The 57,538-nt window shown below is 61.8% G+C and carries 52 protein-coding genes and 3 tRNA genes (1 of these 55 cut by a window edge); 31 read left to right on the top strand and 24 right to left on the bottom strand.

Annotation, left to right across the window (positions count from 1 at the left end; all coding sequences use genetic code 11):
- Positions 1-32: 32 nt before the first annotated feature.
- Positions 33-105 (bottom strand) — tRNA-Arg (locus tag AC1Q61_RS08745).
- A gap of 97 nt (positions 106-202) precedes the next feature.
- Here AC1Q61_RS08745 and AC1Q61_RS08740 point away from each other — a divergent pair.
- Positions 203-2,338 (top strand): bifunctional copper resistance protein CopD/cytochrome c oxidase assembly protein, encoded by a 2,136-nt coding sequence (locus AC1Q61_RS08740; RefSeq protein ID WP_007733346.1) that lies wholly within the window; start codon positions 203-205, stop codon positions 2,336-2,338.
- Positions 2,339-2,519: 181 nt separating this feature from the next.
- Positions 2,520-2,933, top strand: coding sequence for a single-stranded DNA-binding protein (gene ssb, locus AC1Q61_RS08735; RefSeq protein ID WP_007733347.1), 414 nt, complete (start codon positions 2,520-2,522; stop codon positions 2,931-2,933).
- A gap of 4 nt (positions 2,934-2,937) precedes the next feature.
- Here ssb and AC1Q61_RS08730 read toward each other — a convergent pair whose 3' ends face one another.
- On the bottom strand, positions 2,938-3,396 hold the full coding sequence (locus AC1Q61_RS08730) for a MarR family winged helix-turn-helix transcriptional regulator (protein WP_003945320.1): 459 nt from the start codon (positions 3,394-3,396) through the stop codon (positions 2,938-2,940).
- A 106-nt stretch (positions 3,397-3,502) separates the two neighbouring features.
- On the opposite strand from AC1Q61_RS08730, the gene AC1Q61_RS08725 reads away from it, so the two are divergent.
- A complete protein-coding gene (locus AC1Q61_RS08725) occupies positions 3,503-5,320 on the top strand; it encodes an ABC transporter ATP-binding protein (RefSeq protein WP_007733348.1) in 1,818 nt (605 codons plus the stop codon).
- A 118-nt stretch (positions 5,321-5,438) separates the two neighbouring features.
- Here AC1Q61_RS08725 and AC1Q61_RS08720 read toward each other — a convergent pair whose 3' ends face one another.
- The 10 genes from AC1Q61_RS08720 to AC1Q61_RS08675 all read right to left on the bottom strand — a co-directional run bounded on the left by AC1Q61_RS08720 (position 5,439) and on the right by AC1Q61_RS08675 (position 14,773).
- On the bottom strand, positions 5,439-7,127 hold the full coding sequence (locus tag AC1Q61_RS08720) for an FAD-dependent oxidoreductase (RefSeq protein WP_492650883.1): 1,689 nt from the start codon (positions 7,125-7,127) through the stop codon (positions 5,439-5,441).
- Between the two features lie 147 nt (positions 7,128-7,274).
- Positions 7,275-8,474, bottom strand: a complete 1,200-nt coding sequence (locus tag AC1Q61_RS08715; RefSeq protein WP_030537580.1) for an acyl-CoA dehydrogenase family protein — start codon at positions 8,472-8,474, stop codon at positions 7,275-7,277.
- A 25-nt stretch (positions 8,475-8,499) separates the two neighbouring features.
- The gene (locus AC1Q61_RS08710; protein WP_042446103.1) at positions 8,500-9,480 is read right to left on the bottom strand and encodes an NADPH:quinone oxidoreductase family protein; all 981 of its coding nucleotides are present in this window, start codon (positions 9,478-9,480) and stop codon (positions 8,500-8,502) included.
- A complete protein-coding gene (locus AC1Q61_RS08705; RefSeq protein WP_030537578.1) occupies positions 9,477-9,899 on the bottom strand; it encodes a MaoC/PaaZ C-terminal domain-containing protein in 423 nt (140 codons plus the stop codon). Before AC1Q61_RS08705 ends, AC1Q61_RS08710 begins: the two co-directional genes overlap by 4 nt.
- On the bottom strand, positions 9,896-10,345 hold the full coding sequence (locus AC1Q61_RS08700) for an FAS1-like dehydratase domain-containing protein (RefSeq protein WP_215515984.1): 450 nt from the start codon (positions 10,343-10,345) through the stop codon (positions 9,896-9,898). Before AC1Q61_RS08700 ends, AC1Q61_RS08705 begins: the two co-directional genes overlap by 4 nt.
- Positions 10,346-10,372: 27 nt before the next feature.
- Positions 10,373-11,158, bottom strand: coding sequence for an SDR family oxidoreductase (locus tag AC1Q61_RS08695; RefSeq protein ID WP_202426741.1), 786 nt, complete (start codon positions 11,156-11,158; stop codon positions 10,373-10,375).
- Positions 11,151-12,026, bottom strand: a complete 876-nt coding sequence (locus AC1Q61_RS08690) for an SDR family NAD(P)-dependent oxidoreductase (RefSeq protein WP_007733359.1) — start codon at positions 12,024-12,026, stop codon at positions 11,151-11,153. Before AC1Q61_RS08690 ends, AC1Q61_RS08695 begins: the two co-directional genes overlap by 8 nt.
- A gap of 1 nt (position 12,027) precedes the next feature.
- On the bottom strand, positions 12,028-13,158 hold the full coding sequence (locus AC1Q61_RS08685) for an NAD(P)H-dependent flavin oxidoreductase (RefSeq protein ID WP_042923862.1): 1,131 nt from the start codon (positions 13,156-13,158) through the stop codon (positions 12,028-12,030).
- Positions 13,155-13,913, bottom strand: coding sequence for a CoA-transferase subunit beta (locus AC1Q61_RS08680; protein ID WP_042446091.1), 759 nt, complete (start codon positions 13,911-13,913; stop codon positions 13,155-13,157). Before AC1Q61_RS08680 ends, AC1Q61_RS08685 begins: the two co-directional genes overlap by 4 nt.
- Positions 13,910-14,773, bottom strand: coding sequence for a CoA transferase subunit A (locus tag AC1Q61_RS08675; protein ID WP_007733364.1), 864 nt, complete (start codon positions 14,771-14,773; stop codon positions 13,910-13,912). Before AC1Q61_RS08675 ends, AC1Q61_RS08680 begins: the two co-directional genes overlap by 4 nt.
- A 160-nt stretch (positions 14,774-14,933) precedes the next feature.
- Between AC1Q61_RS08675 and AC1Q61_RS08670 the strand changes: the two genes are divergently transcribed.
- The 12 genes from AC1Q61_RS08670 to AC1Q61_RS08615 all read left to right on the top strand — a co-directional run bounded on the left by AC1Q61_RS08670 (position 14,934) and on the right by AC1Q61_RS08615 (position 28,185).
- A complete protein-coding gene (locus AC1Q61_RS08670) occupies positions 14,934-15,566 on the top strand; it encodes a TetR/AcrR family transcriptional regulator (RefSeq protein ID WP_007733365.1) in 633 nt (210 codons plus the stop codon).
- A complete protein-coding gene (locus AC1Q61_RS08665; RefSeq protein WP_042446088.1) occupies positions 15,563-16,609 on the top strand; it encodes a phosphotransferase family protein in 1,047 nt (348 codons plus the stop codon). The genes AC1Q61_RS08670 and AC1Q61_RS08665 overlap by 4 nt, the downstream gene beginning before the upstream one ends.
- 298 nt (positions 16,610-16,907) lie before the next feature.
- Entirely contained in the window at positions 16,908-17,720 is an 813-nt protein-coding gene (locus AC1Q61_RS08660) for an IclR family transcriptional regulator (RefSeq protein ID WP_252194472.1), read from the top strand.
- Positions 17,721-17,726: 6 nt separating this feature from the next.
- Entirely contained in the window at positions 17,727-18,131 is a 405-nt protein-coding gene (locus AC1Q61_RS08655) for a TetR family transcriptional regulator (protein WP_308251900.1), read from the top strand.
- A complete protein-coding gene (locus AC1Q61_RS08650; protein ID WP_252194471.1) occupies positions 18,128-18,331 on the top strand; it encodes a hypothetical protein in 204 nt (67 codons plus the stop codon). Before AC1Q61_RS08655 ends, AC1Q61_RS08650 begins: the two co-directional genes overlap by 4 nt.
- A complete protein-coding gene (locus tag AC1Q61_RS08645; protein ID WP_007733370.1) occupies positions 18,328-18,567 on the top strand; it encodes a hypothetical protein in 240 nt (79 codons plus the stop codon). The genes AC1Q61_RS08650 and AC1Q61_RS08645 overlap by 4 nt, the downstream gene beginning before the upstream one ends.
- A 127-nt stretch (positions 18,568-18,694) precedes the next feature.
- Positions 18,695-19,873: an acyl-CoA dehydrogenase family protein gene (locus AC1Q61_RS08640; RefSeq protein WP_042923855.1), complete on the top strand. Its 1,179-nt coding sequence runs from the start codon at positions 18,695-18,697 to the stop codon at positions 19,871-19,873.
- 166 nt (positions 19,874-20,039) lie between these two features.
- Positions 20,040-21,719 (top strand): energy-dependent translational throttle protein EttA, encoded by a 1,680-nt coding sequence (gene ettA / locus AC1Q61_RS08635; RefSeq protein ID WP_007730925.1) that lies wholly within the window; start codon positions 20,040-20,042, stop codon positions 21,717-21,719.
- Between the two features lie 4 nt (positions 21,720-21,723).
- Positions 21,724-22,143, top strand: coding sequence for an acyl-CoA thioesterase (locus tag AC1Q61_RS08630; protein WP_003944475.1), 420 nt, complete (start codon positions 21,724-21,726; stop codon positions 22,141-22,143).
- Between the two features lie 99 nt (positions 22,144-22,242).
- The gene (locus AC1Q61_RS08625; protein WP_215515983.1) at positions 22,243-27,090 is read left to right on the top strand and encodes an NAD-glutamate dehydrogenase; all 4,848 of its coding nucleotides are present in this window, start codon (positions 22,243-22,245) and stop codon (positions 27,088-27,090) included.
- Positions 27,087-27,506, top strand: coding sequence for an acyl-CoA thioesterase (locus AC1Q61_RS08620; RefSeq protein WP_492650882.1), 420 nt, complete (start codon positions 27,087-27,089; stop codon positions 27,504-27,506). Before AC1Q61_RS08625 ends, AC1Q61_RS08620 begins: the two co-directional genes overlap by 4 nt.
- Positions 27,499-28,185 (top strand): DUF8010 domain-containing protein, encoded by a 687-nt coding sequence (locus AC1Q61_RS08615; protein ID WP_007730934.1) that lies wholly within the window; start codon positions 27,499-27,501, stop codon positions 28,183-28,185. The genes AC1Q61_RS08620 and AC1Q61_RS08615 overlap by 8 nt, the downstream gene beginning before the upstream one ends.
- Positions 28,186-28,213: 28 nt before the next feature.
- Here AC1Q61_RS08615 and AC1Q61_RS08610 read toward each other — a convergent pair whose 3' ends face one another.
- The gene (locus tag AC1Q61_RS08610; RefSeq protein WP_030536650.1) at positions 28,214-29,812 is read right to left on the bottom strand and encodes a glycoside hydrolase family 13 protein; all 1,599 of its coding nucleotides are present in this window, start codon (positions 29,810-29,812) and stop codon (positions 28,214-28,216) included.
- Positions 29,813-29,982: 170 nt separating this feature from the next.
- Between AC1Q61_RS08610 and AC1Q61_RS08605 the strand changes: the two genes are divergently transcribed.
- On the top strand, positions 29,983-30,411 hold the full coding sequence (locus tag AC1Q61_RS08605; RefSeq protein WP_252194470.1) for a cupin domain-containing protein: 429 nt from the start codon (positions 29,983-29,985) through the stop codon (positions 30,409-30,411).
- A gap of 4 nt (positions 30,412-30,415) precedes the next feature.
- On the opposite strand, the gene AC1Q61_RS08600 is transcribed toward AC1Q61_RS08605, so the two are convergent.
- Positions 30,416-30,823 (bottom strand): globin, encoded by a 408-nt coding sequence (locus AC1Q61_RS08600; protein ID WP_003944464.1) that lies wholly within the window; start codon positions 30,821-30,823, stop codon positions 30,416-30,418.
- A 182-nt stretch (positions 30,824-31,005) separates the two neighbouring features.
- On the opposite strand from AC1Q61_RS08600, the gene AC1Q61_RS08595 reads away from it, so the two are divergent.
- From AC1Q61_RS08595 to AC1Q61_RS08585, 3 genes are all read left to right on the top strand, one after another.
- Positions 31,006-31,704 carry an HNH endonuclease gene (locus AC1Q61_RS08595; RefSeq protein ID WP_003944465.1) on the top strand — a complete coding sequence of 233 codons (699 nt, stop codon included), beginning with the start codon at positions 31,006-31,008 and terminating at the stop codon, positions 31,702-31,704.
- A 118-nt stretch (positions 31,705-31,822) separates the two neighbouring features.
- Positions 31,823-32,086: an aa3-type cytochrome oxidase subunit CtaJ gene (gene ctaJ / locus AC1Q61_RS08590; RefSeq protein ID WP_007730943.1), complete on the top strand. Its 264-nt coding sequence runs from the start codon at positions 31,823-31,825 to the stop codon at positions 32,084-32,086.
- On the top strand, positions 32,073-32,552 hold the full coding sequence (locus AC1Q61_RS08585) for a DUF5130 domain-containing protein (protein WP_003944512.1): 480 nt from the start codon (positions 32,073-32,075) through the stop codon (positions 32,550-32,552). Before ctaJ ends, AC1Q61_RS08585 begins: the two co-directional genes overlap by 14 nt.
- A gap of 71 nt (positions 32,553-32,623) precedes the next feature.
- Here AC1Q61_RS08585 and pepN read toward each other — a convergent pair whose 3' ends face one another.
- Both pepN and AC1Q61_RS08575 read right to left on the bottom strand, forming a co-directional pair.
- Complete coding sequence (gene pepN, locus AC1Q61_RS08580; protein ID WP_211921242.1) at positions 32,624-35,203, bottom strand: aminopeptidase N; 2,580 nt, start codon at positions 35,201-35,203, stop codon at positions 32,624-32,626.
- Between the two features lie 65 nt (positions 35,204-35,268).
- A complete protein-coding gene (locus tag AC1Q61_RS08575) occupies positions 35,269-36,504 on the bottom strand; it encodes an NAD(P)/FAD-dependent oxidoreductase (RefSeq protein WP_042923846.1) in 1,236 nt (411 codons plus the stop codon).
- A 166-nt stretch (positions 36,505-36,670) separates the two neighbouring features.
- On the opposite strand from AC1Q61_RS08575, the gene AC1Q61_RS08570 reads away from it, so the two are divergent.
- Positions 36,671-37,294: a mycothiol-dependent nitroreductase Rv2466c family protein gene (locus AC1Q61_RS08570; RefSeq protein WP_042923843.1), complete on the top strand. Its 624-nt coding sequence runs from the start codon at positions 36,671-36,673 to the stop codon at positions 37,292-37,294.
- Here AC1Q61_RS08570 and AC1Q61_RS08565 read toward each other — a convergent pair.
- Positions 37,282-38,160: a M48 family metallopeptidase gene (locus AC1Q61_RS08565; protein WP_042923839.1), complete on the bottom strand. Its 879-nt coding sequence runs from the start codon at positions 38,158-38,160 to the stop codon at positions 37,282-37,284. The two genes, AC1Q61_RS08570 and AC1Q61_RS08565, sit on opposite strands and share 13 nt — an antisense overlap.
- A gap of 100 nt (positions 38,161-38,260) precedes the next feature.
- Between AC1Q61_RS08565 and AC1Q61_RS08560 the strand changes: the two genes are divergently transcribed.
- On the top strand, positions 38,261-38,734 hold the full coding sequence (locus tag AC1Q61_RS08560; RefSeq protein WP_003944571.1) for a ribose-5-phosphate isomerase: 474 nt from the start codon (positions 38,261-38,263) through the stop codon (positions 38,732-38,734).
- 15 nt (positions 38,735-38,749) lie between these two features.
- Positions 38,750-39,547 (top strand): Fpg/Nei family DNA glycosylase, encoded by a 798-nt coding sequence (locus tag AC1Q61_RS08555; protein WP_042923837.1) that lies wholly within the window; start codon positions 38,750-38,752, stop codon positions 39,545-39,547.
- On the opposite strand, the gene AC1Q61_RS08550 is transcribed toward AC1Q61_RS08555, so the two are convergent.
- Entirely contained in the window at positions 39,544-40,320 is a 777-nt protein-coding gene (locus tag AC1Q61_RS08550) for a hypothetical protein (RefSeq protein WP_051649670.1), read from the bottom strand. The two genes, AC1Q61_RS08555 and AC1Q61_RS08550, sit on opposite strands and share 4 nt — an antisense overlap.
- A gap of 192 nt (positions 40,321-40,512) precedes the next feature.
- A tRNA-Gly gene (locus tag AC1Q61_RS08545) sits at positions 40,513-40,586 on the bottom strand.
- Positions 40,587-40,994: 408 nt separating this feature from the next.
- Here AC1Q61_RS08545 and AC1Q61_RS08540 point away from each other — a divergent pair.
- The 5 genes from AC1Q61_RS08540 to clpX all read left to right on the top strand — a co-directional run bounded on the left by AC1Q61_RS08540 (position 40,995) and on the right by clpX (position 45,702).
- Positions 40,995-41,068, top strand: a tRNA-Pro gene (locus tag AC1Q61_RS08540).
- A gap of 132 nt (positions 41,069-41,200) precedes the next feature.
- Positions 41,201-42,574: a trigger factor gene (gene tig / locus AC1Q61_RS08535; protein WP_007730958.1), complete on the top strand. Its 1,374-nt coding sequence runs from the start codon at positions 41,201-41,203 to the stop codon at positions 42,572-42,574.
- Positions 42,575-42,790: 216 nt separating this feature from the next.
- Entirely contained in the window at positions 42,791-43,378 is a 588-nt protein-coding gene (locus AC1Q61_RS08530; protein ID WP_007730960.1) for an ATP-dependent Clp protease proteolytic subunit, read from the top strand.
- Positions 43,379-43,426: 48 nt separating this feature from the next.
- Positions 43,427-44,089: an ATP-dependent Clp protease proteolytic subunit gene (locus tag AC1Q61_RS08525; protein WP_003944539.1), complete on the top strand. Its 663-nt coding sequence runs from the start codon at positions 43,427-43,429 to the stop codon at positions 44,087-44,089.
- A 332-nt stretch (positions 44,090-44,421) separates the two neighbouring features.
- Positions 44,422-45,702 carry an ATP-dependent Clp protease ATP-binding subunit ClpX gene (gene clpX, locus AC1Q61_RS08520; protein WP_003944582.1) on the top strand — a complete coding sequence of 427 codons (1,281 nt, stop codon included), beginning with the start codon at positions 44,422-44,424 and terminating at the stop codon, positions 45,700-45,702.
- A gap of 117 nt (positions 45,703-45,819) precedes the next feature.
- On the opposite strand, the gene AC1Q61_RS08515 is transcribed toward clpX, so the two are convergent.
- From AC1Q61_RS08515 to AC1Q61_RS08505, 3 genes are all read right to left on the bottom strand, one after another.
- Positions 45,820-47,157, bottom strand: coding sequence for an MFS transporter (locus tag AC1Q61_RS08515; RefSeq protein ID WP_003944496.1), 1,338 nt, complete (start codon positions 47,155-47,157; stop codon positions 45,820-45,822).
- A gap of 190 nt (positions 47,158-47,347) precedes the next feature.
- Positions 47,348-49,570, bottom strand: coding sequence for a glycoside hydrolase family 3 C-terminal domain-containing protein (locus AC1Q61_RS08510; protein ID WP_218748098.1), 2,223 nt, complete (start codon positions 49,568-49,570; stop codon positions 47,348-47,350).
- Between the two features lie 71 nt (positions 49,571-49,641).
- The gene (locus AC1Q61_RS08505; RefSeq protein ID WP_007730968.1) at positions 49,642-50,316 is read right to left on the bottom strand and encodes a TetR/AcrR family transcriptional regulator; all 675 of its coding nucleotides are present in this window, start codon (positions 50,314-50,316) and stop codon (positions 49,642-49,644) included.
- Positions 50,317-50,443: 127 nt separating this feature from the next.
- Between AC1Q61_RS08505 and aroQ the strand changes: the two genes are divergently transcribed.
- Genes aroQ through AC1Q61_RS08490 form a run of 3 tightly spaced genes read left to right on the top strand, consistent with a single transcriptional unit; the run spans position 50,444 to position 53,681 of the window.
- Positions 50,444-50,893: a type II 3-dehydroquinate dehydratase gene (gene aroQ / locus AC1Q61_RS08500; protein ID WP_065352687.1), complete on the top strand. Its 450-nt coding sequence runs from the start codon at positions 50,444-50,446 to the stop codon at positions 50,891-50,893.
- Positions 50,893-51,771, top strand: a complete 879-nt coding sequence (locus tag AC1Q61_RS08495; protein WP_054187687.1) for a shikimate dehydrogenase — start codon at positions 50,893-50,895, stop codon at positions 51,769-51,771. The genes aroQ and AC1Q61_RS08495 overlap by 1 nt, the downstream gene beginning before the upstream one ends.
- Positions 51,768-53,681: a sugar phosphate isomerase/epimerase and 4-hydroxyphenylpyruvate domain-containing protein gene (locus AC1Q61_RS08490; RefSeq protein ID WP_030536642.1), complete on the top strand. Its 1,914-nt coding sequence runs from the start codon at positions 51,768-51,770 to the stop codon at positions 53,679-53,681. Before AC1Q61_RS08495 ends, AC1Q61_RS08490 begins: the two co-directional genes overlap by 4 nt.
- On the opposite strand, the gene fdhD is transcribed toward AC1Q61_RS08490, so the two are convergent.
- Entirely contained in the window at positions 53,632-54,501 is an 870-nt protein-coding gene (gene fdhD / locus AC1Q61_RS08485) for a formate dehydrogenase accessory sulfurtransferase FdhD (protein WP_003944453.1), read from the bottom strand. The two genes, AC1Q61_RS08490 and fdhD, sit on opposite strands and share 50 nt — an antisense overlap.
- Before the next feature lies 1 nt (position 54,502).
- Positions 54,503-56,812, bottom strand: coding sequence for an FdhF/YdeP family oxidoreductase (locus AC1Q61_RS08480; protein ID WP_007730975.1), 2,310 nt, complete (start codon positions 56,810-56,812; stop codon positions 54,503-54,505).
- A gap of 121 nt (positions 56,813-56,933) precedes the next feature.
- On the opposite strand from AC1Q61_RS08480, the gene AC1Q61_RS08475 reads away from it, so the two are divergent.
- A protein-coding gene (locus tag AC1Q61_RS08475; RefSeq protein ID WP_030536639.1) for an iron-siderophore ABC transporter substrate-binding protein crosses the window boundary here: on the top strand, positions 56,934-57,538 show its 5' portion. 403 nt of this gene lie beyond the right edge of the window; only the first 605 of its 1,008 coding nucleotides appear in the window; its start codon is at positions 56,934-56,936; the stop codon falls past the right edge of the window.

Raw genomic sequence — 57,538 nt, 5'->3', positions numbered from 1 at the left:
GGGTATTCGTTCCTGGGAAAACGATACAAAAGTGCCCCCGGCAGGATTCGAACCTGCGACCAAGAGATTAGAAGGCTCTTGCTCTATCCCCTGAGCTACGGAGGCGCGTGGAACATCATACTCGAGGGTTCGGGATGTGACGCGCGCCGCCCAACTCCGACGCGTTGTCGTAGTCGGTTCGCGAAGGTCCTACCCTTGACGTATGGCTACACCCGACCTCGCGCCGACAGATTCCCCACCGGAGTCCACACAGCACAGCGGTGCACCCGCTTCTTCGACCGCGATATTCGTGGTCAGCGGACTCATCGCAGGGCTCACTGCAGCCATCGTGGTGGGATTCTCCGCGTCGCAGGCACTGACTCTTCTGGGTATTCCGGATCCAGGCCCGATCACCACGTACGGCCTGCCCGCGATGCGGGCACTGGGGGAGATCGCCGCGGTCATCGCGATCGGGTCACTGCTGCTGGCCGCGTTCTTCGTGCCGCCGCAGAAGTCGGGCGTCCTCGACGTCGACGGCTATCGGGCAGTCCGAACTGCATCGCACGCCGCGATCGTGTGGGCGATCTGTTCGTTCATGATGGTGCCTCTGACGCTCTCTGACACGTCGGGTCAGCCGTTTGCCGAAGCGATCAAACCGGCGAACCTGTGGTCGGGACTCGATCAGGTCGAGATCGCCGGCGCTTGGCGTTGGACGGCGATCATCGCGGTTGTTCTGGCGATCCTGGCCCGACTGACACTGCGCTGGTGGTGGACCCCGCTACTGCTGCTGGTCGGTCTTCTCGGACTGATGCCGCTCGCTCTCACCGGTCACTCGTCTTCGGGCGGGTCGCATGACATCGCTACCAACAGCCTGATCCTGCACCTCGTGGCGGCTTCGCTCTGGGCCGGCGGCTTGTTCGCGCTACTGGCACACGCGCGGCGCGGCGGCGATTACACCGACGTAGCAGCCCGACGCTTTTCGACGGTCGCATCCATCTGCTTCGTCGTCATGGGATTCAGCGGCGTCATCAACGCGATTGTCCGTCTGCCTCTCGACGACGTATTCACCACGACGTATGGACGATTGATCGTCGCGAAAACAGTTGCACTGATCATCCTCGGGTTCTTCGGTTGGGCTCAGCGGAGTCGGGCGCTACCGGCGCTGGCGGAGAATCCGAAGAGTCGCTCTGCCCTGATTCGATTTGCCGGCGCTGAAGGCATCGTGATGGCGGCAACCATCGGCCTCGCGATCGGCCTCGGTCGTACCCCGCCGCCCCCTCCGCTGTCGATTCCCTCGATTCCCGAGGTCGAACTCGGTTACAACCTTCCGGACCCGCCGTCGTTCATGGCCTTCGTGACGGACTGGCGATTCGACCTCATGTTCGGCACCGCCGCCGTTGCTGCGGCGATTCTGTACGGCATCGGCCTTCGCAAGCTGGCCAAGCGTGGGGATTCCTGGCCTGTCGGCCGAACCATCGCCTGGATGAGCGGTTGTGCGGTGCTCCTGATCGCCACGTCGTCGGGCGTCGGCAAATACGCACCGGCAGTCTTCAGCGTTCACATGGGTGCGCACATGGCGCTGTCGATGTTGGGACCAGTCCTGCTGGTTCTGGGTGCGCCGATCACTTTGGCTCTGCGGGCCCTGGATCCGGCAGGCAAGGACGGCGTGCCCGGCATTCGCGAGTGGATTCTGACCGCGCTGCACAGCCCGTTCTCGCGATTCATCACTCACCCGATCGTGGCGGCAGTTCTCTTCGTCGGCGGTTTCTACGCGCTGTATCTCGGCGGAATCTACGGTGCGACGGTCGACTCGCACAGCGCTCACCTGCTGATGAACCTGCACTTCATCCTCAGCGGCTATCTCTTCTATTGGGTGGCGATCGGAATCGACCCGTCACCACGTCAATTGCAGCCAGTGACCAAGCTGGCAATGGTCTTCGGCTCACTTCCGTTCCACGCCTTCTTCGGCGTGGCATTGATGAGCACCACCGCCGTCATGGGCGGCGCGTACTTCCGTTCGCTCGGCCTCGGCTGGAACAACGACCTGATCGGCGATCAGCAGCTGGGCGGCAGCATCGCGTGGGCGACCGGCGAGATCCCGCTCATGGTGGTCATGCTCGCGCTACTGGTTCAGTGGTCGCGCAGCGATGGCAGGACAGCGCGCCGAACCGACCGTGCGGCCGAGCGCGACCACGACGCCGACCTCGCTGCTCACAACGCCATGTTCGCCGAATTGGCCAGGCGGGACCGCGAGGGGTGGAAACCGCGTGAGGCTGCTGACGCGGAGACTGCAAGCGAGGACTCTGCGGACGAGACACCCAGCGAGAAGAAATCCGACGAATCCTCCACTAGCACTTAGCTCCGACACTGCCCGGGCCGTTTGGCTCGGGCAGTGTTGTTTCTCCACAGCTGTCCCGCCGATGCACAGGTGGAAATCGAAATCCCGAGCCAGGCGTTTGCCGTTCCACAATCGAAACTGCCGACGCAGTGATCGGCCCCGCGGCAGTTGGCGGGTTCTGGAGTTCGAAGGGGGATCGGACATGTACGAAACGCATGCAACGGTTGTCGGAACCGTCATCACCAATCCGGTGAAGCGGCAGACCACCAATGGCGAAGAGGTGCTGAGCTTTCGGATGGCGAGCAACACGCGTCGCAAAGACGCGGTGACCGGAGAGTGGACGGACGGAGCGACCCTCTATCTCACGGTGAGTTGCTGGCGGCGGTTGGTCACCGGCGTCGGCGCATCCATCATGAAGGGTGATCCGGTCATGGTGGCGGGGGAGTTGCGCACCAACGAGTACACGACCAAAGAGGGTGTGCCTCGTTCCGATCTCGAGCTACGGGCGACTGCGGTAGGCGCGGACCTTGCTCGTTGCATCTCGAAGATCGAGCGTCAGAGTAAGCCGACGTCGGCGGAGAATGTCGAGGACGCAGTCGACACCGTCGCTGCGTGAGGACTCAGACCGAAGGTTTCGGGCAGTCGCGGGGCCGCGAGTCGTGCCCCGCGTCCACTCGCTCGAGAAGTTCGGTGAGAGTTGCTCGCTCCGATTCGTCGAGGTCGTCGAACACATCCGAAGATTCGCGTCGTTGAGCTTTTGCGACGTCGGCAGCGAGGGTAGCGCCGGCGTCGGTGAGCTCGAGTAACACGGCTCGCCGATCGTTCGGATCGGGAGTGCGGCGCACCCATCCGGCCTCTTCGAGGGAATCCACGACGTCGGTCGCCGACCGCGGAACGATGCGCAATCGCTCGGCAAGAAACCCGAGTCGAACCGGCTCGCCCACTCGGGTCAGTACTCGCAGCGCTCGGCTTTGCGACGGCGAGAGACCGAATGGTTCCAGCGCTGCCACCTGACGTCGGCGGATGAGCCGTGCCACGGACATCACGACGTCGGTGAGTTCGCGCTCTCGGGAATGCATGGCGTCAGTCTAGCGTTGTTGGTGTCAGCCTCATAGTGAGGTAACCTCATCAATATGAAACTAGGGTGAGAAAGCCTCCAGGAGGTAGAACGTGAAACCAGATCACATGCGAAACATCGAACGATCCGCTGTCGAGATCACTCCGGCGGAATCCGTACCGGCAAAACGCGTACTCGGACTGTTCGCGCCGTATCGAACTCAGATCGCCATCGTCACCGCGGTCATCACACTCAGCGCGATCGTGGCGCTGGGCAGCCCGCTGCTCCTACGCGAAATGCTCGACAAGGCGATCCCGGACAAGAACCTCGGACTCGTGAGCGTTCTGGCCATCGGCATGATCGCCATTGCCGTGATCACGAGCTGTCTCGGCGTGGCACAGACCTGGATGTCCAACAGCATCGGCCAGAAACTGATGCACCAACTGCGCGTGCGGGTCTACTCGCATCTGCAGAATCAGTCGCTCGGATTCTTCGCTCGAACCCGAACCGGAGAAGTTCAGTCGCGTATTGCCAACGACATCGGCGGTATGCAGTCGGTGGTCACCAACACGGCAACATCCATCGCGCAGAATGCAACGACCGTGGCAGCCACCATTGTTGCTCTGTTCCTTCTGGATTGGCGGCTTGCCATCTTCTCGCTGGCGATCTTGCCGGTGTTCATCCGTATCGCACGCAAGATCGGTGACGAGCGCCGCAAGATCTCTGGTAAGCGGCAGAAGCTACTCAGTGATCTGTCGGTCCAGGTGGAGGAATCTCTCTCCGTCAGTGGCATTCTCCTCGGCAAGACGACCGGCGCGAAGTCGGCTCTGACGGATCGATTCACCGAGCGTTCAGCGGAAGTCGCAGACGTCGAACTCCGAGCCATGATGGCCGGCAAGTGGCGCATGGCGACCATGTCGATCACCTTCGCAGCCATGCCTGCACTGGTCTACTGGTTTGCCGGTTTCACTCTCGATCACGGCAACACCATCACCGTCGGCACCCTCGTCGCATTCACCACGCTGCAAACACAATTGTTCCGCCCCACCATGATGCTGCTCAACACGGGCGTCGAGGTGCAGAGCTCGATGGCACTGTTCAGTCGCGTGTTCGAGTACCTGGATCTGCCGATCGACATCGCGGATCCGGAAGAGTCGAAGAGCTTCGACCGCACCAAGATGTCCGGCGAACTTCGGTTCGACCACGTCGACTTCTCGTATCCAGGAACCGACAGCAAGACCCTCGACAACATCGACCTCACGGTCCCGGCCGGCGGAACCTTGGCGCTTGTCGGCTCCACGGGTTCGGGCAAGACCACTCTCGGATACTTGGCCGCACGTCTGTACGACCCGACTGCGGGATCGGTGAGAATCGACGACGTCGATCTGCGGGACCTCGATCTGGCGACGGTCTCCGACCTGGTAGGTGTGGTGTCGCAGGAGACGTATCTCTTCCACACGACGATTCGTGAGAACCTTCGGTTCGCGAAACCCGACGCCACGGACGCCGAGATCGAGCAGGCAGCGCGCATCGCGCAGATCCACGAGTTCATTTCCGGTCTCGACGACGGGTACGACACCATGGTCGGCGAGCGCGGCTACCGATTCTCCGGCGGTGAGAAACAGCGCATAGCGATCGCGCGCACAGTCCTGCGGAATCCGCCGATCCTCGTCCTCGACGAGGCGACGAGCGCCTTGGACAATCGCACTGAACGTGCGTTGCAGGACGCGCTCGACGAGCTGATGGTCGGACGCACCACTCTTGTTGTGGCGCACCGACTCTCCACGGTTCGAGATGCGGATCTCATCGCGGTCCTCGACCAGGGCGTGGTTGTGGAAAAGGGCACCCACGACGAACTGGTGAAGCAAGGCGGGCGGTACGCGCAGCTGCTTGCGGCTTCGGGTAGCGACGCGGTCGAACTGCCTGCGGAATTGCAGACTGTGTGACAGTGCATCCATCGCGTTGGCGAGTCACCGAGCACCGACCAGAGGTGGCATGGATGTTCGTCCAGGCCACCTCCGCGTGGTTGTACGTCGTGCCGACGGGAACGGGAACGACTCCGATCTATCGCGGGTCCTGTCGGCGGTCAGCTGCGTGGCGCGCCGCGATGTATCCGAAAACCATCGCCGGCCCGATGGTCGCGCCTGCCCCGGCGTAGTCGTTGCCCATGACCGCGGACGAGGTGTTGCCCGTCGCGTAGAGACCTGCAATCGGTTCACCGGAACTGTGCATGACCTGTGCATGTTTGTTGTAGACGAGCCCGCCTTTCGTTCCCAGATCGCCGGTTCGTAGTCGAATCGCGTAGTACGGACCTTCGTCGATCATGTCCATCGAGGGGACTGGCAATGTCGGGTCCCCGTAGTAGTTGTCGTACGCACTCTTTCCACGCTCGAAGTCTTCGTCTACACCGTTGTGCGCAAACCTGTTGTATCGATGCACAGTGAGAGCTAATTGTTTCTTCGGAAGTCCGAGGCGGCCGGCCAACTCGTCGAGCGTGTCGCCGGTGTAGAGGAGTTCGTTGTCGAACCAGGATTTCGGGAACTTCTGCCCCGGCATGATCGCTCCGATCTGATAGCGACTTTTGGCCTTCGCGTCGAAGATGAACCACGCTGGGTCGTGACCCCCGGCAATCTGGTTGTGGACGAATGTCACGTAGGGAGCGGATTCATTGGTGAACCGAACTCCGTTCTGGTTCACGATGATCGATCGGGGAACCGACCGTTCGGAGACCAATCCGTGCATGATCCCGTCAGGTCTCTTGAACGAGGGCATCCACCACGCGTCATCCATCAGGTCAACTGCGGCACCGATTTGTTGTCCCGCGCGGATGCCGTCTCCAGTGTTGTCGACCGAACCGAGGCTGTAGTTGGCGCTGGCGTTTTCCGGGAGATACTGCCGACGCATCTCGTCGCTCTGTTCGAAACCGCCGCAGGCGAGCAGTACGCCTTTGGAAGCTCGGATTCTGACAGTGCGGCCGTTGCGCTCGGCCACCACACCCACCACGCAATCATCGTCGTCGGTGATCAGCGATTCCATCGCAGTGTTCAGCCAAAGCGGAACGCCGGCTTGTTTGATCGCCAGGCGCAGACGGCCGACCAGGGCCTGCCCGAGTGTCTCCATGTGCCTTCTGGTCAGAACACTCTTCGCTGCACGCCACCCGGTTGCCAGCGCGGCACGTCGCCCTGCCCAGGTACGCATGACCATGTTCAGTTTCACGAACTCTTTGGATGTGATGTACAGACCGGCGGGAGTCGGAAGTGCGCCGGGGCGCAGACCGGACTCGTCGGTGCCGAGCATTTTCAGGTCGAAAGGAAGCGGTTCGATGGTACGTCCACGTGGGCGACCGCCCGGCTTCTCCGGGTGATAGTCCGAATAGCCCGTACACCATTGGAATCGCATGAGCGGGCTGGTCTTCTCGAGGAACTCGAACACGCGTGGACCTTCGTCGACGAACGCGTCGATGTTGTCCTCGGGAACTCCATCACCAACGACAGCTCGCATGTACGCCCGGACGTCGTCACGGCTGTCCGAGAGCCCTTCACGGATGAGAGTTGGATTGTTGGGCACCCAGATGTTGCCGCCCGACAGCGCGGTGGTGCCGCCATAAACGTCTGCTTTTTCGATGACGAGGGTGTTCAGACCATTGGCGGCGGCTGCCAACGCCGCGGTCAACCCACCGGCACCGCTGCCGCCAACGAGGAAGTCCACTTCGTGATCGAAGGACACTTCCCTTGATTTTGACGCGCGAGGCATTTGCCTCTCCTATTCAATTGGTTGAGGTTTTCTCTTCACGGGCCGCAGCCCGAAGGGGTTGACCGAGGTCAACCATGCGCTCGAGTGGACGAAGGCTGATGATTCAGCAATACAACGGCTTTCGCGGGCCTCGAACACCGATCGCCGTCAGCGGTGCTTGCGCAACTCGTGGCGTGCGACGCTCCTGATATGCACTTCGTCTGGTCCGTCGGCGATACCGAGGATCCGGGCACTCGCCCACATTCTCGCGATCGGGAAGTCGTCGGTGACACCGCCACCCCCGTGGCACTGGATCGATCGATTCAGGACGTTGCGCGCCACACGAGGACCGATGACTTTGACTGCCGCGATCTCGATCTGAGCGCCCTTGGCTCCGACCTGGTCGATGAGCCATGCTGTCTTCAGCACCAGAAGGCGGGCCTGCTCGATTTCCATTCGCGATTCGGCGATCCAGGTCCGGACAACTCCCTGATCCGAGATCGGCCCGCCAAAAGCGTTACGAGACTGGGCACGTCGAACCATCAAGTCCAATCCGCGCTCCGCCATGCCGATACAGCGCATGGCGTGGTGAATTCTGCCCGGACCCAGGCGCGCCTGTGCGATGGCGAACCCGTCTCCTTCGGACGCAAGCATATTTGTTGCCGGTACTCGAACGTTATCGAACCGAATTTCACAGTGGCCGTGTTGGTCGTGGTATCCGAATATCGGTAAACTGCGTACGATTTCGACTCCAGCGGTGGCGACGGGCACCAAGATCATCGATTGCTGCTTGTGGGGCTCTGCCTCGGCATTCGTCTTCCCCATGACTACCAGAATTTCGCACCGTGGGTCTGCTGCACCGGTCGTCCACCATTTTCGACCGTTCACGATGTATTCGTCGCCGTCCCGAACAATCGACGTCATGATGTTTCGGGCATCGGAGGACGCAACATCGGGTTCAGTCATGGAGAAGCCCGAACGCATTGTGCCGTCGAGCAGTGGTTGAAGCCATCGCTCCTTCTGCTCGCGGGTTCCCACCAGGTGCAGGATCTCCATGTTTCCGGTATCGGGCGCCGCGCAGTTGAGGGCTTCGGGGGCAATGTAGGGCGAGCGTCCCGTCACCTCGGCGATGTGGGCGTAGTCGAGGTGAGACAGTCCTGAGAGCGCCGGCATGAACAGATTCCACATGCCCTGGCGTCTCGCTTCCAACTTCAGCGACTCGACTACGGGTGGCAAGACGTGACTGCGAGGTCCTGCGGCCTCGAGTTGTTCGGAGTAAACCGACTCAGCTGGGTAGACGTGTTCGTCCATGAATGCTTCTAGACGCGCGATGATTTCGCGCGCAGCGGGGCTCGGAGCTAAGTCCATTGACGGCACCTTTTGTCGTGAATTGTCATTCGGGGTTGGTTGAGAGGATGACTTTGCCCAGCGCTCGTCGACTCATGACTTCCTCGAGTGCGGTAGGAGCATTGATCAGCTGGTGGATGCTGTTCACATGAGGAGACAGAGCGCCACCGTCGTACATGTCGAAGAGCGCTCGCATGTTGTCCGCGTTGCACTCCGGATTACGCTTCGCCCATGCGCCCCAGAGAACTCCATGTAGCGCCCCGCCAACGACGAGGAGGCGATTCATGCCGATCTTCGGAATCTGCCCCGAAGCGTAGCCAACCGTCAAATATCTTCCTGCGGTGGATAATGCGCGCACCGCTGTAGCGGCGTGATCTCCACCGACCGGGTCGTACACCACGTCTACACCGGACGGTGCGACCTGTGCGACTCGTTCGCGAAGGTTGCCCGTTGTGTAGTTGATCAACTCGTCTGCTCCATGTTGCTTACAGACCTCGAGTTTCGCTTCGGAGGACGCCGCCGCCACCACGCGTGCACCCAATGCTTTGCCGATCTCGATTGCGGTGAGCCCGACGCCCCCGGAGGCACCCAGGACGAGCAATGTCTCTCCTGGTTGGATCGCAGCTCGGTCGACGAGTGCGTGGTAGGACGTTCCGTAGGTAACCACGAATCCGGCAGCGTCGGAGAAACTCATGGAATCAGGGATGACAAAGACCTTGTCACTGGTGACCGCCACGAGTTCCGCGTATCCGCCCATGCCGCAGAAGGCCATGACTCGCATCCCCGGGGTGACCCCTTGGACGTCCGAGCCGACACTGTGCACTACACCCGCGACTTCCGACCCTGGAATGAAGGGGAGTGGGGGTTTAGTTTGATACGTTCCGGCGACGATCAACCCGTCGGGAAAATTGACACCCGCCGCCTTGACCGAGACGAGAACTTGGTTCGGTGTCGGCGTGGGATCGTCAATTTCTGTGAACTGCAGTTGATTCGGCAACCCCAGCTGGGTACATACGTGCGCCTTCACGGCCGCTCCGAAGGTACGAGGGGCGTCCGCACGAAGGTTGCCCACGCCTTGACCGCCAATCCGCCGGTCTGCCGCGTGCAGGCGAGTTCGACGTCGATCTTGTCACCTTCGTCGTCCGCATAGGTTCGTTCGACAAGCGCTGAGCATGTCAGAGTGTCTTCGGGCCAAACCTGTTCGAGGAACCGAACTCGTATCGCTCGGATGTTCTCTGCACCCAGCCAATCGGTGGCGAAGGTGGCCAGGAGCCCAGCTTGGAACATCCCGACCGAAAACGGACTCGGGTACCCCGCCGCCTCGGCGAAAACTTGGTCGTGATGAATCGGATTCATGTCTCCCGACGCACCTTGGTACCTGACGAAATCGGTGCGGGATACCGGACCGACAACCCACGGGGTCGGGACTGACACTGTGTTGATCAAGATTCCTCCACAGTCGGTCGAGCAGTTTCCACTCCGGTCATAGTTGCCCGAGCAATGAGATTTCCCTGTTCGTCTTCGAAATCCGTTGTCATCACGGCAAAAGTCATCTCGCCGCCCTTCCGTCCCTGCTTCGTGTAGATGTCGACGATCCGCGAAGTGCAGTTCAGACGAGTACCTGCGCGGGGAGGTGGACCGAAGAACTCGTACTTCTGTTCGGCATGGAGTCCGCGTTTGCCGTCGAGCTCTACCTTCCGCCACGGATCCGAGCCCCCTGTCTGCCAGAGGAGGGTCGTGGTGAGAAACGTCGGGGGCACTACCGGGAACTCGTCTTCGACATAGTTCCGATTGCTCGAATACGTGGCAACGGCGAACTCACGAATCTTGCCGCGCTCGATGTCCATACGGAACGGGGTGCCCGTGATACCTAGTGACTCTTTGTCGACCACAGCTTCTCCTTCAGACCCCATGGGTGGCTATGCATGTTGGCTACTTACCGAAACGACTTCGCCCGTCATGTACGACGAGTAGTCGCTTGCAAGAAAGACCATGACGTTTGCGACCTCCCACGGCTGTGCCGCACGACCGAAAGCCTCACTCTTGCTGAGCTGTTCGAGCAGTTCGTCGCTGGTCACCTTGGCAAGGTGAGGATGCATCGCGATGCTCGGTGCAACCGCGTTGACCCGGATTCCGTGCGGTGCCACGTCGAGGGCAGAGCATCGTGTGAGCGCCATGACGCCGGCTTTCGCTGCGGCGTAGTGCGACTGCCCTTCCTGCGCACGCCAGCCGATGACCGACGCGTTGTTGACGATCACCCCCGACCCTCGTGGAATCATGACTCTCAACACTGATCGTGTGGTGCGGAAAGTGCTCGTCAGGGTCACATCGAGTACCGAACACCACTGCTCGTCGGTCATACTTTGAATGCTCGCCGTCCCGCCGAGGCCTGCGTTGTTGATGAGGACGTCGATGGATCCATACTCGGCAACCACCCGATCGACCATTGCGTCGATCTGCTGATTGTCCGTGACATCGCAAGGAACAGTGAGTGGGCGGGTGCCGAACTCGGACTCGATGCGGTCGGCGGCCGCGATCAATCTGCGCTCATGCCGGTCACTGATCGCCAGTCGGGCACCTTCGGCAGCAAAGCGTTGTGCCGCTGCGAATCCGATTCCAGTTCCCGCTGCTGCTGTCACCAGAACGGATTTGCCTTCAGCAAGGCCGTGTCCCGGACCAGGGATCGGCGCAGTCGTCTCAGACAATTTCACTCATCGCCTCTGTCAACTCTTCCACCGTCCATCGCGAGTCTCTGGCGATGGTCTTTCCGTACTGCCACCCGAGAAACTGGCGGACTTCGCCGCCTTTGGCGTAAAACACCTGACCAGTGGCGGGGCACTTCTCGGTGAGCAGATAGGCCACAACTGGCGAGACGTTGCCTGGATGATAGGTGTCGAATGCACTCGGATCGTCAGGTGCTGCAACAAGTTCCTTGATACCGGGAACGTTCTCGGTCATCCGTGTCCTGGCCACAGGCGTAATTGCGTTGACTCGCACACCGTATCGGGCGACCTCCTGTGCGAGGATCGTTGTCAACGCTGCGATCCCGGCCTTCGCGGCGCCGTAGTTGCTCTGACCGACGGCACCGAGCAGCCCGGAGGTGCTCGATACGTTCACGATCGACGCCGCGACGGTTTCGCCCGACTTCGAACGCTCGCGCCAGTAGTTGCCGAATACAGTGCAGGGCGCGAATGTAGCGCGTAGTTGTCCCGAGATCACGTCGTCCCAATCGGCCTCGGGCATGTTCAGAAACATTCGATCACGCAGGATGCCGGCATTGTTGACCAGGCCGTCGACCGAGCCGAATGCCTCGAGGGCGAGGTCCAGGAGTTCGCTCGCGCCGTCGATCGTCGTGACGTCCGCGACACTGGCAACTGCGATTCCTCCGGCCGCGACGATTTCGTCGACGACCGATGCCGCAATACTGATGTCGTTTCCGTGGCCGTCCGGTCCGGCGCCGGTGTCGTCGACAACCACTTTTGCGCCTTCGGCCGCAAGTAGCAGGGCGTGCTCCCGGCCCAAACCACGACCGGCGCCGGTTACTATGATTACTCGATCTTTCAGCTGATTCATTTCAGTTCGTTGTTCCTTTCACGTTTTCAGTTGACAAGACTCGACTGTCCAATTCGGGTGCGGGTGTGAGTCGAGCAAGGACGGCCTCCGCGTCCTGCATGATGCGTTCGACGAGTTCTGCGCTACTGGGGATGTCGTCGATCAGTCCGACGACCTGCCCGGTCGCCATGACTCCGATATCCGTGCGGCCGTCGAGGAGTGCGGATCGGTACAGCATCGGTGCGTTGGCGGCCATCACAACTTGCCGCCAGCCGAGTTCGTGGCTCTTCCGCATTTCCAGGCCTTCACGTATCAACTTCGACCAGGGTGTTCCCGAGAGACGTTGGAAAGCAACAGCATTGCGGGCAGCACGTAACATGCGCGTCGGTCCGTGGCTTGATTCGAGTTGATCGATCGTTCCTGCGCGCAGCACACGCTGAGGAACCCCGTCGATCTCGAGTGTGACCACGGTGTCGTTGACCGACTTCGAGAGATAGACATCTTTGACTGCCTGAGACACCGGCGAATCGCTGGTGAGCATGAAGCGAGTCCCCATCGCGATTCCGTCTGCACCGTAGGCGAGTGCTGAGACGAGACCTCGGCCGTCGAAATATCCGCCTGCCGCGATCACGGGGATGTCGACGGCGTCGACTACCTGTGGCAGAAGCAAACTCGTGGGGACTGCGCCTGTGTGTCCGCCGCCCTCGCCGCCTTGAACGACAACTGCGTCAACTCCCCACGCTGCAACTTTCTCGGCATGTCTGCGAGCTCCGATCGACGGCACGACAACAAGGCCTGCATCTTTGAGTCGGCCGATCAGCGCCTGGTTCGGTGCGAGCGCAAAGGAGGCGATCTTGACCCCCGATCGAATGAGAAGTTTGATTCTGCGATCGATGTCGTCCTGGTTGGCTCGCAAGTTCACGCCGAATGGTTGGTCGGTGCGGTCTTTGACGTAATCGATGGCTCTGACGAGTTCGTCGTAGGTCAGCATCGCCCCGGCGATGATTCCCAAACCGCCGGCTTTGGTTGTGGCCGCCGTAAGTCGGGCGTCCGAGACGTACCCCATGCCGGTCTGCACAATCGGATACTTCACACCGAAGAGTTCGCAGATACGGGTGTGCAGTGGCCCGGTACCTGAGTTCGGCACGGTCATGCCGGTACTTCCTTGTCACGTAGGTTCCGTGGATCGATGACGTTGCGAATCAGGTCGAGTTCCTCGCTTGTGGGGGTTCGAGTAGTGGGTACGGCTTTGGGCAGGTGGAGTTCGAACCCGGTTGCGGCTACTACTTCGTCGACGGTTACGCCGGGGTGAGTCGACACCAGACGCAACTGTCCGCTATCCGGCTCGAAGTCCAGAACTGCGAGATTTGTGACAACTCGTCGTAACTCGTGGTATCGGCTGGCCGACGGTCCGGCCTTGCGTGCATTGTCGTTTCCGACACCGGAAACCATGTCGACCTGTGAAGTGAGAACGCGTGCACTGTGTTTCGGCACCCAGTAACTTGTCGGGTGATGCACGGTATTGCTCGGCGCTCCGCGGACTCCCAAGAGTTGCACTGTCGGCCGCGAATGATCACCTATCGCGGAGATGTTGCAGTTCCCATAGGAATCGAGCTGCGTGGGAATCATCATGATGTGCCGTTTGCCATTCCAGACGAGATTGAAGATCTGGTTGAAGGGCAACCACGATTCGACCTCGCCTGCCGGAGTTCGGTCGACGGCCCACGTGCCGCGCACGGCTGACGCTTCTCCGTCGGACAAAACGAGATCGGGTTCGAAAGTGTGACGCGCCAATCGCACACCGATTGCAGGTATCACGCCGAATGCGCTCGCGATCACTTCACCGTTGCCTCGGTACGCCTCGGCGCACGCGATCGCGCAGACCTCTGCCCGAGTGGCGTCACTCATGCCGGCACTCCTTCGAATTCCGCAGCGACGAGTCTCTGGTAGTCGGCCTCGGAGCCGGACAGATATCGGTCGACGAAGCGTTGCCAAGCTTCTGGATCTTTTGCTGCAGTGGCATATTCGAGTTGGAAAGCCTCGTCACGATCGTAGTCGGGTACGCAGGATGTGAAATGCGCACCACCTGGAGCGTGAACGACTCCCGATACAAGCAACCGGGGAATTCGAATCGTCGACGGATGTGCATCCGCGGTCAACTCCGCAGTGGGAACCACTTGTTCGCAAGAGACATAGACCGATTCGGCAGCTAGGCAGAACAGGTCGTCGAAGTACAGGTCCGGCCCGAGGTATTGGGCATTGCCATGCATGTCCGCGCGGTTCATATGTACCAGCGCGGCATCGAGGGGGAGCGCCGGCATCGCAACCAATGATTCGCCCGCATAAGGATCGACGATCGTCTGCAGTTCCGGATTCACCCGGAGGACGTCGGAACCGAGTCCCGCGCGAGTCGGCAGGTAGGGCATACGGATCCCGGCCGCGTACAGGCCCCATTGGAGCATGCCCTCGTCGTATTCGCTGACCTCGATACGACCAGCCTGTCGGGCTGCTCTGAAGTGAGGGTCCAGGGGTATCGAGTCCAGCGAGACGAAACCGAACACAACCTTTCGAACCTTTTCGGCTGCGCACAACAACCCCACATCAGCTCCGCCGTACGACACAACGGTCAGATCGGTCAGTTCTGACTTGAGGATCTCTCGGATGAGTGACATCGGCTTCCGGCGCGAACCCCACCCGCCGATTCCGATTGTCATTCCCGATCTCAGTCGACTTACGACATCTGCTTCCGACATTGTCTTGTCCGACACGCGTCCGTCCTCTCCTGGTATTTCACGAGCGCTCAAAGTCTCGTATCAAACGTTTGCTACGCGGTACGGAGCGACTGTAGCAAACGTTTGATTCGCGGTATAGAGTCAAAATTGCAACCTCGTCAGAGGTGACACGTGAAGACTCGTCAGGAGGACTTGAATGGAATGGTCGGATCGTCACGACTTGATACTCGAACAGGCTGCAGAACTGTTCGCCACCAAGGGGATCGCGGGCACCAAAGTTCGCGATATCGCTGATGCGGTGGGAATTCTGTCCGGAAGCCTTTATCACTACTTCCCATCGAAGGATGCAATCGCGAATACGATTGTCACACAATATCTTCAGGCGCTCACGAGCGCATACGGGTCGATCCTGGAATCTGCCGGTGACCCACGTACTCGCCTCGGTTCGCTGGTTCGAGCTTCGTTTCAGGTCAGTCAGGCGCACCCACACGCCTCCGAGATCTATCAGAACAACAGCACCTATCTCCGGAAACTTGACTCCTATCACGACATCCGTGAGGCCGCCCGTAGCACCAAGGACGCCTGGATCGCTGTTATCGAATCCGGAATGAGCGCAGGCGAGTTTCGATCGGACCTGCCGGCGGAGATTCTCTACGGACTGATTCGCGACGCTGTGTGGTTGTCGCTCCGATGGTTCAGCCCCACAGAGGAGTTCGGTCTTTCAGAGCTCGCCGATGCCGTCGTTTCGGTGTTTCTCGACGGCATCGATGCGCCGCTGAAATCAGCATCTGTCGGAAGTGGTCCCGCGCGTGAGGGTGTGAGGTCGTGAACCTGGCACCGCAGGGCGACAACGGTTTGTGTGAGCCCCTGGTGGCGGCGTGGTTCCGTGAGTATCTGCCCGATGCCACGCAAGGATTGCTCGAATTCGAACGGATCGCCGGTGGACGCTCGAACCTGACTTACTCGGTGAGCGACGAGGCAGGTTCTCGATGGGTGCTACGTCGACCCCCGCTCGGAATCAGGCATGCATCCGCCCATGATGTAATTCGCGAAGCTGACATCCTCGAGCGACTGCAGAACGTGCCGGTTCCGTCACCGATCGTTGTAGGCAAGTGCATTGACGAATCTGTGACTGGTGCTCCGTTCTTTGTCATGGACTTCATCGACGGCGCAGTCCTGCGTGATCCGGAGGTAGTACGCGCGAAAATCCCGTACGAAACGCGAGCCGGATTGGCCGCGGAACTGGTTCGCAATCTTGCCGCCCTGCACTCGGTCGACCCTCGTGAGATCGGATGGAATGCTCTGGCCGATCGGACGGACTACATCGATCGTCAGTTGAATCGGTGGTTGCGGAACTGGAAGGGCGATCGTGTGCGAGATAGCCTCGACCTCGAACGCACACATGCCAAGTTGTCTCGAAATATTCCCCCTCAGTGCAGTAGCAGCGTCGTGCACGGTGACTTTCGCCTTGACAACTGCATTGTCGGCGCCGACGGCGTGATCGCCGGAATACTGGATTGGGAACTGGCCACGGTGGGTGACCCCTTGGCAGACCTGGGCCAACTGTTGGTCTATTGGGCCGAACCCGATGACGATGTTTGTGCATTGGAGAATGCTCCGACTCGAATCGAAGGTTTCCCGTCGCGCGATGAGCTGTTGGACGTCTATATCTCTGCGGCCCAACAAGATGCGGACTTCAATATCGACTTCTACATTGCGTTCAACTGGTGGAAGATCGCATGCATTGTCGAGGGTGTGTACAGCCGCACGCTACGTGGCGCGATGGGCGAAATCGAGCGGTCGGCGGAATCGTTCGGCGCCCAGGCGGACAGGCTTGCGGCACAAGCGTGGCGAATGGCCCAACGGATTTGACGGAAATCTTCCGTGCGACTTTCTGGTCTAGTGGAATATGCCTCCGGGGCAACGTATTTCGCCCTTCTCTGTTCATGTTGCGGCGTTAACGTCCACCGTGATCCTTCTGTGAATGCTCCTGAGGTTTTTCTCTTCACACCCGATGTCAACATGGCACAATTTGTCACACTGAGATCGTTCGAACATCCGACGGTGACGGACGGCCTGGTGTCGCGGTGCTGTTGCAGCGGGCCGTAACCAGTAAGCCCGGTAGCGCTTTTCGGCTCCACGTGCCCCACATGCACCATAAATTGTGGGAATGACTTCAAGGAATTCGCATGCAAGCTTCCGCTCGTGCAGACGCTACGACCCCGGCGGGTTCCTGGATCGACTGGCGTCGGTCATGGATGCTTTCGAAGTGTCCGGACAGCTCACTCTCAGTCAAGTTTCGCGAATTACCGGCTTGCCTCGTTCGTCGGTGCATCGCATGCTCGAGCAGCTCGTCGCCAAGAAGTGGCTCCGGCGGGATGGCACTGATTACTGCCTTGGAATCAGATTGATGGAGCTGGGAAGCCTTGCAATACAACAGGATCGATTGTATTCGGTCGCTTTGCCCTTCCTCCGCGAGTTGCATCGAGTGACCGGACTGGTAGTGCAGTTCGGAGTGCTGGACGCGCCGGATGTCGTTTACCTCGACAAGATCGGCGGAATGCTGTCCGGTGTAGTTCCTACTCGTGTCGGCGAACGTTCTTCGGCCGACAGGTCGGCTCTTGGACGTGCGCTCCTTGCGTTCGGAGGCTCCCCTGTGGGCGCTGAAGCGCCGATGACTCTAAGGCAGGAACTCAGTCGAATACGTGATACCGGCGTAGCGTACGGCGCGGGGCTGTTGAGTCCCGGCCTCAATTGCGTTGCTGCACCGGTTGGGCCGCAAGGAAACGCGATTGCTGCCGTTGCTGTTTCCGGTCCGTCCGCGATGCTCAAACTCGACTACCGAAGTGCGGTACCTGTCCGCCTTGTAGCGTCATCGATTTGGGGGGCGGTTGGCCAAACTGCGACACATTTCGATGTTCAACGCACCATGCGTGAACTGCGAGCGTTGCCGTCGGCGGGACCCAGGCGTATGCGTTCGTGAACGTCGATGATCCGTAGACTTGGTCCTGCGCTGCCGCCTCGAATCGCGTCAAATGGCGATGGGGGTGAGACGAGGCTGGCCTGGCGTCTCGATGTCCAGTCGGTGGCGGAACTGATCGAATGCGAAGTGGACGGTTCATGGCTTCCGCAGCCGATGCCAGGGTTCTTCCTGTTCAACTCCGAAGCACGGTGGCGCACCGTGCGATACTGGCATGAGCATGGTTCAGTGTCTAACTCCCCGTCGCTCACCCAACGGCGGAAGGAGCAGGCAAAGTTGGAGATATCACGTTGTGCTGCAGAGCTTTTTGTCCTTCGCGGCGAGAATCCGGTGACTGCCGAGGGCATTGCACGCGCAGCTGGAATCGGACTTCGCACGTTCTATCGATACTTCGGACGAAGGAAGATGCGGTGAGGCCGATACTCGCCAACGGGATCGACGAATGGCTCGGGTATATCGCGTCCAGTTCGCCGGGTACGCCTGTTGTTCAGGTGCTGGCATCCGCCGCCCGCGTCGCACTGAATTCACCTGCTGCAACACCCGATGCGATTGCGTTGATTCGCCGACTTCGAAGGATTGTTCCTGGCGATCCGGCGCTTCGGAACGCGTGGTGAGCTTGGTCAACGACACCGAGACTGCATTGGTGCTCGTACTGCGTGATTTGATGGGACCCGGCGCAGACCCACTGGAAGTGCGTTTGCTTGCAATTGCGGCGAACACGGCCCAGCGGATGGCCGTTGTCGCGTGGGTTGACGGGGACTCCCCGGCGTATGGCGACGGCTCGCCTGCGGAAGTTGCGATGAGGTGTATTCGCATTCTGACCGCGGGACTGGGGCACGTGTCGACCTGAACGCCACTGGCCTTGTCGCATTCGTATTGATCGGCGCTGAACGAACTGGCCGTTCTACTTCCGCATTTTTCTAGAACGTGTTCTACTTTATTGAAGGTTGGCGGGCTATCAATGGAGGCGGAAGATCATGGGTCAGGTTCTGGACAACATCTCACAGTTCGCCGACGAGATCCGCGCCGACGGGGTCGAGGGCGACAAGCTGATGCGCTTGACGGACGGCAGCGCGAAGCGTTTGCGCGACGCCGGCGTCATCCGGATGTTGCAGCCGAAGGAGTTCGGAGGCCTCGAGGCGCATCCGCGTGAATTCGCCGAGACGGCAATGGCTATCGGTGCGATGGATGGTGCCACGGGCTGGGTCAGCGGCATCGTCGGTGTGCATCCGTGGGAGCTTGCGTTCTTCGACCGCAAGGCTCAGGAAGAGGTGTGGGGAACCGATCCTGATACGTGGATGGCGTCGCCGTATGCGCCGATGGGTGTGGCGAGGCCGGTCGAGGGTGGGTACATCCTCAACGGTCGTTGGTCGTTCTCGTCCGGTACCGATCATTGTGACTGGATCATGATCGGTGCGATGGTCGGTGACGAGTCCGGTAAGCCGTTGATGCCGCCGAAGATTCTGCACGTGTTGTTGCCGCGTTCGGATTACGACATCGACCAGGACAGCTGGAATGTCGTGGGTCTGCGCGGTACGGGGTCGAAGGATCTGATCGTCAAGGATGCGTTCTTGCCGACTTACCGCACGATCGACGCCGGAAAGGTTTTCGACGGGACGGCGTGGAAGGAAGCGGGTCGTACGGAGACGTTGTACAAGTTCCCGTTCTCGTGCATTTTCCCGTTGGGGATCACTTCGTCGTTGATCGGTATCGCCGAAGGTGCGTTGGCGTGCAACATGGCGGCGCAGCGTGAGCGTGTGACGGTCAGTGGTGTTCCGATCAAGGAAGATCCGTACGTGCTGTTCGCGATCGGTGAGGCGGCGGCCGAGATCGCTGCTTCTCGGGCTGCGATCTTGGAGACGGTGGATCGTTTTTGGGACATGACGGAGAAGGGGCAGGAAGTTTCGTTCGAGCTTCGTGCGATCGGTCGGCGTACGCAGACTGCTGCGGCGTGGCGGGCGGTGCGGGCGGTGGACGAGATCTTTGCTCGTTCCGGTGGTGGGGCTTTGCAGTTGAGCACGCCGATGCAGCGGTTCTGGCGTGATGCGCATGCCGGTTTGGCGCACGCGATCCATGTACCCGGTTCCATTTTCCATGCGTCGACGCTCTCGCAGCTCGGTGGCGAGCCGAAGGGCATCCACAGGGCAATGATCTGAGCCGTCCTGGGGACACCCGGAGGTGTCCCCATCGCGGTTTTCGTGGGGGTCGATGAGCATGTCGGTGAATCTGGTCGATGACCTCGGACTGTCCGCAGAACCCGCATCGGAGTGACGGCCAACGCGCAATGTGGGTTATAGGGCAAACACCGATAGGCTGGCGGTCATGGCTGAGTTCATTTACACGATGAAGAAGGTGCGCAAGGCGCACGGTGACAAGGTCATCCTCGATGACGTCACGATGAGCTTTTACCCCGGCGCGAAGATCGGTGTCGTCGGACCGAACGGCGCTGGTAAATCCAGCATCCTCAAGATCATGGCCGGACTGGACCAGCCGGGCAACGGCGAGGCATTCCTGGCTCCGGGCGCGACCGTCGGCATCCTCATGCAGGAGCCGGAGCTCGACGAGACCAAGACTGTTCGCGAGAACGTCGAGGACGGTCTCGGAGAGACGATGGTCCAGCTCAAGCGGTACAACGAGATCGCCGAGCTGATGGCTACGGATTACTCCGACGAGCTCATGGAAGAGATGGGCGAGCTGCAGGAGAAGCTCGATCACGCAGATGCGTGGGAGATCGACTCGCAGCTCGAGCAGGCTATGGACGCCCTGCGCTGCCCCCCGCCGGAAGAGATGGTCACCCACCTCTCCGGTGGTGAGAAGCGACGCGTTGCGCTCTGCAAGCTGCTGCTGAGCAAGCCCGACCTCCTGCTCCTCGATGAGCCCACCAACCACCTCGACGCCGAATCTGTCCTGTGGCTCGAGCAGCATCTCGCTGCTTACCCCGGCGCAATCCTCGCCGTGACTCACGATCGCTACTTCCTCGATCACGTCGCGCAGTGGATCTGTGAAGTCGACCGCGGACGCCTGTACCCGTACGAGGGCAACTACTCCACCTACCTGGAGCAGAAGGCTGCACGCCTCGAAGTTGCCGGCAAGAAGGATCAGAAGCTGCAGAAGCGCCTCAAGGACGAGCTCGCATGGGTTCGTTCCGGCGCCAAGGCCCGCCAGGCCAAGAACAAGGCTCGTCTCGATCGCTACGAGGAAATGGCGAACGAAGCCGAGAAGACGCGCAAGCTCGACTTCGACGAGATCCAGATCCCGGCACCGCCGCGCCTGGGTGACGTGGTCGTGGAGGTCTCGAACCTCGACAAGGGCTTCGACGGTCGCGTTCTGATCAAGGATCTCTCGTTCACGTTGCCGCGCAACGGAATTGTCGGCGTCATCGGCCCCAACGGCGTCGGTAAGACGACGCTGTTCAAGACCATCGTCGGTCTCGAGGAGCCTGACGCCGGTGAGGTCAAGATCGGTCAGACGGTCAAGCTGAGCTACGTCGACCAGAACCGTTCCGGAATCGACCCCAAGAAGACGGTCTGGGAGACCGTGTCGGACGGGCTCGATTTCATCGTCGTCGGCCAGACCGAGTTCCCCTCGCGCGCGTACATCAGCTCGTTCGGTTTCAAGGGCCACGATCAGCAGAAGCCGGCCGGCGTCCTCTCCGGTGGTGAGCGCAACCGCCTGAACCTGGCGATGACGCTCAAGCAGGGCGGCAACCTGATCCTGCTCGATGAGCCCACCAACGACCTCGACGTCGAAACCCTCGGCTCGCTGGAGAACGCTCTCGAAGAGTTCCCCGGCTGCGCCGTCGTGATCTCGCACGATCGCTGGTTCCTGGACCGGACCTGTACCCACATCCTCGCGTGGGAAGGTGGCTTCGGCGACAACGAGGCAGCTTGGTACTGGTACGAGGGCAACTTCGAGGGCTACGAGGCGAACAAGGTCGAGCGACTCGGCCCCGACGCCGCACGCCCGCACCGCGTGACTCACCGCAAGCTCACCAGGGACTGATCCGGTGTCCGACGTATACACAGCGCAGATCCAGGTCCGGTGGGGCGATTCCGACCGGTTGGGTCACGTCAACAACACGCGTTACGTCGAGTACATGCAGGAAGCGCGCATCCAGTTTCTGGAAGCGAAACTGGCGCCGCTCGGCGGCCGGCCGGGATACCTCGTGGTTCGAAAGATGACCGTCGAGTTCCTCAAGCCGGTCACCGATCGGTCCGGTCCCTTGAATGTGGAGATCTTCACGACTCACGTCGGGACTTCCTCGTTCACGGTTCGGCACGTCATCCGTGACAACGCGGGTGTCGAATGCGCTTTCGGCGACGCGTTGATGGTCGGATTCGACACGGTGTCCGAAAAGTCCAGACCGCTGGCGGACAGCGAACGCGCGGTGCTCGAAGCATCGCTTGTTCAGATGACGACATCGTAGATTTCGTTTCTCAGTTCACCCTAGGTACTGGTTGCCGCGGCTAGTCTCGAGTCAGAGATTGGTCGCGGCGATCAGAACCCACAAGGATGTGAGCCAGGAATGACAGACCGTGTACGGCAGCAGGGCACAGGCTTCGACGAAGCGACGTTGTTGACGCGTCTTCGCGAGGCCTTTTTCACGCATATCGACGAGGGTGACAGCGATGACGTCATCAACGGTCGATCGGATCGAGTCCTGCTCGCGCATCTTGCGCTCGGGAGGCAGCGGACCCCGGGCACGGCCGTATGGCGTGTGTACCGCCCGTCAGGATCCGAGGGTCTCGGCGCTGCCGTCCAGATCGTCACCGACGACATGTCGTTGCTCGTCGAGTCCGTTACCGCGATGCTCAACCGACAAGGTGTGGGAATCAGTCAATTCGCCCATCCGATCCTGACGGTTGAACGCGATGACTCGGGCAATCTGATGTCCTTGGGCGACAGCGGTATCCAAGAATCCTGGATGCACGTCCAGTTGGACTCCGAAGTCGAGGATTCCGCTCTCGACGCGATCGAAGCACACCTCGGCAAGGTGCTCGCGGACGTCCGCCAGGTGGTTGGTGACACCCCGGACATGAAGGCATTGCAACTGCGCGTTGCCGACGAGTTGGAGAGTGCCGCAGAAACTGCCTCCGGGAGGATCACCCCCGAAGAATTCTCCGATACCGCTCGGCTGCTGCGGTGGATGGCGGACGGAAACTATGCCGTGCTCGGATACCGGCGATTCGAGGGTACGAAGGACGGTTCACGCACGGTCGCCGGCAGCGGGCTCGGCGTGCTGCGCTCCGACGCGGTCACCGAAGGCCCGATGAGTTTGCCTCCCGTCGCAGATCTCCCGGATCGACCGCTTCTGGTCCTGACGCAGGGATCGTTCCCCGCCACGGTGCACCGCGCTGTCTACCCGTACTTCGTGGGTGTCTCGATCCTCGACGACGAGGGAAACATCGTGGGGGAGCACAGATTCCTGGGTGTGTTCACCGTGGTCGCACTCCACGAGAACGTCCTCGCGATTCCTCTGATCGAGCGCCGCGTTCGCGAAGTCATCGCGCGTGCCGGTGTCGACCTGCATTCGTACTCCGGTCAGGCGATGCTCGAGGTCATCCAGTCGTTCCCACGCACCGAGTTGTTCTCGAGCGACGCCGAGACCTTGTTCGAGACCGTCCACGCCGTGCACAGCATCGGGCTGCGTCGACAGGTGCGACTCTTTGTCCGCGAGGACACGTTCGGACGCTTCGTGTCCTGCTTGGTGTACCTACCCCGCGACCGGTACACGACGCGGGTGCGACTGGCGATGCAAAACCTGCTGTGGCGCGAATTCGGACCAGGCACAGTCGATTACACCGCCCGGGTTACCGAGAACGATCTTGCGCTGTTGCACGTGACGATCCGGCGCGATCCGGACAGTGAGCCGGTTCATCTGGATGTCTCCGAGGCCAACCGCGAGCGAGTTCAGGCTCTGTTGACCGAAGTCAGTCGTAGCTGGGACGACCGCATCAACGACCTTGTTCGTGAAAGTCCGGGTGTGGATCCGGAACTGGTGCAGCGGTATTCGCGGGTGCTTCCCGATGGATACAAGGAGGACTTCGAACCGTCACGCGCGTTGGCCGACATCGCCCGACTCGAGGCGTTGGCGCCAGGCGCGATCGACGTACTGCTCTATCGTGCTGTGGACTCCGCGCCCGGTGCCTGGCGCTTCACGCTCTTCGTCGGCGGCGACGGTATCTCGTTGAGCCAGGTGCTACCGGTGCTGCAGTCACTCGGCGTCGAAGTTCTCGACGAGCGGCCGCACGTCGTGCAGCGACTCGACGGCGTTCAGTGCTGGATCTACGATTTCGGATTGTCGGTACCGGCGGATCTTCGGGCGTCGGTCGAGATCGACCTCGATGCGCAGGTGCCGCTCGAGACCAGTACCGCCCCGCTGACCGAGGTCCAGAAGCGATTCACGGCTGCATTCGGTGCAGTCTGGTTCGGCCGGGCAGAAGCTGACCGATTCAACGAGTTGGTGCTGCGGGCCGGAATGTCCTGGCGGCAAGCCGTGGTGCTGCGTGCTTACGCAAAGTATCTGCGCCAGGCCACATTTCCATACAGTCAGTTCCACATCGAAGGAATCGCGCTTACACACCCGCAGACCGCGTTTGCATTGGTGCAGTTGTTCGAGGCGATGTTCGACCCCGAGAAGCAGGACGACATTCGCGTCGCCGAATTGGACGAGCAGTTGCGTGCGTCCATCGACGAGGTACTCAGCTTGGATGCCGATCGCATTCTGCGTGGAATGTTCTCCTTGGTGAAGGCGACCTTGCGTACCAATTTCTACGTCGTCGACGCCGATGGCCGCTCTCGCGACTACCTGTCGGTCAAGCTCGATCCCTCACGGATCAGCGAGTTGCCCAAGCCGCGGCCGGCTTTCGAGATCTACGTGTACTCACCCGAGGTCGAAGGCGTCCACCTGCGATTCGGCGCAGTCGCGCGCGGCGGGCTCCGCTGGTCCGACCGGCGCGAGGATTTCCGCACCGAGGTGCTCGGCTTGGTGAAGGCTCAGGCCGTCAAGAACGCGGTGATCGTGCCGGTCGGCGCCAAGGGCGGCTTCGTCGTGAAGAATCCGCCTCTGCCGACGGGTGATCCGGCCGTTGATCGAATGGTGACGCTGGAAACCGGCAAGGCCTGCTACACCACGTTCATCTCCGGATTGCTCGACATCACCGACAACGTGCACGCGGCTACCGGCGAAGTTGTGACGCCGGATCGAGTGGTGCGCAAGGACGATCAGGATCGCTACCTGGTGGTCGCCGCGGACAAGGGCACGGCGACGTTCTCGGATCTCGCCAATTCGGTTGCCGCCAAGTACGACTTCTGGCTCGGCGACGCGTTTGCCTCCGGTGGCTCCGTGGGATACGACCACAAGGGCATGGGTATCACCGCTCGCGGCGCCTGGGAAAGCGTCAAGCGGCACTTCCGCGAACTCGGGGTTGACACGCAGACCGAGGATTTCACGACGGTAGGCGTCGGCGACATGAGCGGAGACGTGTTCGGCAACGGAATGCTCCTCAGTCGGCACATCCGTCTGGTGGGCGCGTTCGATCATCGACACATCTTCCTCGATCCGAACCCGGATGCAGCGAGCTCGTTCGTCGAACGTCAACGACTTTTCGAGTTGCCACGGTCGTCATGGGCCGACTATGACAAGAGCCTGATCAGTGAAGGTGGCGGCGTCTGGGACCGCACGGTCAAGTCGGTTCCGATCGCCGAAAGCGTCCGGATCGCACTGGGTCTGGCCGAGGGGGTCACGAAGCTCTCGCCGCCGGAATTGATGCAGGCGATTCTGTCGGCACCGGTGGATCTGCTGTGGAACGGCGGAATCGGTACATACGTCAAAGCGTCGACCGAGACCAATGCGCAGGTTGGCGACAAGAGTAACGACGCCGTGCGTGTCGACGGTCAAGATCTGCGGGTCAAGGTGATCGGGGAGGGCGGCAACCTCGGCGTCACTGCTCTGGGAAGAATCGAGTTCAGCGCCAGCGGCGGTCACATCAACACCGACGCCATCGACAACTCGGCCGGCGTCGACTGCTCCGATCACGAAGTGAACATCAAGATTCTTCTCGATTCGCTCGTGCGTTCGCAGTTACTGCCCACGCAGGAACGGAATCCGTTGCTGGCGTCGATGACCGACGACGTGGCGGCGCTGGTGTTGGCGGACAACATTGCTCAGAACGCGCTGCTCGGAATCTCCCGCGTGACCGCTTCTCAGATGCTCGGTGTTCACCGCCGCCAGTTGACGGATCTGACCAAGGCACGTGGCCTTGACCGCAAGCTCGAGGCGTTGCCGACCGACAAGGAGATCGAGCGTCGACTCGAGGCCGGTGTGGGTCTGACGTCGCCGGAATTGGCGACGCTGACGGCGCACGTGAAGCTTTCACTCAAGGACGATCTGCTCGCAACCGAGTTGCCGGACAACGATTTCTTCGCCCAGCAGATCCCGCAGTACTTCCCGACCGCTGTTCGCGATCGGTTCGAAACGGAGATCAAGGCACACCCGTTGCGGCGGCAGATCGTCGCGACGATGCTCGTGAACGAAGTGATCGACAACGGCGGAATCACGTACGCCTACCGCTTGGCCGAGGAGACCGGAGCGAGCAGTACGGACTCGATCCGTGCCTACGCCGCTGTGCGAGAGGTGTTTGCGCTCGACGAGGTGTGGTCGCGAATCCGCTCGGCGGGCGTCAGTGCAGAGATCGAAAACGAGTTGATCGTTGAGTCGTGCCGCTTGCTCGACCGCGCGTCGCGGTGGTTCCTGGCCAATCGGCCCCAGCCGATCGCCGTCGGCGCCGAGGTTGCGCGTTACTCGGCGGCGTATCGGGCTACGGCACCTCTGGTCCCGGGGCTGCTTGCGGGCCATCAACTCGACGATCTGCTGGTGCGGGCTCAATCGGTGATCGATCGCGGGGCTCCGGAAGCGTTGGCGCTGGACGTGTTCCGACTGCTGGATGTCTACTGCCTGCTCGACATCGCGGATATCGCCGACATCGCAGATCACGACATCGCCGAAGTTGCGGAGCTGTACTACGCCTTGGACGCGCATCTGGGAATCGACTGGTTGCTGAGCGCGGTCTCGGGACTCGAGCGCGGCGATCGATGGCACTCGCTCGCGAGGCTCGCGTTGCGAGACGACCTCTACAGTTCGCTTCGGCAGCTGACGATGGAGGTTCTGGCCGGCGGCGAGCCGGGGGAGTCGCCGCAGGAGAAGATCGACGAATGGGAGTCGACCAACGCCTCGCGTCTGAGCCGGGCGAGGGCAGCTCTCGTCGAGATCTTCGAGTCTGGGACGCTTGACCTCGCGACGCTCTCGGTGGCGGCGCGTCAGGTTCGTAGCATGGTGCGCAGCATGGGCACCCGATCGGAGGTAGGACGTTGAGCGAAGGATTCCACGCCGAAGTTGTGGTTCGGTGGTCCGACATGGATGCCTTCCAGCACATCAACCACGCACGGATGGTGACGTTGCTCGAAGAGGCGCGGATTCCTTGGTTGTTCGAAGACTCGCGCCCGACGGTCACCCTGCGTGACGGGGCCGTGATTGCCGATCTCCACGTGCGTTATCGCGGTCAACTGCGGCACGACGATTCGCCGCTCGACGTCTTCATGTGGGTGGAAAAGGTGCGCGCGGTGGACTTCACCATCGCGTACGAGGTTCGCCCCCGCGGTGCGCATCTCAGTGTCCCGCCGTCCATCGTGGCGTCGACTCAGATCGCGGCCTTCGATATCGACACTCAACGTTTGCGTCGCCTCAGCGTTCCCGAGCGCGAGTACTTGGAGAGCTGGCAACGTGCATGAACGTGTACTGACCGTGCCCGAGGAGGCCGAGCGAAAGAACTTGGCCGGCTTCATCGGTCATGCCTTGCGTTTGGACGAGTCCACGGTCATCCGGATGCGTCGACGCGGAGATGCTCACCTGAGCGTTTGGGCGTCAACGGGTTTCGACGCTCTCGCTACGCGCACTGTGGCGGGCACCATCAACCCTGACGACACCTCGGCTGCCGGCGATCAGTTGCTCTCGGCGGTGGAGCAGGCGACAAGTGAGCTGATCGATCCGGGGTTCGCCATGGATTCGGCGTGGCGTGGGGCGTTGCCGCCGATGGACGGCTTCGAGCACCTGGACGACGTACCCGCCCGGGTGCTGATCGAACTGGCGCAGCGGGGCAACGCCTTGGCACTGGAGCATGGAAGTAGTCACGGTCCGCCGGCGTCGTTGCTCGATCAGGACGTGCTCGAGGTCAGTGGTCCGTCCGGCACGGTCGGGATCTCGATGCGGGTTATTTTTGCCTTGACCGCAATGGGATTCGTTCCGCACGCCGGGTCCGAGGCGATGACCGCCGACATCGACCTCGAGCAGATCGACGCCTCGGAACTGGTTCGGGTGCGGGCGAGCAAATCCTGGGTGCGGCTCGATGCACGGTTCGGTTCGATCTACCGTCACCGCGGTGGTTCGATACCGCTGATGGTCGCACGATAGGAGTTCAGGTGGCGGGTGCGGTGTTCTCTCAGATCAGCCACGCCGCAGCGTTGACGGGTAGTTGACCGTCGACGAGTGGTGCGCTGCTCAACAGTAGCTGCCCGCTCGGCAGTGCGATCGGCACCTCCGTGGTGTTGAGAGCACAGATCAGACCACCGCGTCGACGGAAAGCGAGGCAGCCGGGGGGACTGCCGTACCAATCGATGTCGGCGCCGGAGAACTCCGGCCTGGCGCTACGAAGTTCGAGGGCGGCGCGATACAGCGAGAGCATCGAGTCGACGTCCTCGATCTGCGCCTCCACCGTGAGTGTCGACCACTCGCGTGGCATCGGCAACCAGGTGCTCGCACCGGTGGTGAATCCGAACGGGGGTTCGCTTCCTTCCCACGGAAGGGGCACTCGGCAGCCGTCGCGTCCTCGCTCGGCATGTCCGGATCGTTCCCAGACCGGGTCCTGTAGTGCCTCGTCGGGCAGGTCGACGTTCGGCAGGCCGAGTTCGGCTCCGTTGTAGATGAAGCTCGCGCCCGGAAGCGCCAGTTCGACGAGGATCATCGCCCGTGCGCGTTGGGTTCCGATCTCACCCCCGCCGTAGCGCGTGACTTCACGTTCGACGTCGTGATTCGACAGCGTCCACGTGGGCACACCCCCGACCTCGGCGACGGCCGCAAGAGAGTTCTCCACGGCCTCCCGGACGGACTCGGCGGAGAATTCGGTTTCTGCAAGTCGGAAGTTGAATCCGAGATGCAGTTCGTCTGGCCGGATGTATTCGCCGAACTTCTGGTTGTCCTTCACCCAGATCTCGCCGACGGTCATCGCCTCCGGGAACTCGTCCATGACCTTGCGGATGCCGCGGTGGATTTCGTGAACTGCCGGGTTGTTGAACCGCGGGTCGTCGTCGGAATTGCGCATGAGCTCGTTGAGCTCCCAGTCGTGGTCCGGCAAACCGTCGGGCTTGGCCATTCCGTGGGCCACGTCGATGCGGAATCCGTCGATTCCGCGCTCGAGCCAGAACCGCAGAGTCTTGGCGAGGTCGTCGAAGACCTCGGGGTTGTCCCAGTTCAGGTCGGGCTGTTCCTTGGCGAAGATGTGCAGGTACCACTGGCCGGGTGTTCCGTCGGCTTCGGTGACGCGGGTCCATGCCGGGCCGCCGAAGATGCTCGGCCAGTTGTTCGGCGGTTCGTTGCCGTTTTCACCTTTGCCGTCTCGGAAGATGTAACGGGATCGCTCCGCAGAACCGGGCGCCGACGCCAGGGCTGCCTTGAACCACTCGTGCTGATCACTCGTGTGGTTCGGGACCAAGTCCATGGTGACCTTGATTCCGCGTTCGTGGGCTGACGTGATCAGTGAATCCATCGTCGCCAGATCACCGAACAGGGGATCGATGTCGCGAGGATCCGAGACGTCGTAGCCGTGGTCTGCCATCGGTGACTTCATCACCGGGCTCAACCAGATTGCATCGATGCCGAGCAGTTCGAGGTAGCCGAGTTTCTCCTCGACTCCGCCGAGGTCGCCGATACCGTCGCTGCCCGAATCGGCAAAGGAACGCGGATAGATCTGATAGAAGACCGCCTCGTTCCACCACGGGGCTTCGGGCCGGCTTACAGAGGACGAATCCGCGGGGGTGCTCACAGCAGTTCATAGTGCCAAACGTCTGGCACTCTCACGACTTGGACACGGCAAAAGCGTGACTCTTTACCTAGCCTTGGTGTACTTTGCATTCACGCGGTGACACCATGTGGCAACTTTGGTGTTACTGCCGGGGGAGAAGTATTCGGGAATTCAACCAAGGGGGCTTGGCCTTGACTTTGTCGGCAATCGAAGCGGTCAGTTTGGATCATGTACTGCTCGAGGATGATCCGATCAACCGCGACTGGATAATCTTCGGCACACCGGTTGCACGGTCGGCGCAATGGTCGGCGAGTAAAGACGGGACCACGACTACACACGTCTGGGATTGCACGAAGGGGCGCTTCCGCTGGTACTTCCACGCGGACGAAATCGTGCACATCATCGAAGGGTCGGTCACCGTTCAGGCCGACGGAATCGCCGAGCGAACCCTGAGTGTCGGCGATGCCGCACTCTTCCGTGCGGGCAGTTGGTCGGAGTGGGAGGTCGAAGAGTACGTGCGCAAGCATGCAATCTTGAGTTCGCCCCTGCATCCCACGGTGTCGTTCGGTTTACGAGCAGTCCGCCGGGTCGCGCGCGTGTTCAGGCCGAAGGCTAGGTAGACGGTCAGATAGCGGAGTTCACCATGGACGCGGCAGCCATCTCCATGTAGTCGATCAACTGCTTGCGGTGCACCGGGCTCAGAGTCTTCTCGTCGATGGACGCGATGGCGACGTGCATGCACCGCAGCCACGCATCACGCTCGATCGGGCCGATCACGAATGGATTGTGGCGCATCCGCAGACGCGGGTGTCCACGCTCCTCCGAGTACGTGTGCGGTCCGCCCCAGTACTGCTCGAGGAACATCCGCATCCGCCGCTCGGCCGGGCCGAGATCGGCCTCGGGGTAGAGCGGGCGCACAACCTCGTCCTTCGCGACTTCTTCGTAAAATCGCGCGGTGAGCTTGTGAAACGTCTCGGCTCCGCCGACGGCGTCGTAGAAGGTCTGCTGCACGTCGTGCTGTACGTCATTCATGGCAAGTTCCATTGTGCCTGACGGCCGTAGTGGTCGGTTTCCGGGTCGACGACGGTTGTATCGAGTCGGAGTGCGTACCCATTCACCGGAAATTCACCGGCCGTCCTGGCAATTTTGTTCGAAATGGGAGTGCGTAACGCGATCATCCGTGGTCAACTTGGGGGCAGTCTCCCGGAGGTCGTATGAAGAACCGACATGCTGCACGCAATCACCGACAACTCCAGCCCACTAGCGCGCGGAACGACCACGCGTTAGGGGCTGTTCTGGAAGTTGTTCCTGACGGGTTCGCGCACACTGCCGACCCACTCTTTTCCGACGAGCATTCTCACCTCGAGATGTTCCCTCCCGATCGCGTAGTCCCCGAGTGGGTGAAACGTCGGGTGCTACTGCTCAACGTCACGTACGAACCGCTGACCGCCCTTCCTGCCAGGCGCGCGGTCGTACTGATGGCCTGCGGCAAGGCCGATACCGTCCACGAGGACGAACAGGGCCCGGTAGTCCATTCCGCGGACTGGTCGGTGCAGGTTCCCTCGGTCATTCGATTGCGCACCTACGTGCGCGTTCCGTATCGCGCCCGCATCCCCATGACTCGTGCCGCGCTGATGCATCGTGACCACTTCCGATGTGCGTACTGCGGAGCCAAAGCCGAAACCATCGACCACGTCGTTCCTCGCAGCAGAGGTGGCGGGCATTCGTGGGAGAACTGCGTCGCGTGCTGTGCCCCCTGCAATCACCGCAAGGCAGACAAGATGCTCAGCGAACTCGGATGGACCCTCCGTGCGGAATTGGTCCCGCCGTCCGGACCTCACTGGCGTCTGCTCGCGGCGACCAAGGAATTGCATCCGGCGTGGATGCCGTATCTCGGCGTGGGCGCAGCCTGAGCAATGTGTCGGCGTGGGCGCAGCCTGAATTGAGTTCTAGCGTCACCGAAACGAAATTGCCCGAGAATTTGTGGCCCTGACGCTTTCCTTCCTGGCGTTCTGGGCTACGTTATCTGGTGTGAGCATTCTCGAGGTAGTACTGATATACGTTGGGATTCCGGCCTTGATCACCGCGTTCTTCGCGGCTGCGTCCTTCCTCGGGAAGAAGACGCCGGGACCGGTTCCGCCGGCGTTCCATCTCGGTGAGTCGTGGGATCACGCTCCCGTGCTGTGGAGTGCTGTCGACGAGGTCACCGTTCGCGGTGGCCATCACGGCAGTGCACACGCAATCGAAGCCGGTTCGGCTGATCTGATCGGAGGGTCCGCAAGTGGCAAGTGGTGATCATTCGACCGCGCTCGCAGTAGCGCCCGAGGACCTGCCCGTCGGCAGCGTCGTCACGTCCAGTGGACGCGTATCCGGTGTGCATCGCATCGGCGAGCCGTTCACCGACGATCTTCCGTTCGAGACCATGGATCTGGTCGCGCTCGACGTCGCGATGACCGAAGCGACGCGGGCCACCAAGGTGCGGTTCAACGCGTACGTCGGTGATCTCGGTTCTGATCCGGCAGCGGGTGCCGACGCATTGTTCCCGACCACGCCCGAAGCCGAGCGTTCCGTCCTGATCGCCGTTTCGCCCAACCAGCGCACCGTCGAGGTTCGCAGCGGTCGGGCAATCGCCGATCGGGTCACCGATCGTGTTACCCAGCTCGGAGCAACGGCAGCTGTTGCATCCTTCAGTGAAGGCAACCTGATCGACGGACTGATCAGTGCCATCCGCGTTATGGCAGCCGCAATTTCAGCGCCGTAACTGTTTGTCAGACACAGGCCGGTGCCGGCTTCGATTCGTGAGAATCGACGCGGGCACCGGCCTTTCGCATGTCAGCTCGCGTCGAACTTTCGTGCTGCGAGTGAACGAACCACGCCGGCCTGGCCTTCGACGACCAGGCGACGCAACGCGGGAGGGATGTCGCCTTCGAGGAACCGGTCTGCTGCCGCTACGGATTCGTCCGAGATCGACCACGACGGGTACAGCCCGATGACGACCGTCTGTGCCACTTCGCTCGAGCGTCGTTCCCACACCGCCGCGATATCGGCGAAGTAGCGGGAGACGAAGGGCTCGAGCAATTCGTCCTGGCCTTCGCGAGCGAACCCGCCGATGATCGATCGCGCGGTGATGTTGGGCACGGAGTCGTCGCCGACGACCTTTGCCCAGACCTCTTCCTTGACAGCGACCTGCGGACGTCCGGCCGCGGCCGCCGCGGCTTGACGAGCGCCCGCAGCGGTCGGGTCACGCTGAGCTTCGGCGTCGATGAATGGAGTTGCGGTTCCTTCGGCGTCGATCTCACCGGCGGCCGCGAGTGCCCCGACGATGCGCCAGCGCAGGTCCGTGTCGACGATCAGGCCGTCGAGCCCAACGGTGGAGGGATCGGCGTCGAGCAATTCGCGCAGTACCTCGGTGTGCCACGGGGAGAGTGCTGCGCCGGTGAGTGCGTTGACGAATGCCAGCTGGTGGTCGGACCCGGCCTCTGCCTCACGTGCGAGTTCGAGCAACCGATTGGCGAAGCTCGCCGCGCCTTCGGCCTCGGCCCAGGCCGGATCTGCGTAGGAGCCGATGGCGGTTTGGGCTTGGAGCAAGAGACGTTGCACCACACCGACTTCGGTCTCCGAACTGATGCCGCGCTCGACCAGCGCGACGAAGTCGCGTGCCTTCAGTTCGGCTTGACGGGTCATTTCCCACGCCGCCGACCAGACCAGGGTGCGGGGGAGTGAGTCGGTGATGTCGCCGACCCGCTCGATCGCCGTCGCCAACGATTCGGGATCGAGTCGCACGGAGCCGTAGGTGAGATCGTCGTCGTTGACCAACACGAGTGCACCGCGGGCGACGCCGACAAGTTCGGGGACATCCGTGCTTTCCGCGGCATCGAGGTCGAGTTCGACGCGATGGCTTCGCACCAACTTGCCGTCGACGTCGTCGTAGATTCCGATGGCGATCCGGTGGATTCGACGCTCCCCGGCGCCTGGTGCAGCACCGTCCTGCAGGACGGCGAAGCGGGTGAACTTTCCGTCTGCGTCGACATCGAAGTCGGGGCGCAGGATGTTCAAACCGGTGGTCTTGAGCCACTGCCGACCCCAGTCGGAAAGGTCACGGCCCGAGGACTTTTCGAGTGAGCCCAGCAGATCGTCGAAGGTTGCGTTTCCGAATGCGTGCTCACGGAAGTACTCACGCAGTCCGGCGAGGAACGGCTCGAGTCCGACGTATGCCACCAACTGCTTGAGGACGCTGGCGCCCTTCGCGTACGTGATGCCGTCGAAGTTCACCTCGACGGCGGCCAGGTCCGGAATGTCCGCGGCAATCGGGTGCGTCGACGGCAACTGGTCCTGGCGGTACGCCCACGACTTCTCGACGTTGGCGAACGTCGTCCAGGCGTTCGTGTACTCCGTGGCCTCGGTCTGGCACAGGACCGAAGCGAAGGTCGCGAACGACTCGTTGAGCCACAGGTCGTCCCACCACGCCATCGTGACGAGGTCGCCGAACCACATGTGCGCCATTTCGTGCAGGACCGTTTCGGCACGACGTTCGTACGAGTAGCGGGTCACCTTGGAGCGGAAGACGTAGTCCTCGAGGAATGTCACGGCGCCGGCATTCTCCATCGCGCCGGCATTGAATTCGGGGACGAAGAGCTGGTCGTACTTGCCGAAAGCATAGGGAACACCGAAGTTGCGGTGATAGAAGTCGAATCCCTGCTTGGTCTCGGTGAACAGTCGCTCCTCGTCCATGAACTCGGCCAGCGAAGCGCGGCAGAAGATTCCGAGCGGGATGTCGCCGTGCTCGTCGGAGTAGTTGTCGGTCCACTGCGCGTAGGGACCGGCGATGAGCGCCACCAGGTACGTGCTCATCTTCGGGGTGGTCCTGAAGACGTGCTTGCCGGGATCGGCGGCAAGGGTCTCGACGACCGCGGAGTTGGAGATGACCTTCCACGACGTGGGAGCGGTGACGCGGACGTCGAACGTGGCCTTGAGATCAGGCTGATCGAAGCACGCGAACATGCGCTTGGCGTCGGCCGTCTCGAACTGTGAATAGAGGTAGACGGAGTCATCGGTCGGGTCGACGAATCGGTGCAGTCCCTCGCCGGTGTGGGAGTAGATGCAATCGGCCTCGATGACCAACTCGTTGTCGGCAGCGAGATCAGGCAGGCTGATGCCCGTCGACTCGTCGTAGCCGGAGACGTCGAGCGCGGTGCCGTTGAGGACCGCGGAATGGACTCTGGCCGCGACGATGTCGATGAAGCTGCTTGCTCCGGCCGTGGCGGTGAACGTGACGGTGGTCTTCGAGGAGAACGTCTCCTCGCCGGGTGCGTCTTTGCCGTCGGTGAGATCGAGTTCGATCAGGTAGTTCTCGACGGTCAGGATTGCTGACCGTTGCGCTGCGGTTTCGCGTGTCAGGTTCGGTGCGACCACAAAGATCTCCTCGTAGATGGTGCGGATCTATTACGTCCATCCCATCACGAAGAGAACGACTTCACTCAAGCGGACACTTCTGCCAGCGGAATCTCCGGATCGGCCAACCGCTCCGGATCGACGGGACGCGAAGACGCGACCAATTCCTTGATGGCGTCACCGGCATCCCAGATGTTCACGTTCATGCCGGCGAGCACCTTGTTCGCGGAATCGAGCCAGAATGCCAGGAACTCGCGCTTGTCGACGTCGCCGCGAGTGACGACACGGGAGTAGCCGCCGTGCGGTGCGTGACCTACGTATTCCATTCCGAGGTCGTACTGATCGGTGAAGAAATACGGCATGCGGACGTACTCGGCGGGCCGTCCCAACATGGTCTCTGCGGCCGTCTCGGGTTGGTTGAGTGCGTTTGCCCAGTGCTCCACCCGAATTCGTGCATTCAGAATCGGATGCTGTGCGGCCGCGATGTCACCCACTGCGACCACGTCGGGGTCGCTGCTCTGCAGACCGGCGTCGACGAGAACCCCGTTGTCGACGTCGATACCCGCCTCCGATGCCAACTCGGTGTTCGGCAATGCGCCGACAGCGATCAACACGGCGTCGGCCGGAATCACGGTTCCATCACTCAAAGTGACACCCGAGGCGTGACCGCCGTCGACAGAGATTGCGGTGACGTCCGTGCCGGTGCGTAAGTCCACCCCGTTCTGGCGGTGCAGCGCGGCGAAGACCTCACCCATTTCCGGGCCGAGGGTCGATTCGAGCGGAAGGCCGGCATGTTCGAGCACGGTGACCTCGACGTCGAAACCGCGAGCCGACGCGGCAATTTCGAGGCCGATCCAGCCGGCACCGACCACGACGAGCTTCTTGTCGGCGGCCAGGGTGCGCAGCAGCGCGGCGGCCTGATCGACTGTTCGCACGTAGTGAACACCCTCGGCGTCGGATCCCGGGATGTCGAGGCGCCGCGACCGCGAACCGGTGGCCAAGGCGAGCTTGTCGTAGCTGATCGTGGAACCGTCCGGAAGTGACACGGTGTGCGCAGCGGGGTCGATGGTCGTTGCCGTCGTTCCCGGGCGAAGATCGACATGATGGTCGCGGAACCACTCGCCGTCGTGGACGGTGAATTCGGGGAGTGTCTTCTTGCCGGCGAAGAACTCTTTCGACAGCGGCGGACGCTCGTACGGGAGGTGGTCTTCTTCACTCAATACGGTGATCTCACCGTCGAAATCTCTGTCACGCAGGGCTTCTGCGATCTTTGCGCCCGCGAGCCCGCCGCCGACGATCACGAATCTCCGGTTGGTGCTCATTACTGAACCACTCCTTCGTACTCGTTTCTTTTCGACACTACTGCGATCGGGAGGTGGTTCGGGGGAAAGCGCGGGAAGGATTGCGGGTTCATGATTGTTGGCAGAACGGGAGTATGTCCCCGAACTGATATGACCTGACCGACATGAACTGATAGGGAGTTTCTTCGTGAGCGCAACCTCGAGCAAGACCACGGACACTGCTGACTTCTGGTTCGATCCGCTCTGCCCGTGGTGCTGGATCACCTCACGCTGGATTCTCGAGGCCCAGCAGGTACGCGACATCGAGGCCAAGTTCCACGTGATGAGCCTTGCGGTTCTCAACGAGGGCCGTGACCTTCCCGACGAGTACCGGGAGATGATGGCCAAGGCCTGGGGCCCGGTCCGTGTCGCCATCGCTGCAGCGCAGCTGAAGGGCGACGATATCCTCTTGCCGCTGTACACGGCGATGGGGACGAAGATTCACAACGAGGGAAACAAGGACTTCGCCGACGTCATCAAGTCGTCCCTTGCCGAGGTCGGCCTGCCACCTGAACTGGCCGAGGCCGCCGACACCGACAAGTACGACGAGGCTCTGCGCGAGAGCCACCACAAGGGCATGGACGCCGTCGGACCCGACGTCGGAACCCCGACGATCCATGTCAACGGTGTGGCGTTCTTCGGCCCCGTGCTCTCACGCATCCCGCGCGGCGAGGACGCAGGCAAGGTGTGGGACGGCGCAGTCGCGCTGGCCGGCTACCCCCATTTCTTCGAGCTCAAGCGGACCCGCAACGAGGATCCTCAGTTCGACTGAGCGGCAGTGAGCGCCGGATTTCGGTAGAGCTGACCCGGCCGGAAGAACAGATGCCCTGAGTGCGTGCGGTTGCGAAGCGCAGCCGCACGCCAGGTCAGCACCGGATGCGACGACAAGATGTTGACGAACCACGGGAAGAACCCGGATTCGAGTGTCGCCCGATCGGCCAGTTCGTCGAACCCGACCAGACCCACCAGATACTTTCCCGCGCCGAGGACGCCCATCGCGCCCGGTGCGCCCTGAGGGCGCATGTGAAAGCCGAAGTTGTCCGCCGTGTACTCCATGGAACGCGACAGCGAAGATCCGATCACCGGAATGTAGTTCGACGCGAACTGTCCCCACTGGCGCCAGTACGACGCATGCCCGGCAGCGATGTGGCCGACCTCGTGGCCGATGATGAATGCGAGCGCATCGGGCTCGCGTGCCTGCCCACCGACTTCGAACAGGTCGCTGTAGACGACGACGAAACGGCGAAATCCGTGCCCCGACGCAAACGCGTTGATCCGTCCGTTCCCCAGCACGACGTAGGCATCCGGCGGAGTTTTCATGCCGAACCGTGCCGCAGCCTCGGCAACCAGCTGATACCCCTCCGGAAACTGTGAAGGCGTCATCTTGATTCCGTTGACCTGTTGCGATCCGTACAGCTGACCTCGCGCGAGGAACAGCAGGATCGGAGCCGCGAGCACCACGAGGATCCACGTCGACAGATCACCCGCAGCGATCAGAACGATCGCCACCACATAAGTGACGACCGTCGTCAGCACCGCGAGCACGAGTAGCGGGATTTCCCACGGGTGGCGAACGGCGTCACTGCCCGGTGACACACGAACGGCGGGTGCAGCGGCCTGGCCGTTGACGGGGTACATGGGCACCACGATAGGTGTGCTCGCGCGGTGATGCGTGTTCCTGAAAGTGTGACGTCGACCCGGGTGCGCCCGGCTGGTCGGGCCTGAGAGAATTGTCGCCATGCGCGTATACCTGGGTGCCGACCATGCCGGATTCGAACGTAAGAACGAGATCATCGAACACCTGAAAGCGAACGGCCACGAGGCCATCGACTGTGGTGCTCACGAGTACGACGCCGTGGACGACTACCCGGCTTTCTGCATCGAAGCCGCAAAGCGCGTCGTCGCCGACGAGGGCAGCCTGGGAATCGTCCTGGGTGGCAGTGGCAACGGCGAGCAGATCGCAGCGAACAAGGTTCCCGGCGCACGGTGCGCCCTCGCTTGGAGCGTCGAAACGGCGAAGCTGGCACGTGAGCACAACAACGCTCAGCTGATCGGCATCGGCGGACGTATGCATTCCCTCGAGGAATCGCTTGCCATCGTCGACGCTTTCCTCGCCACCGCATGGTCGGGTGAAGAGCGCCACCAGCGTCGTATCGACATCCTGTCCGAGTACGAGAAGACCGGCGTCGCACCGGCTCTGCCGCAAGCCTGATCCGAAAGTTGTTCCGTGCCTGAAGGTCATACCCTGCACCGGCTGGCACGGTTGCATGCCCACAAGTTCGTCGGTTCACCGGTCCGCGTCCTCAGTCCGCAAGGCAGATTCGCCGAGGACGCGCGCCTGGTGGACGGACACGTACTCACGTCCTCGGATGCCTGGGGAAAGCACCTCTGGCACACGTACGACAACGGTCTGACAGTTCACGTACACCTCGGGTTGTACGGAAAGTTCACCGACGCCACCCTGCCGATGGAAGAACCGGTAGGCCAGGTCCGGATGCGAATGGTCGGTGCCGACTTCGGCACCGACCTTCGTGGTCCCACCGCCTGCGAAGTCCTGCTACCTCCTCAGGTCGCCGCGATCGAGGCCAGACTCGGGCCGGACCCACTGCGCCGCGACGCGGATCCAGAGAAGGCCTGGTTGCGAATCTCCAAGTCCAAGACGGCAATCGGCGCCCTGCTGATGGACCAGGCGGTCCTGGCGGGTGTCGGCAACGTCTATCGCGCCGAACTTCTCTTTCGTCACGGAATCAACCCTGAACGACCGGGGAAACTCGTCTCTCACGGCGAGTGGACCGCCATGTGGGCAGACCTAGTCGAATTGATGAAAGTCGGCGTCAGACGGGGGAAGATGCACGTCGTTCGCGCCGAGCACGACAACGGAGATCCGGCGTACGCGAAGGATCGTCCGCGTACCTATGTCTACAGAAGAGCAGGATCGCCGTGCCGCGTGTGCGGCACACCGATCCTGCATTCCGTCATGAAGGCACGAAACCTGTTCTGGTGCCCGGTGTGTCAGTCGGCTTAGAAGTCGAAGCCGCCGAAGTCCCCGCTGCCCCCGAAATCCATTCCGCCTCCGTCGCCACCAGACCAGTCGCTTCCGCCGTCAGCGGTGTAGTCCGTGTTGTCGATACTTCCTTGGTCGGCGCCGGGATCACCGGCGTCCATACCCTGATCTCCCGAGTCACCGGAGCCTGTGTCGGCGCCGGGATCGCCACCCTGGGCGAAAGCCTCTGCGCCGTAAGGAACCCCGGCCATGCCGGAGAACATGGTCGAGAACAGCATCATCGAACCCAGACCCCAGGCGCCGGCGACGAGTGCAGGCTTCCACCAGGGTTCGGAGTACCAGCCGGCCGGGACCGGGCGTCCGGCGACTCGGCCACCGGGGTAGTAGTTGGGTGTGTGCGACGACGGATTGGGTGATGCGGCGACCTTGCGGCCCTCGAATTCGACCTCACGGTCTTCGGTGACCGAACCGGCAGCCTTCTGTCCGTCGATGGAAGGAACTTCCGGTCCCGGATCCATGCCCATCGCCACCCGTGCCGCGCGGATGTAGTAAAGCCCTTCCAGTGCAGTCTGTTTCGCGAGACGTGCTTGGACCGGCGTTGCGGCCTGATCGATCTGCGAGCCTGCGGCGTTGTACCGTTCGGCCGCGTCGGCGAGGGCTTGGCGCGACGCGTCGTCACTGCCGGTCAGGTTGTAGACCTGACCGCCGAGGCGTTCGATCGACTGCCGGGCATCGGCTTTCGCATCGTCGAGTTGTGTTGCGCTGTGGCCGGAACCGCGTTGCTGGCTTTTCATGACCAGGAATACGACTACGGCCAGAACGACGAGTATGAGAAGAATCGTGGTCACGTGGCCTCCCGAGCAGAATCGATCCGGACAACTCCAGGATACGTACCGCAGGGGAGTGGTCTGAGTGGACAAAGTCGGAATACAAAAAATCCGCACCGGCTGGGCCGATGCGGATCTTTTGTGGAGTTTCCCTCCTGATGGAGGGGATGACGGGAATCGAACCCGCGTGATCAGTTTGGAAGACTGAGGCTCTACCATTGAGCTACATCCCCGTGCATACGACAACTCGGGATCGCCGTGTTCGTCGTCTGCGATACGAAACTGTACCCAATGCCCCACCGGATTTCATAATCGGGGGGTCGGAGAAGTTCGAGACCGTCGTTCACCTGGGGAATTGGCGAATTGCTCGGCGAGTCGGGGTGTCTCGGCCGCAGGCGCGACTTCTGATTCCGGCTCTGAATGGCAGTTGAGGCAAGGCTGTATGTGGCTCCCGTATGTGGCTGCCGTCGGATGACATACTGACGGGGTCGACAGCCGGGCCGTGTACAAATGGCGGTCGGGTTCGTGAGAGAGTAGTGAGCGCGATAGGGTTGTGCGCGGTCACCGATGGTGGCTGCCTTTGTGGCCCGCTGTCTTAGCGGCCTCGGATGGCCGTATCGTGTGTTTCATGTGATCGGAAACGGGATGTAGCGCAGCTTGGTAGCGCATCCGCTTTGGGAGCGGAGGGTCGCAGGTTCAAATCCTGTCATCCCGACAAGTACGTACATGGCACTTCACCTCCAGTAAGTCCGGGAGTGAAGTGCCGCGCCAGACAGCAGTACCGAACACACAGCAGTACCGATTCAACACAAGTTGTGAGCAAGACCAGACGAAGGAGCGAAGTTTCGTGAAGAGCACCGTCGAGCAGCTCAGCCCGACGCGAGTCCGTATCAACGTTGAGGTGCCCTTCGCGGAACTCAAGTCTGATTTCGACAAGGCCTACAAGGCCCTCGCGCAGCAGATTCGTCTCCCCGGCTTCCGTCCCGGCAAGGCTCCGGCCCGCCTCCTCGAAGCGCGTGTCGGTCGCGGCGCTGTGCTCGAGCAGGTCGTCAACGACGCTCTGCCGTCGCGTTACTCCGAGGCTGTCACCAGCGCCGGCGTGAAGGCCATCGGCCAGCCCGAGATCGAGGTCACCAAGATCGAAGACGGCGAGCTCCTCGAGTTCACCGCCGAGGTCGACGTGCGCCCGGAGATCGAGCTCCCTGACTTCAGCTCCATCAACGTCGAGGTCGATCCGATCGAGATCACCGACGAAGCCATCGAAGAGCAGCTGCTTTCGCTGCGTCAGCGTTTCGGCACCCTCACCGGCGTCGACCGCGCAGTCGAGGACGGCGACTTCGTCTCCATCGATCTGTCGGCCACCGTCGACGGCGAGAACGTTGCCGAGGCAACCGCGAGCGGACTGTCGCACGAGGTCGGTTCGGGCCAGCTCATCGAGGGCCTCGACGAAGCCATCATCGGCCTCAAGGCGGGGGAGTCCAAGGACTTCACGTCGACGCTGGTCGCCGGCGAGTACGCAGGCAAGGAAGCTGTTGTCACCGTGACCGTGCAGACGGTCAAGGAGCGCGAGCTTCCGGCTGAGGACGACGAGTTCGCTCAGCTCGCCAGCGAGTTCGACACCCTGGAAGAACTGAAGGCTGACCTCCGTGAGCGCGTCGCACGCGTCCGCAAGGTCGAGCAGGCCGGTCAGATCCGCGACAAGGTTCTCGAGCAGCTGCTCGAGACCGTCGAGGTTCCGTTGCCGGAGGCTGTCGTCAAGGCTGAGGTCGACGCTGCACTGCACGACGCCGTTCACGGTCTCGATCACGACGAAGAGGCACTGAACAAGCTCCTCGAAGAGCAGGGCAGCAGCCGCGAAGAGTTCGACAAGGATGCACAGGAAGCCGCTGAGCGCTCCGTCAAGACGCAGCTCTTGCTCGACTCGATTGCCGATGCGGGCAACGTCACCGTCGGTCAGGACGAGCTCACCGAGCGCATCCTGTTCCAGGCGCAGCGTTACGGCATGGCTCCTGAGCAGTTCATCCAGCAGATCCAGCAGGCCAACCAGCTCGGCGCCGTCTTCGCAGACGTCCGTCGTGGCAAGGCTCTCGCGTCCGTCGTCGAGTCGGCCGGTGTCAAGGACACCTCCGGCGCAGTTGTCGACACCGCAGAGCTGTTCGGCAGCAGTGAGGCCGAAACCGAAGCGGACGAGTCTGATTCCGCCGAGAGCGAAGACAAGTAAAAACGCAGGCGGACGGGTGTTTTCACCACGATCGACTGCACTGAGTTTTCCGCTTTGAGCGAAGTAGGGCGGCACCGGGACTCCGGTGCCCCCCTACTTCGTTACTGTCTGTGTCAGTAGAAGTGTTTCGCATAGACGATCCACCGCACAAGTAGATCCACATAGAAGGCAGGTACCGTGACTTCCAATCACCTGGAGACTTTGCAGAGTCCCGCCATGACTTCAGCGACCGCTGGGTTGAACCTCAGCGACTCGGTGTACGAGCGCTTGCTGCGAGAGCGCATCATTTTCCTCGGTACCCAGGTCGACGACGACATCGCCAACAAGCTGTGCGCACAGATCCTGCTGCTCTCGGCCGAGGACCCGACGCGAGACATCTCGCTCTACATCAACTCGCCCGGTGGATCCGTGACCGCAGGTATGGCGATCTTCGACACGATGCAGTTCGCCGAGTGCGACATCGCCACCTTCGGCATGGGCCTTGCGGCGTCGATGGGTCAGTTCCTGCTCTCGGCAGGCACCAAGGGCAAGCGCTACGCGCTGCCTCACGCCCGCATCATGATGCACCAGCCGTCCGCCGGCATCGGTGGTTCCGCCAGTGACATCGCGATCATGGCCGAGCAGTTCAAGCACACCAAGCGCGAAATGGCCGAGCTGATTGCTCAGCACACCGGCCAGACGGTCGAGCAGATCACCGCGGACTCCGATCGTGACCGTTGGTTCACGGCGAAGGAAGCTCTCGAGTACGGCTTCGTCGACCACGTCGTCTCCCGTGCGAATCAGGCCGGCGGCACCGGCAACTGAGCCGGTTCGCCCATCCTTTCGCTGCCCAATTCATACTTTGGAGAACTGATGACCAATCTTTTCGGAGCTAACTCGCTGGGCGGCCAGGCGCCGTCGGGCCCCCAATCGCGTTACATCCTGCCCCAGTTCACGGAGCAGACCAGCTACGGCGTCAAGACGTCCGACCCGTACAACAAGCTGTTCGAGGAGCGCATCATCTTCCTCGGCTCGCAGGTCGACGACGTGTCCGCCAACGACCTCATGGCGCAGTTGCTGGTTCTCGAATCGCAGGATCCGGACCGCGACATCACGATGTACATCAACTCGCCCGGTGGTTCTTTCACCGCGCTGATGGCGATCTACGACACGATGCAGTACGTCCGTGCCGACATTTCCACCGTCTGCCTCGGTCAGGCTGCTTCGGCAGCTGCCGTGCTTCTGGCCGGCGGTACGCCGGGCAAGCGCTTCGCGCTCCCCAACTCGCGCATTCTGATCCACCAGCCGGCTACGGGCGGCATCCAGGGTCAGGTTTCCGATCTGGAGATCCAGGCTGCGGAGATCGAGCGTATGCGTCGGCTCATGGAGAGCACGCTGTCGCTGCACACGGGTAAGGATCCGGAGACCATCCGCGTCGACACCGATCGCGACAAGATCCTCACGGCCGAGCAGGCCAAGGAGTACGGCATCATCGACGACGTGCTGGCTTACCGGAAGCTCAGCGCACAGAAGTAGTCGATTTCCGCCTCGTGTCGAGGACCTGTATCCCGATTCCCGACACGAGGCGGACACGTCGAGAAGTGCCTGGTGGAGCGCTTGCCAGGCTGAAATCTCGACTCTTTTCTTTTTTATCCGCAGGCGAAACGCCGAGAACAGGTCGACCCCGTTCGGGATCTGCGGGTACCGTCACTTCACGGGCTGGTTCTCGACCGGCGTTCTGCGATTGTTCGACCAGATTTGTTCGATCAGTTTGTCTGATCTGACAACTACCGAAGTACTGCGGAGCGTCTCGACCGATCGAGTGGCGGCGAGTGCACGTACATGATGGAAAGTAGGGACCTCACGAGATGGCACGCATCGGCGACGGCGGGGATCTGCTCAAGTGCTCTTTCTGCGGTAAGAGTCAGAAGCAGGTCAAAAAGCTCATTGCAGGACCCGGGGTGTACATCTGCGACGAGTGCATCGACCTCTGCAACGAGATCATCGAAGAGGAATTGGCCGAATCGAGCGAGGTCAAGCTCGACGAGCTTCCCAAGCCTGCGGAGATCCGAGAATTCCTCGAGAACTACGTCATCGGTCAGGACTCCGCCAAGCGGACGTTGGCCGTGGCCGTCTACAACCACTACAAGCGCATTCAGGCCGGCGACAAGGGCCGTGATGCGCGGGGTGAGACGGTTGAGCTCGCGAAATCCAACATCTTGATGCTCGGCCCCACCGGCTGCGGCAAGACGTATCTCGCTCAGACTCTCGCGAAGATGCTCAACGTCCCGTTCGCCATCGCTGACGCGACGGCGTTGACCGAGGCCGGTTACGTCGGTGAGGACGTCGAGAACATTCTGCTCAAACTGATTCAGGCTGCCGACTACGACGTCAAGCGCGCCGAGACCGGAATCATCTACATCGACGAGGTCGACAAGATCGCCCGTAAGAGCGAGAACCCGTCGATCACGCGTGACGTCTCCGGCGAAGGCGTTCAGCAGGCGTTGCTGAAGATCCTCGAAGGTACGCAGGCGAGCGTCCCGCCGCAGGGTGGCCGTAAGCATCCGCACCAGGAATTCATTCAGATCGACACCACGAACGTGCTGTTCATCGTCGCGGGCGCTTTCGCAGGTCTCGAGCGGATCGTCTCCGATCGTGTCGGCAAGCGCGGTATCGGTTTCGGCGCCGAGGTTCGGTCGAAGGCCGAACTGGATACGGTCGATCGTTTCGCCGAGGTCATGCCGGAGGATTTGATCAAGTTCGGTCTGATTCCCGAGTTCATCGGCCGTTTGCCGATGATCGCGTCGGTGACCAACCTCGACAAGGAATCGCTCGTTCAGATCTTGTCGGAGCCCAAGAACGCTCTCGTCAAGCAGTACCGTCGCCTGTTCGACATGGACGGCGTCGAACTCGAGTTCACCGAAGAAGCGCTCGACGCTATCGCCGATCAGGCGATCTTGCGTGGAACCGGCGCTCGTGGCCTGCGCGCCATCATGGAAGAGGTTCTTCTTCCCGTGATGTACGACATTCCCAGCCGTGACGACGTCGAAAAGGTGGTCGTCACCGCGGAGACCGTCAACGACAACGTACTTCCGACCATCGTTCCGCGTAAGCCGGAACGTGGCGAGCGTCGCGACAAGACGGCGTAGAACTTCAAAACGACTGTGGCCCGGTATCTCTCGCGAGATGCCGGGCCACAGTCGTTCGCGCAACACAGTGGTTCGTGTAACACAGTGGTTCGTGCAGGGTGTCTGTGGGGTGGTCGGCTAGATCGGGTTGCCGAGCTCCTTGAGGGGGGTGCGGAACGTCTCCTTGGCGGTGAACGCCGAGATCGCGCAGATGACGCAGGCCACCGAAGTCAGAATGGCAACGGGCATCCAGTGTGTCTTGTCGCCGCCCATGAGGGCGTTGCCGATGGCGGGGGCAAAGCCTGCGAGGGCGAAGCCGACCTGGGTGCCGATCGCAATGCCCGAGTAGCGGACCTTGGTGTTGAACATCTCGGAGTAGAACGACGGCCAGATGGCATTCGGGGCAGCGTAGAAGACGGACATCAATCCGATTGCGGCGAGGAAGATCAGGGGAACGTTGCCGCTGGCGATTGCGCCGAAGTACACGTAGATGAACACCGCGCTACCGAGGGCGCCACCGATGAACAACGGCCTGCGACCGATCCGGTCGGAGAGCATCGCCCAGGCGGGCTGACTGAGCAGGGCTACGGCGTTGGCTGCGATGGCAACCCAGAGCATGGTCGACTTCGGAATCCCCACTTCTTCGGTGGTGGCGAAAGCGAGACCGAAGACGGAGAAGATGGTCGAGACGACGGCGATGAAAGCGCAGCAGATCACGCGAATCAGATTTGCGCTGTGGGTGCGAAGAAGATCGGCAACAGGCAATTTGGCGACGGTCTTGGATTCCTGCTGCTCGGTGAACTCTTCGGGCTCTTCGAGCTTGAGACGCATGATGTATGCCGCGACCAGAACGATCAGGCTGCCCCAGAACGGGATTCGCCAACCCCACGTGTAAAGGATGTCGTCGGGGAGCGCGGCGATGGGCAGGAATACGAGGCTGGCGAGGATGAAGCCGGCCTGGGTGCCGTTGAGGGTCCAACTGCAGAAGAACGCGCGTCGGCCTTCGGGGGCGTGTTCGAGCGTCAGTGAGCTGGCACCGCTCTGTTCACCGGCAGCGGAGATGCCCTGGGCGATTCTCATCAGGACGAGAAGGATCGGTGCAAGAACTCCGATCGAATCGGCGCTGGGAATACATCCGATGAGGAAGGTGGCTGCGCCCATCAGAATGAGCGTGAGCAGCATGATCTTCTTGCGGCCGACGCGGTCACCGAAATGGCCGAGGACTACAGCGCCGAGGGGACGCGCGACGTACGCGACACCGAAGGTGGCCAGCGAAAGCAGAGCCGCATGTCCGCTGTCCGGGAAGAACACCGTGGGGAAGATGAGCGCAGCGGCGGAGGCGTAGATGTAGAAGTCGTAGTACTCGAGCATGCTGCCGAGAAACGACGATGTTGCGGCGCGCTTGACCTTGGTCGTATCCGGCCTTGCCAAGGACCCCGCCTCGGGCCCGGACGGTGTAACCGTGCTAGCTGACATGCTCATCTCCTGGGTGGAAGCGTCGTGGAGGCTCTACATCCGCCGATTGTGTTCGTATAAAGAACGTCTGTGCGGAGAGCGATACAAGGAATGTAACCGACGCCACAGCAACTACACAAGATTATTAACCAAATAGTTCATAAAAATCTACTGGCGGTCACGCCGCTCGTCGAAACCGCAGTTCAGGGAGTTAGGAGGCCGGCTGTGCTGCGGCCGCCACCAACTGCTCCACCTGTTCCTCGGTGATCCCGAGGCCGAAGGTGGCGAGTTTTCCGAGCGGCATCGAGCCTGCGAGTGCCATCATCTCGGGGCTGACCGCCTGTGCACCGTCGCCCGCTGCGGCAGCCATGGCGGCGCCGAGAACTGCGCTGCCGACGGGATGGGCGAGCCATTCGCCGATGGTCGACATGGCGTCGAGCGTGCCGACGCCGACGTTCCCGGCCAGGGTGATCGTGTCGGTGGTTGCGATGTCCCGAGACGAGAAGCCGACGCGGATCTCGTAGTCGCCAGGTTCGATCGCCCAGTCCTGCGCCGCGACGGACCAATAGGCAAATGCCCTGGTGTCGAGCGTGATGGTCACAGTCGCGGATTCGTCGGGGTCGAGGTGGACCTTGGCGAAGCCTTTCAATTCCTGCGCGGGTCGATCGATGCTTGCCGAGGCGTCGTGGACGTAGACCTGAACGACGGTGCTGCCCGATCGGTCGCCGCTGTTGCGCACGGTGACGGTCACTTCGGCGGAGTTCTCACCGGCCTCGACGGAGGTATCGGTGATGTCGAAGGTGGTGTAGCTCAGCCCGAACCCGAACGGGTACGCCACTTCGCGCAGTGCGGAGTCGTAGTAGCGGTATCCCACGTACAGGCCTTCGCCGTAGCGGACGTGCTGCTGTGATCCCGGGAAATGCAGATACGACGGATTGTCTTGGAGGCGATGCGGAATGGTCTCCGTCAGGCGGCCGGACGGATTCGTGATGCCGAACAGAAGATCGGCAATCGCCGAGCCGCCCGCCTGGCCGAGTAGCCAGCCCTCGAGGATTGCGGCGGCATGATCCTTCCAAGGCTCGATCGCAACCACACCGCCGTTGGCGAGCACGACGACCGTGTTCGGGTTCGCGCCGTGGACCGCTTTCAGCAGGGCGATCTGGTCAGCCGGCAGTTCGATGTCGGTTCGGTCGAATCCTTCGGATTCCGTGGCGGACGGTAGTCCGAGGAACAGCACCGCGACGTCGGCGCGGCGTGCGGCGTCGACAGCCTCGGTGACCATGTCGTCGTCCGGAGTGCCGTCGAAGGTGAAGCCCGGTGCGAAAGTGACGCGGTCGGCGCCTTCGAGGTCGAGGATCGCGTCCAAGGCATTGTCGAGCTTGGTCGGGACCACCTGTGAACTGCCGGCTCCCTGGTACCGCGGGCTGCACGCGAATTCGCCGATCACCGCGACGGTTTGCCCGCCGGGGGTCAGCGGCAGCAGTTCTCCGTCGTTGGCCAGCAAGACAGCGGACTCCGCTGCAGCGGTCCGTGCCAGTTCGTGGTGACGCTCGACGTCGTACGTGTGGCCCTCGGTGCGCGCGGCGGCGGTGCGTGCCACCAGCGTCGCCAGGCGCTCGGCGGCAGTGGTGAGCACTGATTCGTCCAGGTCGCCGCCGCGCACGGCGTCGACGATCTGGGTATCGGTTCCGGTCGGCGGCATTTCCAGGTCGAGGCCCGCGGCGAGTGCCGCCACGCGGTCGTTGACCGCTCCCCAGTCCGAAACGACGAGGCCGTCGAAGCCCCACTGTTCGCGGAGTACCTCGGTGAGCAGCCAATGGTTCTGGCTCGAGTACACACCGTTGATCTTGTTGTACGAGCACATGACCGTCGTCGGGGCCGCGGTCTTGACGGCGTATTCGAAGCCGGCCAGATAGATCTCGCGCAGTGTCCGTTCGTCGACGTCGGCACTGACTCTCATCCGGTCGTGTTCTTGGTTGTTGGCAGCGAAGTGCTTGAGCGAGGTTCCGACGCCGCGAGACTGGATGCCGGTGATCAGGGCTGCCGCGACGCGGCCGGAGAGGAATGGGTCCTCGGAGACGTATTCGAAGTTCCTGCCACACAAGGGTGATCGTTTGATGTTGATGCCTGGGCCGAGGAGGACCGAGACCTGTTCGGCTTTGGCCTCGTCGCCCAGAGCCTCACCGACCTGGCGGATGAGGTCGAGGTTCCACGACGAGCCCAACCCGACCGCCGGTGGGAAACATGTCGCTGGAATGCTGTGGCCGAGTCCGAGTGCGTCGCCGCCCTCGGGTTGTTTCCGGACTCCGTGCGGACCGTCGGTCAGGAGTATCGATTCGATTCCGGGAACGGACTGGCTGTGCCAGAAATCCGAGCCCGACGTCAACGACGCCTTCTCCTCGAGTGAAAGCCCGTCTACGTAATTCTCGGTCACGTCATTCCTCCCGGTGGCAGCTGTGAGTTCCACTCACCACCGTAGGGGGATTTTTCGGACTTCGGGGTGGGTCAGGACGGCGCCTTCGAGGTCAAGAACGCAACAACCATGTCGCCGAGCATTGTTCGAAGATGCTCACGATGCGTCGAGTCGGTCAGATCGCGGTCGAAGAGCGCTTTGAAGGTGTAACGATTGGCGATACGAAAGACGCAGTAACTGCTGATCAACATGTGAATATCGAGAGCATCTACGTCGGAGCGGAATGCTCCCGACTGCTGTCCGTCGTGGAGGATCTGCGAGACCAGGTCGGCGGCGGGGGCGCCGAGACCGCTGAGTAGCTCGGATTTCTCGATGTGCTCACCGCGGAGCATGTTCTCGTTGGCTACCAGCCGAATGAAGTTCGGGTGTTGTTCGTGGTGGTCGAAGGTGAGTTCGGCCAAGGCGCGGACTGCTGCCGTGGGTTTCAATCCCTCGAGGTCGAGTTCACGTTCCTGCGCACGAATGACGCTGTACGCGTGTTCGAGGACGGACTTGTACAGCCCTTCCTTGTCGGTGAAGTAGTAGTAGATCATGCGCTTGGTGGTGTGAGTCTTGGTTGCGATCTCGTCCACTCGGGCGCCGGCAAAGCCTTTGTCGGCAAACTCCTCGGTGGCGACGGCGATGATGTTCACCCTGGTCAGATCGCTGTTTCGGCGTCGTTTCTCCGGCTTCGACACCACGGAGTTCACTGACTGCTCGGAAACCATGTGCTCACTCTATCTGTCAGCGGTTTGTCGACTTTGCTTGTCGAGTCCGCGTCGGGGGAGTAACGTCCAGTGAACTAACTCACTAGTTCGTACATTAGTTTCGAGCGTCAACCCCGAGGTGCCCCTGATGACTTCATCTCTACCGGTCCTGGTCCTCAACGGGCCCAACTTGAATTTGTTGGGCCAGCGCCAACCGGAGTTCTACGGGAGAGACACGCTGGACGACGTAGTTTCCCGCTGTGTAGCGGCGGCCGAGAAGTTCGGGGCGATGGTCGAGGCAAGGCAGTCGAACCACGAGGGCCAACTGATCGATTGGATCCACGAGGCCAGGGGAAACGTTGCGGGCATCGTCATCAATCCCGGTGGGTACTCGCATACCTCCGTTGCGTTGCGTGACGCTCTGGTCACACTCGATGCCCCCGTCGTGGAGGTGCACATCAGCAACATCCACAGTCGCGAAGAATTCCGTCACCACTCGTATGTCTCCGGCATCGCCGACGCCGTCATCTGTGGATTGGGAATCGACGGATACAGCGCCGCAGTCGAATTCGTCTGCATCCGAGAAGGGAAGAACTGATGAGCGATTCGATGCTCTGCGGTCTGATCGGCACCGGAATCGGAGCCTCTTTGACTCCGATCATGCACGAGGAAGAAGGGCGCAGGCAGGGTCTTCCGTACGTCTACCGCATCCTCGATCTCGACGTGATGGGCATGGCGCCGTCGGACATCGGTGAACTTCTCACCTATGCACGACGTTTCGGGTTCCGCGGCCTCAACATCACTCACCCGTGCAAGCAGTTGGTGATCGAGCACCTCGACGAGCTCTCGCCCGATGCGAGCCGGCTCGGCGCGGTGAACACGGTCCTCTTCGACTCCGGCAAGGCGATCGGACACAACACCGATTGGTCGGGCTTCGGCCGAAATTTCGACGACGGACTTCCCGGAGCACAGCTCGATCGTGTCGTGCAGCTCGGTGCCGGCGGAGCCGGTGCGGCGGTTGCCTATGCCGCGCTCACCCGTGGCGTCGGGACACTGACGTTGGTCGATTCGAGCCTGCCTCGCGCGCAGGAACTTGCACAAACCTTCGCGCAGCAGTTTCCGGCGCAGGTTGTCGAGGCGCGGCATACGAGCGACCTCGCCGAAGTGCTCGGCAAGGCAAACGGATTGATCCACGCGACGCCGATGGGAATGGCGGCTCATCCCGGAATGGCGTTCTCGCCAGATCTGCTTCGCCCTGATCTGTGGGTGGCCGAAATCGTCTACCGTCCACTCGAAACCGAACTGTTGCGTCAGGCAAGGTTGATCGGAGCCCCGACGCTCAGCGGAGGCGGAATGACTGTCTTCCAGGCCGTCGACGCGTTCCGGATCTTCACGGGCATCGAGCCCGACAGTAAGCGCATGCTCGCGCACATGACGGAACTTGTACACGGCGAACAGACTGCGGCAGCGCTGTGAGTGCCCCGGTCCGGACGTCGATCGCGACGGTATCGCTCAGTGGCACTCTCGAGGAGAAGCTCGACGCCATCGCTGCTGCCGGCTTCGACGGCTTCGAGGTGTTCGAGCCGGATTTTGTTGCTTCGCCGTGGTCCCCGAAGGAATTACGAACGAGGGCTGCGGATCTGGGCTTGACCCTCGATCTGTATCAGCCGTTCCGTGACTTCGACACGGTGGACGAGGCCCAATTTGCTCGGAATCTTGTTCGAGTGCAACGCAAATTCGAGCTCATGGATCAACTGGGGTGCGAGACGCTCCTGGTGTGCTCCTCGCCCCTGCCGACCGCAAGTCACGATGACGGTCAGTTGACAGAGCAATTCGGAGCTCTCGCCGAACTGGCGTCCGAGCACGGCAAGAAGGTTGCCTATGAGGCGCTCGCGTGGGGTGCCCACGTCAACACGTACGGCCATGCGTGGCAGATCGTCGAGGGCGTCGACCATCCTTCGCTCGGTACCTGTCTGGACAGCTTTCACATCCTCTCGCGCGGTGACGATCCCGCCGGAATTCGCGAGATTCCCGGCGAGAAGATCTTCTTCCTCCAGTTGGCGGACGCTCCGTTCTTGGCGATGGACATCCTCCAGTGGAGCCGGCATCACCGAAACTTCCCGGGGCAGGGCAGCTTCGATCTCAATGCGTTCGCTCAGCATGTCTACGCCACCGGTTACGACGGACCGTGGTCGCTCGAGATCTTCAACGACGTATTCCGCCGCGCCGACACCCAGCGGACGGCAATCGACGCTCATCGGTCGCTCCTGCATCTGGAAGAACAGGTCGCCGCCGCGAACCCTGCCGCCGGTGGACCCACGCTGTTCACCGCCCCGGAGCGCACACCGCTCGAAGGAATCGTGTCTCTGCGAATCGCGGCGGGTCCGGCGAAACAGGACCAGGTGCACTCGATGCTCTCCCGCGTCGGTTTTCATCTTGTCGGACGGCACCACGATCACGATTTGCAGTTGTGGCGGCACGGACCGCTCACCGTTGCCGTGGATGCGACTGCGGGCACGGTGTGGACGGCGCCCGGGCTGCCTGCGGATCTACCGGTTCTCACTCAGATCGGCATCCGGGCAACCGAACCCGAGGTGTGGGGAGAGCGCGCTCTGGCTCTCGAAGTGCCGGCGACGCGCGTGCAGTTGCCGGGGTCGAGCGACGAGAACTCCGAGGTACCGGACGTCGTACGCCTGAAGGTCACCGATGCGACATCGATCGACCTTCGTGGCCCCGGCAGCGCTGCAGCGTGGGAATCGGCATTCGAGATCTACCCGCTGCCCGCCGAGCGCAATCGTGAACAGGGCGCAGTGTTCACCGGGATCGACCACGTGGCACTGGCGGTTCCGGCCGAGAGCTGGGACGGCATCATGCTGCTCCTACGGTCCGTGTTCGAGATGCAACCACACGAGGGGCAGGACGTCACCGATTCTGTCGGCCTCATGCGAAGCCAGGCGCTCACGCTCGTTCAAGGCGGTGACGGACATACCCTGCGCATCTCGCTGAACATGGTGGAGGGAAGTCGAAGTGGGCTGCCGACGGTCCGTCGCGGCGGCGTCAGCCACGTCGCCTTCGCGTGTGAGAACATCTTCGGTGCCGCTGCGTCCATGCAGGACTGGGGATTTGCTCCGCTACCCATTTCCCCGAACTACTACGACGATCTGGACGCGCGTTTCGGACTGAATCCGGAACTGCTCGACCGGATGCGCAGCACCGGAATTCTTTACGACGCGGACGCTCACGGCGAGTTCTTCCACCTGTTCACCCCGACCGTCGGGGGAGACCTGTTCTTCGAGGTCGTGCAGCGGGTGGGTGGATACGAGGGCTACGGGGAAGTCAACTCCGCTGTGCGACTGTCGGCTCAGTTGCGTGCGAGTTCGACGTGACCTCGACTCGGTGCGGGTGCGAGTAGACGTTCATCGAATCGCCGCGGATGAAACCGGCGAGAGTCAGCCCGGACTCCTGCGCTAGTTCCACGGCCAGCGACGACGGCGCGGAGACAGCACCGAGGATCGGAATGCCGGCCATGACGGCCTTCTGGACGAGTTCGAACGACGCCCGCCCGCTGACGATCAAGATCGTGTCGTAGAGGGGCACTCGGCCGTCGGTGATGGCCCAACCGATCACCTTGTCGACGGCGTTGTGACGGCCGACATCCTCGCGCAGTGCCAGGAGTTCGCCGGTGGCGGTGAACAATCCGGCCGCGTGCAGGCCACCGGTGCGCTCGAAGATCCGTTGGCTCTCCCGCAGTGTGACCGGCATGGCCGACAGGATGGTCGAGGTGACGGAAGTCGTGTCACCGACCAGCGGATGTCGCGTCGTGGTTCGGACGGCGTCGAGCGAGGTCTTGCCGCACACTCCGCACGCGGAACTGACGACGGTGTTGCGGTCGGTGGTGTGGTCGGGCAACGGCACTCCGGGAGCGAGAGCGATGTCGAGGACGTTGTACGTGTTCGCACCGGATTCGTCGACGCCGTCGCAGTAGCGGACGACGCTCACGTCGTCGCGGGTGGCGATGACACCTTCGCTGAGAAGGAATCCGTGCACGAGATCGACGTCGTTGCCGGGGGTCCGCATCGTCACTGCCAGCACCTGACCGCCAACTCTCATTTCGAGTGGTTCCTCGACGGCCAGCGTGTCGGGGCGCGTGACGACCCGATCACCCGAGATTCGAACGACCGGTGTTCGTGCGGTGACTCGTCCCATCTCAGGCGCCCGATGCTTCGAGTCGAACGGTGACGGCCTTCGACACCGGCGTGTTCGACTTGGCTGCAACGTGTTCGAGGGGAACGAGCGGATTTGTCTCGGGGTAGTACGCCGCAGCATTGCCGCGCGGGGTGTCGTAGGAGACGATGCGGAATTCCGTGACCCGACGCTCTTCGAGTGTGCCGTCGGGTGTTGTCCACTCGGACACGATGTCGACGAGATCGCCGTCACGGAATCCGAGCGCGGTGATGTCTTCGGCGTTGACGAGGATGACTTTGCGTCCGCCCTTGATGCCGCGGTATCTGTCGTCGAGGCCGTAGATCGTGGTGTTGTACTGGTCGTGGCTGCGCATCGTCTGCAGAATCAGGCGCCCACTCGGAGTGGGTATCCAGTGCAGGTCGTTCACGCCGAAATTGGCTTTGCCGGTGTGCGTGCGGAACTCACGCGAGTCACGCGGCGGGTGGGGGAGTTGGAATCCGTCTGGCTCTCGAACGCGGGAGTTGTAGTCTTCGCAGCCTGGCACTACCCGTGAGATGGAATCGCGGATCAGGTCGTAGTTGCCCTCGAAGGCCGACCAGCGGACGGAGTGATCGTTGCCGAGTAGTTCGCGGGCGAGTTGGCAGATGATGGCGACTTCGCTACGCAGGTAGGGGCTGACCGGTGTGAGGCGTCCGCGCGACAGGTGCACCATGGACATCGAATCCTCCACGGAGACAAGCTGCTTTCCGCCGGCTTGGACGTCGAGGTCGGTGCGTCCGAGGGTGGGGAGGATGATCGCGGTCTGCCCGTGGACCACGTGACTGCGGTTCAGCTTGGTGGACACCTGCACGGTGAGTTCACATTGACGCAACGCTGTTTCGGTCGCTGCGGTGTCCGGGCTTGCCTGGATGAAGTTGCCGCCCATCGCCATGAAGAAGCTTGCCTTGCCTGCGTTCATGGCGCGGATCGCGTCGACGGTGTCCCATCCGTGCTTGCGGGGACTCGAGATCGAGAACTCGGTGTCGAGCGCGGCCAGGAACTCTTCCGGCATCTTTTCCCAGATGCCCATCGTGCGGTCACCCTGGACATTGGAGTGTCCTCGCACCGGACAGACCCCGGCACCGGGTTTGCCCATCATTCCACGCATGAGCAGCAGGTTGACTGCTTCTTCGATGGTGGCGACTCCGTGTGTGTGCTGAGTGATCCCCATGGCCCAGCAGGTGACGGTTCGCTCGGATCGGGCAAGTGCGGCAGCCGTTTCCTCGAGCTGTGCCATCGACAGACCCGTTGCCTCGAGTACCGTCTCGAGATCGACCGCGCGGATGTGCTTCTCGTATTCGTCCCAACCGGCGCAGTACCGGTCGACGAAAGCGCGGTCGACGACCGTCCCGGGAGCGCGATCTTCCTGCTCGAGCAGCAGCTTCCCCAGGCCTTGGAACAGCGCCATGTCGCCGCCCAGCCGGATCTGCAGGAACTCGTCCGCGATGTCGACTCCGTGCCCGATCACGCCGGACACCTTCTGTGGATCCTTGAACCTGCGCAATCCCGCCTCGGGCAGAGGATTGATGGCAATGATCTTGGCGCCGTTGCTCTTTGCCTTCTCCAGCGTCGAGAGCATTCGAGGGTGGTTGGTGCCGGGGTTCTGTCCGGCGATGAGGATGAGATCGGCGTTCTCGAGGTCGGGAACCGTCACCGAGCCTTTGCCGATGCCGATGGATTCGGTCAGTGCGCTTCCGGACGACTCGTGACACATGTTGGAACAGTCGGGCATGTTGTTGGTGCCGTAGCTGCGAATCATCAACTGGTAGAGAAACGCGGCTTCGTTGGACGTGCGACCGGAGGTGTAGAACACCGCTTCGTCCGGCGATGCGAGGCCGTTCAGATGTTCGGCGATCAGTGCGTACGCGCCGTCCCAGTCGATCGGCCGGTAATGGGTTGCTCCCGGCGTCAGGACCATCGGGTGCGTCAGTCGCCCCTGCTGTCCGAGCCAGTAGTCGGTCTTGCCTTCGAGATCGGCGATCGAGTGCTCCGCGAAGAATTCGGGTGTGACGGTGCGAAGCGTTGCTTCCTCGGCAACAGCCTTCGCTCCGTTCTCGCAGAATTCGGCGGGCTTGCGATGTCCGGGAGTCTCCGGCCACGCACACCCCGGGCAGTCGAAGCCGTGGCGCTGGTTGAGTCTGGTGAGCGTTCGGGCGGTCCGCAAGGCTCCCATCTGCTCGATTCCTCGTTGCAGCGACACCAGAACGGCCGGAACTCCGGCGGCGTAGTCCTTGGGGTGCGTGACTTCGAGATCCGATTCGTCGATGTCCTTCGAGGGGCCCTGGCGCGTCATGTCTCCATAGTGGCCCGAACGGCGCGGTACTGCCATCGAATGGGCCGGTCGAACTAGCCGGAATGAAGCTTTCATCGGCTAGCCTTACCTACCGAACCAGCAGACTTTAAGGGGTAGGAACATGGATCGAACGGACGCAGGTCGGCTGACCCGGCGCGGATTTCTGATCGGCACGTCGGGAGCGTTGCTGGCATTCGCCGCAGCCTGCTCCAGTTCGAACGACGAGGACACACCTCCCAGCGGTGACTCTGCGGAATCGATCACGCACAAGTTCGGGGCTACGGAGTTGCCCAAGGATCCGCAGCGGATCGTCAGTGTCGGATACAACGATCAAGATGCGATCCTGGCGCTCGGTGGGACCTTGGTCGGAACCTTCGACTGGTACGGCGATTACCCCTACGGAGTGTGGCCCTGGGCGCAGCCGCTGCTGAACGGGGCGACTCCCGAGATCATCGGAACCGCGGGCACCACCATTCAGATGGAGAAGGTCGCTGCCACGACACCCGACCTGATTGTCGGCACCTACTCCGGGCTCACTCAGGCGCAATACGACAAACTCAGTGCCATTGCGCCGACGGTGGCGCAGCCCAAGGAGTTCGCGGATTACGGAATCCCCTGGCAGAACCAGACGACCATCATCGGCGAAGCGTTGGGGCAGCAGGGTAAGGCCACCGAGCTGATCGCCGGCGTCGACCAGAAGTTCGCCGACGTGAAGACGGCCAATCC

It is taken from the genome of Rhodococcus sp. MPR-R1B, assembly GCF_058793255.1.
This window is presented reverse-complemented; position numbering and strand designations above follow the sequence as displayed.

What these genes read in the sequence shown, in the direction of transcription:
- AC1Q61_RS08715 (WP_030537580.1), bottom strand. Translation starts at nt 8,474, where the DNA reads ATGGACTTAGCTCCGAGCCCCGCTGCGCGCGAAATCATCGCGCGTCTA.
- AC1Q61_RS08720 (WP_492650883.1), bottom strand. Translation starts at nt 7,127, where the DNA reads ATGCCTCGCGCGTCAAAATCAAGGGAAGTGTCCTTCGATCACGAAGTG.
- AC1Q61_RS08565 (WP_042923839.1), bottom strand. Translation starts at nt 38,160, where the DNA reads ATGTACCCCGTCAACGGCCAGGCCGCTGCACCCGCCGTTCGTGTGTCA.
- AC1Q61_RS08505 (WP_007730968.1), bottom strand. Translation starts at nt 50,316, where the DNA reads ATGGTTTCCGAGCAGTCAGTGAACTCCGTGGTGTCGAAGCCGGAGAAA.
- AC1Q61_RS08730 (WP_003945320.1), bottom strand. Translation starts at nt 3,396, where the DNA reads ATGCATTCCCGAGAGCGCGAACTCACCGACGTCGTGATGTCCGTGGCA.
- AC1Q61_RS08680 (WP_042446091.1), bottom strand. Translation starts at nt 13,913, where the DNA reads ATGAGTGACGCCACTCGGGCAGAGGTCTGCGCGATCGCGTGCGCCGAG.
- AC1Q61_RS08685 (WP_042923862.1), bottom strand. Translation starts at nt 13,158, where the DNA reads ATGACCGTGCCGAACTCAGGTACCGGGCCACTGCACACCCGTATCTGC.
- AC1Q61_RS08595 (WP_003944465.1), top strand. Translation starts at nt 31,006, where the DNA reads ATGAAGAACCGACATGCTGCACGCAATCACCGACAACTCCAGCCCACT.
- AC1Q61_RS08480 (WP_007730975.1), bottom strand. Translation starts at nt 56,812, where the DNA reads ATGACGCGCCAGGGCCCCTCGAAGGACATCGACGAATCGGATCTCGAA.
- AC1Q61_RS08660 (WP_252194472.1), top strand. Translation starts at nt 16,908, where the DNA reads ATGACTTCAAGGAATTCGCATGCAAGCTTCCGCTCGTGCAGACGCTAC.
- AC1Q61_RS08640 (WP_042923855.1), top strand. Translation starts at nt 18,695, where the DNA reads ATGGGTCAGGTTCTGGACAACATCTCACAGTTCGCCGACGAGATCCGC.
- AC1Q61_RS08575 (WP_042923846.1), bottom strand. Translation starts at nt 36,504, where the DNA reads ATGAGCACCAACCGGAGATTCGTGATCGTCGGCGGCGGGCTCGCGGGC.
- AC1Q61_RS08525 (WP_003944539.1), top strand. Translation starts at nt 43,427, where the DNA reads ATGACCAATCTTTTCGGAGCTAACTCGCTGGGCGGCCAGGCGCCGTCG.
- AC1Q61_RS08515 (WP_003944496.1), bottom strand. Translation starts at nt 47,157, where the DNA reads ATGTCAGCTAGCACGGTTACACCGTCCGGGCCCGAGGCGGGGTCCTTG.
- fdhD (WP_003944453.1), bottom strand. Translation starts at nt 54,501, where the DNA reads ATGGGACGAGTCACCGCACGAACACCGGTCGTTCGAATCTCGGGTGAT.
- AC1Q61_RS08725 (WP_007733348.1), top strand. Translation starts at nt 3,503, where the DNA reads ATGCGAAACATCGAACGATCCGCTGTCGAGATCACTCCGGCGGAATCC.
- AC1Q61_RS08625 (WP_215515983.1), top strand. Translation starts at nt 22,243, where the DNA reads ATGACAGACCGTGTACGGCAGCAGGGCACAGGCTTCGACGAAGCGACG.
- clpX (WP_003944582.1), top strand. Translation starts at nt 44,422, where the DNA reads ATGGCACGCATCGGCGACGGCGGGGATCTGCTCAAGTGCTCTTTCTGC.
- ettA (WP_007730925.1), top strand. Translation starts at nt 20,040, where the DNA reads ATGGCTGAGTTCATTTACACGATGAAGAAGGTGCGCAAGGCGCACGGT.
- ssb (WP_007733347.1), top strand. Translation starts at nt 2,520, where the DNA reads ATGTACGAAACGCATGCAACGGTTGTCGGAACCGTCATCACCAATCCG.
- AC1Q61_RS08550 (WP_051649670.1), bottom strand. Translation starts at nt 40,320, where the DNA reads ATGAAAAGCCAGCAACGCGGTTCCGGCCACAGCGCAACACAACTCGAC.
- AC1Q61_RS08530 (WP_007730960.1), top strand. Translation starts at nt 42,791, where the DNA reads ATGACTTCAGCGACCGCTGGGTTGAACCTCAGCGACTCGGTGTACGAG.
- AC1Q61_RS08495 (WP_054187687.1), top strand. Translation starts at nt 50,893, where the DNA reads ATGAGCGATTCGATGCTCTGCGGTCTGATCGGCACCGGAATCGGAGCC.
- AC1Q61_RS08740 (WP_007733346.1), top strand. Translation starts at nt 203, where the DNA reads ATGGCTACACCCGACCTCGCGCCGACAGATTCCCCACCGGAGTCCACA.
- AC1Q61_RS08670 (WP_007733365.1), top strand. Translation starts at nt 14,934, where the DNA reads ATGGAATGGTCGGATCGTCACGACTTGATACTCGAACAGGCTGCAGAA.
- AC1Q61_RS08560 (WP_003944571.1), top strand. Translation starts at nt 38,261, where the DNA reads ATGCGCGTATACCTGGGTGCCGACCATGCCGGATTCGAACGTAAGAAC.
- aroQ (WP_065352687.1), top strand. Translation starts at nt 50,444, where the DNA reads ATGACTTCATCTCTACCGGTCCTGGTCCTCAACGGGCCCAACTTGAAT.
- AC1Q61_RS08600 (WP_003944464.1), bottom strand. Translation starts at nt 30,823, where the DNA reads ATGAATGACGTACAGCACGACGTGCAGCAGACCTTCTACGACGCCGTC.
- AC1Q61_RS08655 (WP_308251900.1), top strand. Translation starts at nt 17,727, where the DNA reads ATGATCCGTAGACTTGGTCCTGCGCTGCCGCCTCGAATCGCGTCAAAT.
- AC1Q61_RS08690 (WP_007733359.1), bottom strand. Translation starts at nt 12,026, where the DNA reads ATGAATCAGCTGAAAGATCGAGTAATCATAGTAACCGGCGCCGGTCGT.